This is a genomic window from Ignavibacteriales bacterium (assembly GCA_020635255.1).
GTDB lineage: Bacteria > Bacteroidota > Ignavibacteria > Tepidaquicellales > Tepidaquicellaceae > JAEYVS01.
Window position 1 is genome coordinate 712,844 of the sequence record JACKAC010000001.1, and the last position, 57,671, is coordinate 770,514.

The window sequence follows — 57,671 nt, forward strand, 5'->3', positions numbered from 1 at the left end:
CGAGCTCCATAAGGTTTTCTATAACTTCTTTTGGAGCACCTGTTCTAACCGCATAATCAATTAACTCATCTCTATTAGCAGGCCATGGCGCATCGTCCAAAAATGATGCCAGTTCCAACGTCCAAACCATTTAGTTTTTCCTCCTCAGGAAATAAATTTAATGTTTTTCTCTTTTTAAAAACAACAATATAAAATAAGTTCCCTTATTTGTCAATCTTTTAATCTTGGGTCTAATGCGTCTCTTAAACCTTCTCCAATCAGATTATATGAAACTACTGCAATAAATATCATTAAACCGGGAAATATCGCGAGCCACCATGCATTGGTAGATACCCTTCCCTCATTTACTAGGGAGCCCCAGGTTACCGTTGTTGCACTGACACCTACTCCAAGAAAGCTAAGTCCTGCTTCTAGGATAATTGCACCCGCTATAGCAAATGCCCCTGATACAAGTACCGGTGCAATTGAATTTGGGAGAACGTGTCTAAAGATTATGCGTCCGTTTGGCAGTCCAACAGAGTTTGCTGCCAGTATATATTCCATATTACGAACTTTCAATATCTCTCCTCGGATTAGTCTTGCCTCAGTTGTCCATGTTGTGAAACCTATGGCAAGCATTACAAACCATATACTTGAACCATATATCGCTACTATTACTATTATTAAGAAAAAGGTAGGGAAGTTCAGCATTATTTCAATAAACCTTGAGATTATAAGATCTACTTTCCCACCGTAATATCCTGCAAATGAACCTAGGATCACACCGATCAAAACAGCAATTCCCGCAGCCACGAAACCTACCGAGAGTGAAATTCTTGAACCGTGTATCAATCCAGCAAGTAGATCCCTGCCTATTGCATCAGTTCCAAGGTAGTGGTCACCACCCGGACTGAGAAGCCTTGTAGTAAGGTTTATCTCGTTAGGTCCATAAGGTACCGGCGCCCATACCACGGATTCAAGCTTACCAGCATCGTCCAGTTCTTTCCAGTCAATGTTGTAAAGATCTGGAGGTTCCCATTTTGATAGCCCTAGATCGACCATATAATCCTTGAATACAGGGAGATAGGTCTCACCTTTGTAAACAACGTACAAAGGTTTTTCATACGCAAGAAAATCGGCGAATATAGCTACAAGGACCAAAAAGAATACAAGGTAAACGGATGCTACGGCGAGTTTATTCTTTTTAAATTGCTTTTTGACAAGCTGTGTATAGGAATCACCCGATTGCTCTTGTTTATGAAATTCCTCTTTCTTCTTTGCAAGCGCTTCTTTTTCGGAAGCTGGAATAATTGTGTTTTCTTCTGTTCCTATATTATTTATATCCGGCATTTGTAGTTTTGCTTTATGAGGTTTTCTTACTAAATGCAATTCTAGGATCGACGACAGCATAAAGAATGTCGGCAATTAGCACTCCTATTACTGTCAAAACCGATACAATTGCCAGTAGTGCCATTATCAGGGGATAATCCCTGTCATAGATTGCCTGGATTCCAAGCTGTCCAATGCCTGGAATGGAAAAGATAGTTTCAATAATAAAACTGCCGCCTACCATGGCAGGTAAAATACCTGCGAGAATGGTAAGTATTGGGATCAATGAATTCCTAAGAGCGTGTTTGTAAACCACTTTCCTGTCCGAAAGTCCTTTTGCCTTTGCCGTTCTTATATAATCTTGTCTTATTACCTCAAGCATTGAACTTCTCATTTGTTTAGAAAGAAAGGCAAAGCTTCCCAGGCTTAGGATTGTGACGGGGAGAATGAAATGCCAAATCCTGTCCCATATCTGTCCGAATGTGCTCATGTAGTTATAGGTGAGCGACTGTATACCAGAGGTCGGAAATATTTTTATGTATTCTGAGTTTGCCAGGAATACGATTGCAAGTGTTGCTACCCAAAAATTTGGAAGCGAATAAAGAATAAATAATATAACCGTCGAAGCTTTGTCCCAGAATGAATTTTGTTTTACGGCGCTGAATATTCCGATCGGGATTGCTATCGAATAAATAAGTATAAATGAACTCAGTTGAAGTGCGATTGAAATAGGTAATCGCTCTACTATCTTATCTAATACCGGTCTGTCATCTTTAAATGACTTGCCAAAATCGCCCGTCATCATATTTCCCATCCAGATGAAATATTGCATTGGGAGAGGCTTATCAAGGCCAAATTTCTCTTTGTAAAATTTCTTTGCTTGTTCGTTTATTACATTCTTATTGTTGGCAGACATACCTTCCTGGGTATTACCGCCAACCTTCATCTCCACAGGGTCACCCGGTGCAAGACGGCATATCAAAAATGTTATTATAGTAATTACTATAAAAGTTGGGATAAATAATAGGACTCTTTTTAAAACATATGTACCCATTCTAGGAGTTTATTTGAAAATTATAGAATTACTCTTTATATTTTTGATCTGCAGAACTCGTCCACCATTCGTTACTTCTATTCGGATATGAGTGAGCGTACCATCTGGTATTTCTGTACCTTTCGCTTGTTGCATACTTTCCCACTGGTGACCAGAGAAATGTATAAGGCTGATCTTCGTAAATGATTTCTTGCCATTTCATTATCAGATCTTTCCTTTTTACAGGATCAAATTCAACCCTTATCTGCTCGATTATCTTATCGCTTTCTGGATTGTTATAGGATATGTAATTGCTTCCTTCATCATTTGCCTGAGATGAGTGAAATATCTGGTAAGGATCGGATGGGCCGTCTCCGAGAACCCATCCTCCATATGTTGCATCATATTGATGTTTTGACTGCTTATCGAGAAATACCGACCATTCGTAATCCTGAATGTCAGCCTCTATACCAGCTTTTTTAAGCGCATCTATTACTACCAGCAATACCTGCTTTCTTTGAGCGTTCTGATTGTTCATAAAGGTAAATTTAAAATCTACCCTCTTTCCGTCGATCATTTTGTCCAGGATGCCGTCACCATTAGTATCCTCCCAACCAGCTTCTTTGAGAAGTTGCTTTGCCTTTTCTAGATCATAGTCTATTGGCGTGAGGTTTTTATTTAGATCATCACTTTTATAATATATGTGAGATTGGATAGGAACAGCCAGCCCGTATAATAGTTTGTCGATAATAGCTTGTCTGTCGATGAGATGTCCAAGGGCAAGACGTACTTTTTTATCTGAAAATAAAGGACTTTTTTCGTTCCATGCAAGATATGCATATGTTGGTCTTCCGACAAGACTCTTTCTTAGCCCATACTGTTCAGGTGTTTTAAGTCCTTCAACAAAATCTTCTACCTTAAAAATATTCATATTATCTATTTCACCATTTTTCAGAGCTGTCAAAGCTGCTGTGGGATCTTGTATAGTTTTGAATATTAGTTTATTGGGGTATTGAGGTATGTTTTCCTTATCCCAATAGTTTTCGTTTCTCACTAAAGTAATTGACTGTCCTGTAACCCAGCTTTCGAGTTTGTAAGGACCGGTGCCAACTACATATTTTGGGTCACGTGATACTTCTTGTGAATTTATGAAATCCGCAAAATTCTGCATATCGGCAAATTTCTTTGGGTCTGGATTTGTTGAGGCTTGTTCCAGATCCTCAAAGGTAAACTTATCAGCAAGTCCGTCTTTATTTAGAAGATGCTTTGGTACTGCCTTTAAATCTGTAAATGAGTAATCAGTCTTGAAGTAAGGTTTAGCCATAGTAAACCTTATTTTATATGGATTGCCGTCAACAAGTTCAGCCTTTTTCATATCAATATAGTAGTTCCTTAATGCTTGGGCATCGGTAAAGGGATTCTTAATTATTTTAAGACTGAAAATAATATCTTCACCCGTCATCGGATGGCCATCGGAAAATTTAACATTTTCCTTAAGATCGAATGTGTAGATTAACTTATCTTCGCTAACTTCAGGGAGCGTCTTTGCGAGCACGGGATATAGCTCATAGGTCTCCCTGTTCACATCCAGAAGTCCATCGAAAATGTAATTATCGATTTCCGTTGCGGTTGCATCGTTTGAAACCAGTGGGTTCAGCTTTTCTGCGTCAGCAAGCTCCTGCTGTATGACCCAGTCACCCGAAACAGCCCCATCGATATCAGGAGGCATAAGGGGTGTCTCAATATTATTGGTTTCAGTATTTTTACTTTCTTCATTTTTTTGTCTTCCGCAAGAAGAAAACATGAAAGTTAGGGCGAGTGCAAAAATAGCTAATACCAAAAATTTCTTTTTCATGACAAATCCTTGATTTTATTTATGGTTTATTTTTATTCAAAATCGTGCTCGAAGTATTCTATATTTCTTTCGAGTATTTTTCCCAAATTGTTGCTTTCTTCAGTATTTGATTTTATTTTATCGGAAAGCCTTCTTTGTAATTCCTTTGCGGGATCATACCCGTAATGCTTACACAGATAGTTTAACGCAATGACCTCAGCAATTACTGTTATATTCTTTCCTGGGAATATAGGGAGTTTAATAAGTTCTACCTCTATGTCCAGTATATTCGTCAGAATAGCATTCAGTCCGGTCCTTTCATACTCTTTAGATGGATCCCAAAGATCGAGTTCGATTATCACTTCAACTCTCTTTTGGAATCGGATAGATCTTATGCCGAACATAGATTTTACATCGACTATTCCAAGTCCCCGTATTTCCATAAAGTGCTTAACAAGTGACGTACCAGAGCCTATTAAAATGCTTTCCTGCTTTTTGGAAACAATGATTACATCATCTGCTACCAGCCGGTGCCCTCTCTCTATCAGATCAAGAGCAACTTCACTTTTACCTATTCCAGATTTACCGACTATAAGCACACCAACACCATACACATCGACAAATGAACCGTGTATGACTGCCTGCGGTGAAAACTGATCATCTAGAAAATCACTAATAAAGTACGCTATTTTTGTTGTAGGGTGTGGTGTCCTGAATACAGGGATATCTCTTTCCTCTGCCATTATGAGCAGGTCTTCCGGAATAGGATTGTCATTAGTAATTATTATACAGGGAATATCGTAAGAAAAATATTTCTTTAGTACATCTAGCCTATTAGCTTCGGGAAGATCCTCGATAAATTTTATTTCAGTATTTCCAAATACTTGAACTTTTCTAAATGTAAAAACTCCGTAATATTGAGCCAGAGCAAGACCGGGTCTGTGGATATCTTTTTCTACTATAAGTTTTTCAGGATTGATTTCCTTTGACGTAACTTTCTCTATCTTAAACCTGTCTTTGCACTCATTGTAAAAGAAATCTACACTTATTGAATCTTTCTTTATCTCCTTAAGATTCTTAAATCTGTCGCTCAATTAACTATTAGTTAAATTGTTTTATAAACGTCTTTATCCGAATACTTTTCGGTTTTATGTTTATCTTTGTATTTGTGTACCTGGGTCTCTATCTTTTCTACTGCCATATCTACGGATTTATTAAAGTCATCTGAATCCTCTTTTGCAGTTAGGGTTTTGTCCCTTAGCTTTAGTATGATTTCACACCTTTGGACGCTGTTCGCTGAATCCTCAAAAGATAATATCACATCTGCATGAAGGATTGCTTCATCATACTTTGATAGATCCTCTAATTTTCCCTTAACGTATTCCTGAAGTGTGTCGTTTGCCTTGAAATGGCGTGAAGTGATGTTGATTTTCATTAGAACGGGTTTTATTAGCAATTAACAAGATTTTAACTATACATTTTTGCGAATATGCAAAACTCTCTATACAAAATCAATCAATAAATTTGCAAAAGAGTTCACTAATTCATTACTAATTTTACAATTAATTAACAAATTTCAGAAAGAACTTAAATATACTTCATAATTTATTAAAATTAGTTAACTTAAAGCACTTTTACAATGAATGGATACGAACCGTATAAGCATTGAATTTTCAAGCTCTGTATATCTTGTTATTTTAATATCGACGCTAATTTGGTGTCTGATGATAGTTCTTGCTCCATTATTTGCACAAATGGGTGGTGCGTATCGTAATATTTCTGGGTTTGTTTATTGGTTCTATTCTCCCGTTTGTCATCAGGACGATGCAAGATCTTTTTTCATTTTTGGTAATAAGCTTGCGGTTTGTTCGAGGTGTTCTTCGTTGTACTTTTCTTTTCTTTTGGGAATAGTCATATACCCATTTGTTAAAAAAGTATCAGATGTTACCTTGCCGTCGGTTTGGTTCCTTCTCGGAGCCGCCGCCCTTATGTTTGCCGACGCAATGCTTGACATTTTTGGTATCCTTAAAAATACGCATTTAACTAGATCGATAACCGGAGTTATACTGGGATTTGTTCTCGTTTTTTATCTCGTCCCGGGATTTATTAATTTTTTTCACGAGATATATTCTTTTGTGAAATTTAATATGAAAAACAAAGCCAGGAATGAACACCAGCCCCAATAAATTAAAACCTGTACTGATAGCCGCCGGCTTGATGACATTTGTTTCCATTACCCCAATTGTTAGTCTTATTAATGCAGCATGCTGTGCGGGGATAATATTAGGAGCCTTTGTCGGTACATATATTTATTACAAGGACCTTTCGAGAGTTGGCATGGTCATCAATTACAAAGATGGTGTGATGATTGGGATCCTTGCCGGGATTATAACTGCTATTATATATACTGGTGTTATCTTACTCTATCAGTTGTTTTCTTCGGGGAATATGTTTACCGAAATGGCTAATGATCTAGAAAAATTGGGATTCCCGCTTAGTCCGGAGTTTTATAAGGTTATCGACCATTTCAGCGATGAAACAAATAAATATGGATTTTCACCAACTATGACGATTTTTTCATTGGTGCTTTATCTGGTTCTTTATCCCTTGTTCGGTTCACTTGGAGGGTTGCTAGCCGTAACAATATTTAAAAAGAAACAACAGCCTTTAAACAATGATGTTATCGGTTGAGAAAACAAATAAGGCAGACGCCTGGAAGATCAGGCTGATTGTTTTAAGTGTTATTTTAGTTGGACTAGTTGCCGTTAAGATTACTCCGATCGAAGCAGCAATAAACCTTATTGATGGAAATAATATATTTCATCGGATACCAAATACATGTACGATTCAAAAAGTCTTTGGAATACCTTGCCCTCTGTGTGGTATGTCGAGAGGATTTGCTGAGATCTCGCATTTTAACTTTCTTGGCGGTATCTATTATAATCCGTTTTCGGTCATTTTTTATCCGTTATCTTTTATATTTATAACTGCTATTTTTATTCTAAGCCTCTTTAACTACAAATTTAAAATAACAAAACCCAGAACTTTTGGGTGGGGTATTTTTGTTTTATTTATTGTAGTCTGGACTGTTAATATTATCTGGGGGCACCATTCATAAAAATAATTATAAGGTAATATAGTATTAATGTTTGAGTATTCTGGTTCTATTCATATGCACTCCCGTTTCTCAGACGGTTCTGGAACAGTTGAGGAGATTGTGAATGCCGCTAACGAAGTGGATCTTGATTTCATAATCCTTACAGATCACAATACAATGAAAGCTAAGGAAGAGGGTTATGAAAAGTGGCATAATAATACATTGCTCATAGTTGGATATGAGGTAAATGACAGAAAGAACAGGAATCATTATGTAGCGTTAGGCACTGATACAGTTAAAGGCTCTTTTGAAAAATTACCTGATGGCGATACAGGCAGTGTTAAAACAGCGTCGGAATATGTTCGCGATGTTAAGGAAGCCGGGGGATTTGGATTTATTGCTCATCCTTTTGAAAAAAGGGAAAAATTTCCCAGCCATCCGCCTTACCCCTGGACGGATTGGGATTGTGACGAGTATGACGGTATTGAGATATGGAACCATATGAGCGAATGGACGGAAGGCTTAACGGATGAAAACAAATTTAATCGCTTTCTTCACCCTCTTAAATCCATCGTTGCTCCGGAAGAAACTGCTGTTAAGCTTTGGGATGAAAAAAACATGGAACGTAAAGTGGTGGCTATAGGAAGTATTGATGCCCATGCTTTTAAACAAAATGTCATGGGATTCGAATTTGAGATATTTCCATATAAGATATTGTTTAAGTCTATTCGTACACATGTTTTTGTTGATCAGGAGCTAAAAAGAGGTGATAACGAAAGCATGGTGGAAAGTAAAACTGCTATTCTGGACGCTCTCAGAGAAGGAAGAAGTTTCATCGCCAACTATTATCACGGCGATGCAAAGGGATTCAGATTTATTGCTGAGTATGACGGAAAGATTTATAATATGGGTGATGAGATCTTGTTTGATAAGAAGGGCGGGAAGAAGATCACATTCAAAACTTACGTTCCGCAGAAGGCAAAAATAAAGTTTATTAAAAATGGTAAGGTTGTAGATGAATTGACGGATTTTAATTCGATTTGGGATTCTGACGAGGAAGGGAATTACAGGCTTGAAGTGTGGGTAAACGGGAAAGCCTGGATATTTTCAAACCATATTAAAGTGAAGGCGGTATAAACCTTGAAAATTGTAAAGGATATAAAAGAGGAATATAAGCTCCTGGAGAGCAAGTCTATACACTCAAACTGTGGAGTGTTTGGCATTTTCAATCACCCGGAAGCGGCTATAATGACATATTATGGTTTGCATGCGCTCCAGCACAGGGGGCAGGAAGCCAGCGGTATTGTTACTGCCGAATATATCCCCGAAAAGGACAAGCATGTTTTTAATATGAAAAAAGGTCTCGGTTTGGTAACGAGAGTGTTCAGGGATTCAAAGGTATTAACCAGGGATCTGCGGGGAACAGCTGCGATAGGTCACAATAGGTATTCCACTACCGGAGCGTCTGATAGTAAAACAAATATCCAGCCCTTTAAAGTAAATTATAAATATGGTAACCTTGCTCTCTCGCATAATGGAAATCTGACCAATACAAAGACTTTACGCAACAGGCTTATAAACGAAGGCACGATATTCCAGACCACTACTGACACCGAGGTCATTCTGCATCTTATTGCAAAAAGTTTTGAAGAAACTATAGAGGACAGGATATTCGACGCCTTTTCGCATATTACCGGCGCTTACTCGATTTGCATTCTTACTGATAAAAAACTTTTTGCTCTGCGTGACCCGCACGGGGTTAGACCGCTAAGCTTTGGCAGGTTAGGTGACAGTTATGTCTTTGCCTCAGAGACTACCGCGTTCGATATAATTGAAGCAGAGTATATTAGAGACGTTGAGCCGGGCGAAATGATAATTATTGACAAAGAAGTAGTAGATTCCGGTCAGGAAAAATCTATTTACTTCGGCAATGTGGACAAGTACAGACATTGTATATTTGAATACATATATTTCTCACGCCCCGACAGCATCGTTTTCGGCGAAAAAGTTGACAAAGTCCGAAGGAATATTGGTAAAAGTCTGGCAGAGGAGCACCCCGCTCCTCATAAGGATGATGACACAAACAACGAAGAAAAAAGAGTAGCTATTATTAATGTCCCCGACTCATCCAATACTGCTACGCTCGGCTACTTCGATGAATCACAGAAAACCAACAATGATGTAAAGATCGAGATCGGCTTGATTAGGAATCACTACGTCGGTAGAACATTCATTCAGCCCGGACAGGACAAAAGAGAAATGAAGGTTAAAACTAAGTTCAATATTGTGAGAGGCGTCCTCGAGGACAGAAAGCTCGTTGTTGTTGATGATTCCATTGTCCGGGGAACTACTTCAAAACTTCTGGTAGATCTTATCAAAAAAGCCAAACCACGGGAGATACATTTAAAGATCTCGTCACCGCCTATTATCTCACCGTGCTACTACGGTATGGACTTCCCGTCAAAAGATGAGCTCATCGCCAATGAGCATCACGGCGATATCGATGCTATTAGAAGAGAACTCGGTGTAGATGAACTTGCTTACCTATCGACCGAAAAATTGCTCGAATCAGTGCCTTATAACCATAAAAAGACTGGGTACTGCACCGCTTGTTTTACAGGTGACTATCCTATACCTATCGAAGAGTTTTCCCTTTTTAAAGAAACCTTTGACGATTAATGAATAAAGCTCAAAAAGCATTTCATAAGTCTCGCCGCGCTCAATTAATGAAAAAGCTGGGCAAGAACTCCGTTGCGCTTATCCTGTCTAACTCAATGCGTAATAAATCCTACGATGCCAGCTACAAGTTCAAGCAGAATAACAATTTTTACTATCTGACAGGATTTGATGAACCCAATGCCATACTCGTACTTGCGCCCGGAGGAATGAAGATCAAAACCAAAGACGGCAATAGCAAAACTGTGCGTGAAATACTTTTTGTGCAGAAACGGAATCCGTTCATGGAAAAATGGGACGGGAAAAGGCTTGGCTCTGCCGCCGTAAAGACGGACTTGGGTATAGAAATGGGAATGGATAATTCAGCTTTTGATGAGCTGATGAAGTCAAAGATAGGGAAATTCAATACAATATTTATTAATATTGCCGAGCTGTATGATACGGCAGGTGAATTTAGGGAAATTGTTACTCCCTTAATAAATGCTCTTCGAGTAGTCACTTCATGGACGCAGGTTTGCGACATAAATAACATCATTGGTGTAATGCGAAGTGTTAAGCTTCCTTATGAAATTGGTCTAATGCAAAAAGCGGCAGACATAACTGCCATAGGTTTGAATAATGTCCTGAAACAGCTCAAACCAGGTATGTATGAATATCAAGTTCAGGCTATTCTTGAATCTGCATACATGGATAATGGCTCGAGTGAAATAGCCTTCGATACAATTGTAGCATCCGGTCATAATGCATCTACGCTCCACTACATTACAAATAGGGAAAAGATCAAAAACGGAAGCCTGGTTTTGATTGACACGGGTGCCCAGCATGAACATTATTGTGCTGATATCACTAGAACGTTTCCTGCAGATGGAAGATTTACAAAAGAGCAAAGAATTATCTATGATATAGTATTAAAAGGAAATGAAGCGGGCATTAAAATGAGTAAAGCAGGTAAAAAATACAGCAGCCTCGATAAACATGTCAAAAAAGTAATGGCTGAAGAGCTTGTAAAGCATAAAGTTATCAAAGATGCGGATAACATTAAAAATTTCTGTTATCATGGAATAGGGCATGACCTTGGACTGGATACTCATGATGCTGTTCCCTTTAGCAGTATTGGAAATCTCGATTATGATACGTTTAAAGTAGGTAATGTCACGACTATCGAACCCGGTTTGTATTTTCCTCCCGGTACGGAAGGATTTGACAAAAAATACACGGGTATTGGTATCAGGATTGAGGATGACGTTCTAATTACTGCCGGAGGAAATAAAGTGCTTACAGGGGGGATTGCTAAAGATGCTGATGAAATTGAAAAAATAATGAATTCTTAATTTAGCAGTTCAAAGTCGATCTTTTTCGTTTCCATATTTGTCCGCAAAACCTTTACTTTGACCTTATTGCCGGCTCTCAATACTCTTCTGGTGTTTCTTCCGGTCGCGCAGTGATTTTTCGGATCGAACATGTAATAATCGTCTTTTATATCCTTAAACCTTACCATTCCCTCGATCAATAGATCATTTATCTCTACGAATATTCCTCGCTCAACGATTCCAGAAATAATTCCTTCGTATTTCTTTTGAAGATGCTCATTTATATATTCGATCTGCCTTATTTTAATAACCTCCCTTTCAGCATTCACTGCATTCTGCTCTTGAATAGATGAATGCTTGCAGATCCCCGGAAGCTCTTTCTTGTATTTATTTATGTTTGATTGAAGATTTTCATTTTGGAGATAGGTGTATAGAATCCTGTGTACCATGAGGTCCGGGTAACGCCGGATAGGGGAGGTGAAGTGTGTATAATCTTCAAATCCCAGACCATAATGCCCTATATTTTGGTCGGTATATATAGCTTTTGCCATCGCTCGTATGAGAAGGTCATTTATTATGTATTCTTCCGGTTTTCCTTTGATCTCCTCAAGAAGTTTTTTAAGAGAATTTTTATCCGGTACAGGTCCCGTTAGTTTAACCTTATATCCGAATTGTTTTATAAATTCGGATAATTGCTTGAGTTTCTCCTTGTCGGGGAGGTCATGTACCCTGTATATAAATGGCAGATGTTTCCTTTCTTCTTTTTGCCTTTTTGAAACATACTGTGTCACACATTTATTAGCCAACAGCATACATTCCTCTATCAAGCGCATCGAGTCGAGTCTCTCTTTTATTATTATATTCTTTATCTTTCCTGTTTTTGTGAATTCGAATTTCACCTCTTTGCTTTCAAAGTCGAGGCTTCCTTCTGTCATACGCTTCTTGGTGAGGTTTATTGAGAGTTTATACAATAAAAGTATTTCCTCACTAAAATCACCTTTTTTACTTTTTATTATTTCCTGAGCTTCCTGGTATGTGAATCTTCTCTTGCTGTTTATTATGGATTTTTTGATCTCAAAACTTTTGACGATACCCGTGATCGTTATTTCTATCATTACAGAAAATGTCAGCCTGTCCTCACCCGGTCTTAGTGAACATATATTGTTAGAGAGAATTTCCGGTAACATGGGTATCACCCTGTCGGCAAGGTAAACACTCGTACCTCGCTGTAAAGCTTCCTTATCCAGCTGGGTGTTTTCTTTTACATAATGTGATACATCGGCTATATGGATGCCCAATAAATAGTGACCGTTCTTTAACTTTTCGATTGAAACGGAATCGTCAAAATCCTTTGCATCTTTTGGATCTATAGTTATGCAATTCTTCTTCCTGAGATCGAGTCTTTTACCGGGATTTGAGGAAACTTTAATTTTATTGGTTTCATCGATAACCTCCTTTGGAAAATCTTCCACGAGGTTATACTTTGCCAGTACAGATTTTATCTCGGTTGTAAGCTCTCCGGCGGTTCCGATAACATCTTCTATCTTTCCGTACAGATCAGCCCTTTCGTCAGCCTGATCCTCAAAATTTATCAGTTTGCATAATACTTTATCACCGAATTTCGCGCCGTTGATGTTTTCTTCGGAGATATAAATATCACGCCTCACGATCTTAGAATCGGGCACCACTATTCCCATCCATTTATCCCCTTCAAACCTGCCGGTTACAAATTTTAAGATAGGACGTTTTCCATCATTTGAAACTTCTCTTTTATCTTTTTTATGTTCTCTGCTTCTCTTTTCCTGCCTTTTGACCTGCTTATCTTTGTATTTCGTTTTTTGTTTGCTCTCATGTTCATTTCCGTTCCTATAAGAAAAAAATTTGCCCTTGCGCTCTATTTTGTTTTCGGAAAGTAAGGCGTTGAGATCCTTTCTTGCTTTACCTTTGTCTGAATAATCGATCTGGAGTTTATTTAGCAGAGTATTAAACTTAAATGACTTTTGCTTATGCTTTTTTAGATAGCTTAGTATTTTGGATTTTGTTGTGATATGCTAGAATTTAATTCTGTAGTAAATTAATGCTCCGGTTCTTATTTCCTTGTTGCTGAATTCAGAACTTGATGATGTCGAGGACGGATCCGCAACTCTCTCGACTTGTAATATCAGGTTGCTCGGCAGGTTCAGTCCAAGAAGTTTGTTTAAAGGATACTCTATTACTACGTTAGAATTACTAATATCTTGGAATACCTGTCCGCCGAATCTAACTGTTGCATCACCAAACTGTGCTGTAAAGCTAAGGTCAGTATTTTGTACCACACTACCGCCTTGGGAATCGCTATAGCTTACGTTTGTATTTACTATAAAAGGTAGTATATCCTGTATCGCACTTGATAAGTAATCTGAAACTAAAAGCGAACCTATATTGCTCCCTACTGAACCCAGCACGTCATTACCAGGATTTGTTTTACCGAATAGGATTACAGAAATTGCTGCGCTTGTTGGATCAGCTCCTCCAACTGAAATACCATTCTCATATACTTGGAAATCCAGCTTTGGTTCTTTTGCGGTTCCGGTTACTTTTAGTACTACCCTATAATCATTTGTCTCTGTAGAGGAAGATGAAACCGTAGTAAACTCTGCTGTTAGATCCAGTCCGGGTTCTGTTATTGGACCTGAAAATTTAATGTTACCTTCCGCATTAAATCTCCTATAGAATTGGTAATACGCATTATTGCCCAAAACCACATTTCCGAAGGCAGTAATATTGTTATTGCTAAAGTTGTTGACCTTTAGATCGACATCTACGTTACCAAAGAACTCCTGTTTTGTTTGTTCATTAACAATGAATCTCAGATAAATATCCTTTTGGTTTTTGATTGTGAGATTGTACGCGAGTACACTTGGTCTTGATGTATCCTTTGCTGCTGATGAATCGACGGGTAGAAAATATTTCTGAAATGGATTAACATTAGATGTATTCCGGGCATTTATCCCTTCTACGTACTCCCGTATCTGGTTTATCATTGACTTATCTATTGTCGATGAATCTATTCTTACTGTATACTCAAACCCTTCGTCTTCATAAAGATTATATGTTGTTTTTGCTCTTAAGGGATTCATTATTACATTACCATCGACTAGGAGAAGCTGTCCTGTTATTAATATCCTATCCTGGCTTCCGGTTACTTGTAGCTTTGGAGTACCGCTCCCAACAGTCAGATCGCCATAAATTCCAAAATCTGTGGGACCGTTATTTTTATCGAGAGCCTGAATTGTCCCGTCGAGTGTCATATTTATGTCGTTAAGTCTCAGTCCTGTAAGATCGAGAGTCCCAGAGCCTGAAATGAATTTGCTCGGATCGGAGGGGACGTATAGCTTGAATCCGCTTATGTCCAGGTTTGCGTTATTTGCGGTGAAGCTCGCGTCCAATCCATAATACATTTTTGTCATATCAAAGATAAATCGGCCATCGATTATTTTTAGTGATCCGGCGAGGTTTGGTTCACTTACATTTCCTGTAACCTTGACCTCCCCGTCGAGTCCTCCCGAAACCCTCGATAGAGTAGGTATATACCTGCTCAGAAAATCGAGCTGGAAATTATTTGCATCGACTGTAAGGTCAACAGTTCGTTTATCGAGTGTGTCTAATAGATTGATCGTATCACCGTTTATTACCGTATCTACCGGCGGAAGAGGTATCGGATAAGTTCCATAGATCTGAAGGTTTCCTTTGTTGCTGGCATTATAAAAAGAGATATCCGGAGTTATTATAAGGTCCTGGTATTTAATTTCAGCGTCGAACCTGCCCACAGGATTGCCGGTAATATAGAGCGGATCAGAGTTTACTTCGGCTACTATCTTGCCCGTGTCCAGAGTGATTTTTGCTCTACGGATACCGCCTGTAATTTCTTCTTTTTCACGCGTTTCCGGATTTCTGAACAACTCGATTGAAGTTATTTGGATATTGTCACCGTTTATTTGCAGATGACTGTTTCCCGCAAAAGAATATATTCCTTTAACAGAGGCACGCTGATTACCTTTTGCCATTGTGAAAGACCTAAAGTCTATAAACATGTCTTCTTCACCCATTAGATAACTCACATTTATCGTATCCCTATTTTGTAGGTTAAATGCGTCATATTTAAAAGTAGTTGAATCGCTTACTAGAGCTATTTCACCCGGTAGTATATTTAAGTATCCGTCCGAATATACAATGAAATTAGTATCCCGGAGAGCATAAATCTTATAATTATGTATTTCATTGTCCGTATCAAAATACATATTAAGCGAATCATACTTTAATCCCGCTATGATTAACGAGTCGGAAACGAATTTTAGATTTGAGGAATAGCCGTTTAACCCCGGTTGGGTGATATCATTATTAAGAGTTATCTCTATATCTGAATTACTAAACATCAATGTTGAATCACCATATGCGAAATCACTGATGTCCGCATTTGCGGTTAAAGTAAACAAGTTGTTGCTGTTCTTAACAGTGCCGTTTATCTTCCCCTTTATATACAGTGCTGAATCCAGGTAAATGTTTAGCGGCGTTATATTTTTAATATCTAACGAATACTTCATGTCTATTTCATTGCCGGCTCCCGATGGTGTAGCGAAGCTTTTACTGACGTTTAGATCTGGTTCAGATAGGGGAGATGTTTCTACTGTATCTATCTCCTTCACCCTGGCCTGGAGCCTTTCCGTATACTCCGTTATTACCTGTTCTAAATTTTCGCCTATCACTGTTCCCAGCGATGTTAAACCAAATACCCCCGTCGCATGGAAATCCAGAATATTTGATTTCACGTCTACGTCACGTGTATTACCGCTCTTTTGTATCGCTGCATCCAGCGGCGTCTCCGGAATAATGAAATCCGCATACCGCGAGCTCCTTATATCGAAATTGAACTTTCCCGTGATGTTCTCCGGATCCAACCCCGTACCTTGCACATCAAAGGTGAAGTTCAAGTTGCTCTTATCAGCGTTATCATGCGTAAAGCCCGACACGTCCAGATTACTGCTCGTTCCCTGCAGATTATAGGTCATATTTTCGAAGTTGTTGATGTTTGCAGTGCCCTTCACTTTAGCGTTCACCGCGTTGGAGACATACGTCACATCCAGCTCCACGTTACCGCCGTTCAAATTTACCTGTCCGACCGATGTAGATATATTCTGCTTCAAAAACGATGTGTTTCTAATATCGTAATTTACTCTTGTATTCATCGTTCTGTAGTCAAAGCCCCGTCCGTCGGCTATAACTTCACCTGTGATGTTACTTTCGAGAGTGTTATCTTTTACTATCTTACCAATATTCACATTTTCTACCCTGACGTTTCCCCTGTAATGCTGTCGATCACCGTAGTTGAGAAATACCTTCCCATTTGCATTCCCGGCTGTACTACGCACGTCAAAATCCGTCTCGAATTCAGCCAGGTTGCCTATATACGTAACGTAAGGGATCTGCACTTTTCCTAAATAACTATAATCCGGGATAGGAAGCCCTGGCAATATCTCACGCGTATCACTTCCATCCACCGTCATGTCGCGTCCTACTAAATTAAACTTCATATCTTCCGGCTTCTGAAGGTTCTCTATACGTCCCGCAAAATTATATACCGAGTTATTCGTCCTCAAAAGTAGTTTGTCTATCTTGAGATTCTTGTACTTGTCATCTACTTCCAGGTCGAGATAAACTTTACTGTCAAGAAAATCAATGGAGGGGAGGAAGAATGTCAGATCGTCGAAATCGAATTTGTCGGCAAGGAATTTCATCTTTACGTTCTTTTCACCAAATTCCTCATAATCGAATCCGTTGAGCGGGCTGAACTCACTTACTATTAGTTCACTTATCTTTATATCACTTCTATTTGTTACCAGGGAGAAGTTCTCGATCCTTGATCCTGTCTTGTCATTTAGCACCGCGTCCATGCTAAATTCCTTCATGTCAAAGTCCGAATTAGTATTAAACGTGAATTGCTGTATATGTGCTTCCCTATAACCGGGGAAATATTTACCTGATAATTTTATATTTAGATCAGTCACGTCCAGGTATCCAAAATTGAATGAATCCAGCTTCTGCATTGAGATCTCCCGGATTGGAATTGCAGAGCTGTCGACTACACGGAACATTGCATTATGAAGTTCGAAATTCTCAACCGTTATTCCCCAGTCAAAATTGGAAACGGTAGTATCGATTACTGTATCTGGGGTCGATTTGAATATCTGTGTGAAGTTCCACGCCTTTCCGTCTTCATACTCCGGATCCCAAACATGTGTGAAATTTATCTGGGGATTTTCAAGGATTAGATTATTTACGTAAATCTCTTTATTGAATAGCTTAAATATATTGTACTTTACCTCGAGATGATCAAACTTAACCAGTGTATCTTTCTGCACTTTTATACCCGCTTTATTGAGCTTAATACCCGTAATGATATTACCCTCTAACGATTCTGCGAATATATTATTACCCTCCTTGACAAGTGAGCCGTTTACTTTGTCGAGAGCAATTTCCAGTATCCAGGTTTTGAAGAATGTTGTTTGCGAAAGGATTGCCACCGAGATAATAAGAAAGGCAATAGCAAAAACAGTATACCTTACTATCCTGAAAAAAAGATTTTTCTTTTTCTTTTTAGGGGGGGTAACTTTTTCGGGAATACTGGCTTCCGAATTCTTTTCTTTGTCTATATTGTCGTTTTCATTAGTCATGTAAAAAGACTAAGATTACCTGTTTATTTTTTCGATCAAGCCTGTTGTCGAGTAATTATTGACATAATTCAGGCTTTTTACTTCTCCACCGTTTTCCTTTACAATGTCATATCCCACTATATCTTCTTCCTTCCAGTCTCCACCCTTGACCAGGAAGTCGGGGATTATTTCCTTTATTAAATTATAAGGTGTATCTTCATTAAATACAATTACGTAATCTACTGATTTAAGATTATCAAGCAAAAATGCCCTGTCGTTTTCATTATTTATGGGGCGGTCCTGACCCTTTAACCTTTTTACCGAATCATCTGAGTTTAATCCGATGATTAAAAGGTCTCCGAGATCCTTTGCCTGGTTCAAATATTCCACATGTCCGCGGTGAAGTATGTCAAAGCACCCGTTTGTAAATACCAGCTTCTTATTTTCATCTTTCAGTTTCTTCCTTTCGGGGAGAAACTCTTCTAGTGTCGTTATCAATTTTTCTAAACGTTGTTTTCGGGAATACTTTCTATCAGTTTTTGTTTATCTATAGGAACTATGCCCACCTCTTCGACAACAATTCCTGCCGCATAATTGGAGATAGTTACGGCATCGATTACTGATGCCCCGCCTGCCAGGCAAACTGCTATAGTTGAAATGACCGTGTCGCCGGCTCCCGATACGTCCGCCACCTTGCGCGCGCGCGTATCGATTTTAGTGTATACTATTTCTCCATCGCTCTTCTCGAAAAGCATCATTCCATGTTCACCGAGTGTCAGTACAAGATATTTACAGTTTAATTTCTCAATTAGCTCTTCTGAGTATCTCAAAAGATCATCTTCACCGTTTATCTTTTTCCCAATAGCCTGTTCGAATTCTTTGCGGTTTGGTTTAAATAAAAATGCATTCTCGTATTCAAAAAAGTTAAAGAACTTTGGATCGACAAGTGTCTTTATCTCATTCATATTTGCAAAATCCATAACCTTTTTTATAAGGCTCGGCGTCAAAACACCTTTGTTATAATCCTGGAGGATTATTATGTCTATATCGCCTTTATTCGATTCCAGGCTCTCTAATATTTTATTCTCGGTTTCCTCCGAAATATCTTCCTTGGATTCGCTGTCTATTCTCAAAAGATGGTGTGAATCTGCTATTACTCTCGTTTTTGCTGTCGTGGGTCGTCCGCTTTCTGCTATCAACCCCCCCGTATTTTGTCCAAACCCGCCCATTACGTCTTTAAACATAGTTGCCTCTTCATCATCGCCTATTACACCAATAAGGAAAGGATATGCTCCGAGGCTGTTTACGTTGTGACTGACATTTGCCGCTCCACCCAGCTTATATTCGGTTTTTTTGATGTCGAATACCTGTACAGGAGCTTCAGGCGATACTCTTGTTACTTCACCCATCATGTATTTATCCAGCATTACATCGCCGATGATAAATATCTTCCTATTTTTTGAATTACTTAATAATCCTTCTACGGATTTTCTATCCATCTAAAAAATATTTTAAAACAATGTAATTTGCGTAATTTGCTGAAATTATTTTAAATTAAACAGTCAATTATGCTTTGGATAGGATAGGGGAAGTAATTAAAAAAGGCAGTCTTTAACTAACGGCTGCCTTTTAACTATAGGAGAAAAGAATTTAAGGAGAAAAAATATCACTTTAATAAAATCATTGGTCTTGAGGAGGTATAATCCTCTGTTTCCAGCTTGTAAAAATATACTCCGCTGGGCAGGCTTACTGCATTAAAATCTATTTTGTATGTTCCCGCGCCTTTTTCTGTGCTTTCGAGTAAAGCTATTTCTCTTCCCATTATATCATATATCGTTAGCTTTACAAAAGTCTTTGATCCCAAAACGTATTCTATTGTTGTTGAGGGATTAAAAGGATTAGGATAATTTTGTTCCAGGTAGTAATAGACCGGTGTTCCTTCAGTTACTGTAACTCCGGAAGAAAGCTTTTCCAGGTAAAAATTTACCGAATTGAATTCAAGTGTCGGTGGCTGAATATTAATGCTGGTGCTGTCATTTGTATATCCGTATCGTTTTACATATATCTTGTAATTTCCTGCCGGTAGATCAATCTTGTATTTTCCCACCGAATCAGAAATCGAGAATCCTTTGTAAATATTTCCGATCTTTGCATATATTATTGACCCGGGTAGCTTATTATCATCCGGACGTATTATATTTTTAAAGACCTTTCCTGATACATAACCCTGTGGCGTAGAGGAAGTGTCCATTCGGAACACCTTAATGTTTACATTTGCTCTGTTCTCGACCGGAAATATCGTAAGAGACTCCGTCCATTCTATTGTTGACGGATAATATGTTGGTACATAATCTGCCGTTTCATCATCTTGGTATGCCATTATATCCGTTGAATCTCCAATTGGGACCTTTATGGCGTACTCTCCATTGGGATTTATTCTGGATGAATCGACCGTTATTATATGTCCCGTTGTAGTATCATATCTTATCGCTCTTACCCATCCGTTTGTAACGAGATTTTCATTATCGGCATATTTGACTGTTCCAGTTAGGATCCTGTATGATGGTATCTCTCCGGATGTAACCGTTGTAAGTATTGTGCCGTTGTTTCCTACGATTGTTCCGTAAAGTGAATCTTTAAAGAAAACCGAATTCAAATTCTCTGTTGTTAGGGAAGTCTGATCATACCATAATACTCCCTGGTTTGTCGTCTTTAGTATTGTACCGTTATCTCCCACTGCAAAGCCGTTACCTGCGCTTGTAAACATAACCGAATTTAAACTACTTGCTCCCGAGTGCGAAACAGTCCAATTTATACCGCCATCGGAGGTTTTTAATATATTGAGCGGGCTGGCTCCCGTTATGTAGCCCGTCGAAACCCCGGTAAAATAAACTGAGTTTGGCAGAGTACTGTAGGGTATTATATACCTTCTCCAGTTGTGTCCGCCATCTGCGCTTTTGTATATGCCCCCTTGATTATCTATAGCATAGCCAGTAGCGGCACTCGGAAAGCAAATAGCTAAGAGAGAGTTTATGAGGTAAATAGATTCCCAATTCTGACCCCCATCAAAAGTGGCTATTATTAAACTGTCTCCCGTTATGAAACCGTTGTATGCATCCGTGTATGTCACGGAGTATAAATTACTTTGTGAATGAAAACTCATGTCCTGCCAGGTCTTTCCCGAATCCAGTGTATAGATATACGTTCCGCTGTCGCCCGCACAGAAACCTTTTGCGTAGTTAATGAAATATATTCCTCTGAGGTTTTTTGCGGTGCCGGAGGGACTGATTGTCCAGTTCTTTCCGCCGTTGGTTGTCTTTAATATTGTTCCGCTATCGCCCACAGTATATCCTGTATAATGGTTTAGGAAATACACCTTGTTTAGGTTCTTTGTTGTGCCTGAATTTTGTATTGTCCATCCGCTTTGTCCATGTGCTTTCGGGAGCAGGACTGCGAATGTTAGCAAAACCGTTAGCGTTATTTTGAGGATGGCTCTCATTGCTATGGTTTTATTATTAAACATATCTCTTTTTGTACTCTTCCGTCGTTATCGAGTTATCCCAGTAATATTCGAACAGGTCGTTCATGTATCCCGCGAAATCTTCATACTTGACGATTAGGTCTGCTTTTTTGTTTGTGGGAACCGATTTGTCACCTAAATTGAAGAAAACTTTCTTCTCGTCAAATATAGTCATATTCGGGATTTCTTTCTCCGATAATCTGACTTTCTCTCCGTTTTTTTCAAAGGACTGTAAAATTCGTAGTAGGTCTTCGTTCTTTGCTGATTCTGATTTTCCGTTCTTCTGAACTTTAAAATCTAAGCTTATGTGGTATATTGATCTCACTTCACCGCCGTTTTTGATGATTTTGCCGGCTATTTCATCTAGCTCCTCGGAAACTAACCCTCTGAGTCTGTACATTCCGTACAGCTTTTTCTTCGTTTCCTTTAAAAGATCGATGTATTTTGCGACACGGTGTTTATTATATCCTCTTACTAGCTCTATTTTTACTTCTTTGTCGTCTTTCTTACGTGTGTTGTATATCGGTTTTACTTCTGAGAGAGTGTCTTTTAGTAGCTCGACGTTCTTTCGGTGGCTGTCATTCAGGTCTATCTCGAGCTTTCCAAATATGATCTCCGGGTCTAAGATTTGGTATTGTAGGACTGAATTCGTTTCGATCTCGTTGCAATATCCTTTTTCTACAAAGGATTTTAGAATATCATATATCGAGTTTCTGATGATTTTTGCCTCTTTGGCTATCTCAGAAGCGCTCATTAGCGAGCCTTTTAAAAGAACGCTGAATACCTTCGATTCATATTCTTTGAAGCCCAGTTCCTTTAGCTTTTCAATGATATCCTCTTTCACGCGAATTGCAGTAGTTTAGAACTACTACAATTTATAAAAGCTAATTCGTAATGTCAATAGGGCATTTCACTTTTTTAAAAAATAAATAGGGGAAGCATAATTTACTTCCCCCATTAAAATTGTAAAAATTTATATTTAGCTCTTGCTAACTATTTCACTAATATCATCTTTTTTACATCCGTAAATTGTCCTGATTCTAATTTGTAGAAATAAATTCCGCTCGATATACCTCCGCCGTCGAAGCTCACCTTATAATTTCCCGCTGTTCTAAAATCATTCACCAGCGTCTTTACCAATCTTCCGCTCATGTCATATACTTTGAGTGTCACGAAGTTGTTCTCCGGCAGAGTAAAGCTGATCTCCGTCGCCGGGTTAAATGGATTCGGGTAGTTCTGTTTCAGCTCGAAGCTGTGAAGCACTCCCGTATTGCCTGTTATGCCCGTTGTGTTATCCACATGGAATTTTATGTACCCGTCCGGCGCTGTAAGAGGCTTCGTTACGGTCCTCGCACTGTTAGATGTTGCAGAGATGTAATAGTAAATTGTCGTGCCCAGCGACTGCGCCGGGATGCTCGCCGTAAATGTATCGCCCGCAACAGACATATTGATCTGCTGGTATGCCTGGGTTGTATCCGTACGCCAGTATACTTTCGCGTTGTTCACACCCGATTTCGTTTTGATATACGCTTTTACCGGGTAAGGATTCGTCGTGTTGTTTGTGTCCCTCAGCGCAGAGTGCGAAATAAACACCGGTTCGCTAACTCCTATCTCCTTCGTGATACAGTGTATCGCACCAAGTGATGGTATTATCGAATTACAATTTATTCCGTATACCTTATACCCGGGTAGCGCCTCTCGGTATATCCTGAGTGCTGTAGTATCATACTGCGCTTCATATGTCGGCACTATCACAGTCTTATTCACAAACACAGAGTTCGTATATGTCCTGTAATCCCCCCCGTTATTCGGATATTGTCCGCCTTCCGGAGGCATTGGTATTCTTACCACTTTATATCTCTTACCAAAACAAGTCTGATAATTATTGATTACTTCCTGCAGATTTGCCTCTATCTGTGGACCGTCGGCTATTCCCGGAGGATACTGTCCCACGAGAAGCGTCTCCTCATCCAATAGCTTTATGTGCATGTCGATGTGGTGGATCACGTCGTAGGGGAGCGTGTTCATCTTGATGTACCTGTTGATACCCATATAGCTGTTCATTATACCGTCTATTTGGTTCTCTGTCTTTGCTGAAACGCCATACGGGTTGCCTGCCTGGTTCTCTGTAAGGATCAGCTTAGATGCAAACGCCGTCCCGTGTCCGTCCACCATGTAGTTACCGCCGGTGTTGACCAGGTCATTAGGTGCTTGTAATGTTCTGTGAATGGGAACTCCCATATAGTTTGCAATAAACAGGGGAGTTGCGTCGTCCTGAGGTCTGCTCGGTCGGTTATATATCCAATCGACTATTCTCATAGTGTCTATTACATTCGAATACACTGTCCATGGACCGTAATCCCTGCACCAGATGGAATTAAAACTAGTGATTAAAAATCGGATATTAACTATTGGAACACTGCCCGCTGTCAAATAACTTTTTACGGCGTTAGAGTCCGAACAGATAATATAAACAAGACATTCTTCTTGTGCATAATCTACGATCTGCCTGAGGATTGCTGTTTGTTGTGTCCACGTTATTTGTAATGCTTGAAGCTCTTCCCACTCAGCCATTGTCCTTACAGGACCCGGAGGGGGATTGTTATCATCGGTTTGTGGGACGGGAGTTCTCTTGTATGTTTTGAGAAATTCCAATTCCTGCGGAGTCATGTAGTTCGGTAGGTCTTGTGCCATCACTGCTCCGCTGAATAAAGATATTATTATTAAAAGTGTAAGATTTTTTAGCATATTAGTTTTAAGGGTTACTCAATTCTAATTCAAAGCGATTTATTAATCAATGTAAATACTGATTATCCGTGTCCAGGTAGTTCTTGACGTAATCTCCTACTGCCTCATCTATTGGAGTGGTCTTAAGATTATAACCTGTATCCTTGAGTTTTGTCATATCTGCCTGTGTAAAGTTCTGATATTTATCTACTAATTCGTCCGGCATGTCATAATACTCTATATTTGGCTCCATATCCAGAGATTTGAATATGGCATTTACAAACGCATTAAATGATGTCGCGTTGCCCGTGCCGATATTATATAATCCGTTAACAATCCTGTTGTCCATAAAATTCACTGTCATATCCACAGCATCCTTGATGTAAATAAAATCCCTCTTTTGTTCGCCGTCATCCAGACCTTCCACCGTCGATTTGAATAATCTCGCGACTCCTGTGGATTTGATCTGCTCATATGACTTATGAATAACACTTCTCATGTCACCTTTATGATATTCGTTCGGACCGAACACGTTAAAATATTTCAATCCCACTATCTTATCTAGTATCCTGTGATGATGCGCCCATTGATCGAACATCTGTTTTGAATAACCGTAACCGTTCAGCGGTCGAAGTTTGTAGATTTCGCTCTCGTCATCTTTATAACCGTTCTCTCCTGCTCCGTATGTTGCCGCCGACGACGCGTAGATAAATCTGACGCCGTTTTGTAATGACTGGTTGCAAAGTAGCTTTGTCAGTTCATAATTATTTCTGAGCAGGTTGTCGAAGTTTTTCTCTGTCGTAGTGCTGATAGCGCCCATGTGAAATATAGTATCGATCTCTGCTTTCTCGAGGAAGTCATGCGTAAGGTATTCAAGGAATGCCTCGCTGTCGAATACATCCGTGAACTTTAGCCCGACAAGATTCTGCCATTTGTCGTCTTCACCGAACCTGTCCACAATAATAATGTCGTCCCTGCCCATTTGGTTCAGTTTCCATACGATCGCGCTTCCGATAAATCCTGCTCCGCCTGTTACTATTATCATAATTAGTTATTTGATTTCTATTTTTTGTAAGGAATTATAAAGATGTTCGCTTTTTAATATCCTCTCTGTGAATACAACGTTCTCCTTCCATTGTATCCAGTGTAGCATTCTATATGCTTTGTGAAAATATACCCACTTAAATTCCGAATGTTCATCTGATATTTTTACCTCATCGTCCTTCACCCTCGCTATAAATACCGGTACAAGGTTTATAGAATCCTCTTCGAAAAAATCGTAAAACTCTGTTACTCTCGGCAGTATAAAAAGCTCCTCTATGTCGAGCTGTGTCTCTTCTTTTACTTCACGTATCGCTGTTTCGTATGCTTTTTCACCCGGGTCTATTGTCCCGCTTACCATCTGCCATAGGTTTGGGTATTTACCTGCCGGAGATCTTTTTAGTACTAGGAACTTATGTCCTCGCTTCGTCTTTTTAAATACGTGAACTTCGACTCTCTTAGTTATTATCTTTGTCATAATTGGATTAATGTGCCTCGAACCATGTATCGCCCACACCCATCTCTATCTCGAGAGGAACGTTTAGCTTTATTGCGTTTTTCATCTTGTCAGTTACGATTTTCTTAAGTTCGTCCATTTCATCTATTTTTGCCTCGAATACAAGTTCGTCATGAACCTGTAATAACATCTTCGATTGCATCTTCTTTTTCTTCATCTCTTTGGCAATGTTTATCATCGCTATCTTTATCATGTCCGCCGCCGTTCCTTGTATAGGCATATTTATCGCCGCTCTTTCATCTTCAGCTCTTGCCGATGCATTCTGGTTGTTTATCTGCATCAGGTATCTTCTTCTGCCCATTAATGATTCCACGTATCCGTTCTCGCGGGCGAACTTCTTTGTCCTGTCCATATAATCCCTCACGCTTGGATATTCATTAAAATATCTGTCTATTATGTCCTTGGCTTCTGAATTTTTTATATCCAGCCTGCTTGCCAGCCCGAACGCCCCGATACCGTAAATTATTCCGAAGTTCACTTCCTTTGCCTTCCTCCTCATGTTTGGAGTTACCTGGTCTCTTGGAACTTTGAATACTCTCATCGAAGTCTCGGTGTGAATGTCGTGATTCCTCTTAAACGCGCTTATCATGTTCTTGTCATTCGCGTAATGTGCCATTATTCTCAGCTCTATCTGTGAATAGTCTGCCGAAAGTATTTTATATGTCTTATCTCTAGGTACGAATGCCTTCCTGATACTTCTTCCGGCTTCGCTTCTTATGGGGATGTTCTGCAGATTCGGGTTAATGCTAGAAAGTCTTCCGGTTGCCGCTATTGCTTGGCTGTATGATGTGTGAACTCTGCCTGTCCTCTGGTTTATCGCTTTAGATAATCCCTCGATGTATGTGGATTTAAGTTTTGTCAGTGTCCTGTAATCTACGATTACCTCTGCTATCTCATGCTGGTATCTTAATTCTTCAAGAACTTTCACGTCGGTAGAAAATCCTGTCTTTGTCTTCCTGATCGGTTTCAGTTTCAGCTTCTCGAATAAGATCTCCGCCAGCTGTTTCGTAGAATTTATGTTAAACTTCATCCCCGCCAGCTTGTATATCTTTTTTTCGTACTCATCTATCAGTTTGATAAGCTCTTTATCTATTGCCGCCAGTATTCTCTGATCGACCTTTATCCCTTCGAACTCCATATCGGCCAATACCTGTATGAGAGGGAAATCTACCTCGTTACAGACCTTCAGGAGATTAGTTTTTTCCAGTTCGTATTTCAACCTATGGTAAAGCTGCAACGTTATGTCTGCATCCTCTGCCGCGTAATCACTGCATACCTGTATGTCCAGCTTGTCGAATGTTATCTGGTTCTTTCCGCTTCCGAGGTGTTCTTTTATGTTTATCGGCTGGTAGCTTAAATATTTTTCTGCCAGCGACGTTGTATCATGACTTCCTTCCGGTCGGAGTATGAATGCGCCGATAAGCGTATCAAAATATATGTTGGACATTTCGATACCCAGGTTTTTCATTACCAGGTAATCGTTTTTCATGTCCATTCCTATGAATTTTATCTTCTTGTTTTCCAGCAGAGGCTTTACTACTTCGATAGCCCTGTTTATTTCGATTCCTTCTTTCTGCTCCTGCCTTTCCTTTTCCTCTTCAGCAAACATAGATTCACTTACATAGTCCTTATGCTTTCCGTGCAGGCAGATGTAATATCCTTCGTTTTCTTCTATAGAAAAAGCAATCCCGACCAGGTTGCCCACCATCGGGTCTATATCGTCCGTTTCCGTATCGAATACAACCATTGGTTCTTTGGAAAGCTTCTCTACCAGCTTTTTTAGGTCCTCTTCTTTTGTGATAGTGCGATACTCATGTTTAATGTCCTTTATCGTTCTTATTCTCTCATGATGCTCGGGTATCTCGACTTTTATTTCAGGAAGTGCAAGCTGTTTCTCTTCTTTCGGCTTTGCTGTCTTTTTTGGTTTGGCTTCGCCCTTCTCCGGTTTGGGACTCGCCCCGCCCGGCATGAACCTTTTTATCATCGTCTTAAATTCCAGCTCCGTGAATAACCTTCCCAACTCCTCTGCATCCGGCTCTTCCCTTTTCAGATCCTCCGGCTTTATCTTGATTGGTACGTCTGTCTTTATCGTAACGAGTTTCTTTGAAAGAAAAGCCATCTCCTTATCGTTGATTATCTTCTCTTTTAGTTTTGGCTTCGAGATTGCATCAACGTTCTTATACATGTCTTCTATTGTGCCGTATTCCTGAATCAGTGCTATCGCGGTTTTTTCACCAACTCCCTTTATTCCCGGGATGTTATCCGATGAATCTCCCATTAGTCCCAATACCTCGATCACCTGCCACGGAGGTACACCGAATTTATTCTGTACACCCTTTTCGTCTATTACTTCGATATCTTTTACTACGCCTCCTGATTGACTTCTCGCGGGCTTCAGCATTAATATCTTGTCGGTTATTAATTGCATGAAGTCTTTATCCGGTGTTACCATGTAAGTTGTGATGCCCTTTTCTTCCGCTTTCTTAGCCAGCGTGCCGATAATATCATCCGCCTCGAAGCCGTGCATCTCTATCATAGGAATATTGAATGCCTTTATTACTTCCTTAACCTTTTCTATCTGCCACGGCATGTCCGTGGGTATTTCCATTCTCTGTGCCTTGTATTCCGGGAATTGCTCATGTCTAAAGGTGGGTTCTGCAGTATCGAAGCATACGGCAACGTATTCCGGCTTCTCGTCATCCAGCACTTTCACCAATGAATTAACGAATCCGTATACTGCTGACGTAGTTTTTCCTTCTGAATTTATCAACGGACGTCCGATTAGGGCAAAATACGCCCTGTAAACCATTGCCATTCCGTCCACCAGTACTAATTTTTTGCTCATTCCGTGTTTTTCTGAGAACTTAAGTTACTTTTATTGCTTAATTTTTACAATGCAATTGACCCTCTATCCCGCCAAAACAAAACAGGCAGTCTTGTCTGACTGCCTGTTTTTACAATGTATTTTATATAATCTTAATCTCTTTCCAGCGCGAGAAGCGGTATTCTGCAGTGATATACCATGTCTTTTGTGAGGCTCTTCCCGAATAACCTGCCTAGCAGGCTCCTGTGATGTGTCGCCATTGCTATAATATCTACCGGATTATTCGTTACATACTCGTCGATTCCCTTTACTACATCCTCGTTTTCTACCAGCTCGAAGTTCAGCTTCTCATAGTTTATATTCTTGCGCAGATCCTCGTACAGGCTGTTTTTCTCTTCCATTAATACTTCCTCTGACTTGTCGCACACGTGCAGCAGTGTCACCTCCGCGTCGAATATCGCCGCGATCTCTGTCACGCTCACTATCTCGTTCGTCTCCGACTCCTGTAGGTCGGTCGCGTACACTATCGTGCTAATGCCCTTGTACACTGCGTCCGCAGGAATAGCGAGAACCGGCCGCGGGGTCTTTGCGATCACGCTGGACGTATTGCTGCCAAATATCTTCTCCAATATCCCGCTTGCACCCGTGGTCCCCATCACCACCATGTCTATCGCGTTCTCTCCCACATAGTTGATTATCTCATCCACCACCAATCCTTGCCGCGACACCATGCACGCGTTGATCCCCCCAAAGATTTCCTTCACTTTCTCCAGCTCTTCCACCGAATTTTTCTCCGCCTGCTCCGTCGCACTCATTAGGAGCTCTGCCGGCATGTTAGGGTCGTAGATGGTAACGCTGTAAACGTTGAGGATGTAGAGTTCGGCGCCGGTGCGGCGGGCGATCTCGGCGGCGTATTTGCCAGCATTTCGCGAGGCTTCGGAGAAGTCCGTGGGGAATAAGATACGTTTTATCATACTGCTTGTTTAGAGGAAAATTAAATTAATTTAATTTATTAAATATAATAATTAGCTTATTAATATATTAGTTGAAAATTAAATCGATATATGAATATATCTGTAATCGGTACCGGCTATGTGGGACTTGTATCCGGGGTGTGTTTCGCGGAAATGGGTAATAACGTTCTATGTATAGATAATGACCCGGAAAAGCTGAAAAAACTCAAGGGCGGCGAGGTAACGATATATGAGCCGGGGCTGGACATACTTTTCGAGAGGAATCTCAAGCGTGACCGGGTAAGATTTTCCGATGATCTCAAAGATGCAGTGCTAAATAACGATATTATTTTTCTGTGCCTGCCTACCCCGGAAGGTGAGGATGGTTCAGCCGATCTGCAATACGTAATGAAGGTTGCATCCGACATCGGTAAGATATTAGGGGAAGCCGGTAACAAAGAGTACAAAGTAATTGTGAATAAAAGTACTGTGCCGGTCGGGACCGCGGAGGTAGTGACTGAGCTGATAAAGAAAGAGGGCGGTGATAATTTTGATGTTGTTTCAAATCCTGAGTTTTTGCGGGAAGGTTTTGCGGTGGAAGATTTTATGAAGCCAGACAGGATAGTGGTGGGTTCGGACAGTGAGAAAGCTCTCGAAAGAATGCGAGAGCTCTATGCATCATTTGTAAGGCAGGGAAACCCAATACTGGAAATGGATACCGCGAGCGCTGAGGTTGCTAAATATGCATCCAATTCGTATCTCGCAATGCGCATTACATTTATGAACGAGCTTGCTAATTTTTGCGAGAAGGTCGGCGCTGATATCGATCTAGTGAGAAAAGGTCTGGGTTCGGACACGAGGATAGGGAAGCGTTTCCTATTCGCGGGTATTGGCTACGGGGGATCGTGTTTCCCCAAAGATGTGAAGGCGCTCGTCAGCACTTCAAAAGAAAAAGGCTCGGAGCTCTCCATACTTAACCGCGTGGTGCAGGTTAATGAAAATCAAAAACATGTCATATCGAAAAAGGTCACCGGGCATTTCGGAGGCGACATAAAAGGAAAACATCTTGCCGTGTGGGGACTTGCGTTCAAGCCTAATACGGACGATATAAGACAGGCTCCATCTCTAGTAATTATTGACGAACTGGTGAGCCTGGGCGCTACAATCTCGGCTTACGACCCGGCAGCAATGGAAACCGGGAAGAAAGTTCTAGGTGATAAAGTTAATTATGCATTATCAGAATACGACGCATTAAAAGGCGCGGATGCTTTATTGATATTCACTGAATGGAATGAATTCCGCAACCCGGATTTTGCACAGCTCAAGTCACTCCTCAAAGAGCCGGTAATATTCGACGGACGGAACATATTCTCCCTCGATAAGATGGAAGAGCTTGGATTTGTCTATTACAGTATAGGAAGGAAAGTCGTAAAGTAACTCTAATACTTAATGTATTTTATGGATACCGTTAAAAATAATAGAGATCTTCTTGAGATTAAATATAAAGATAAGATCACAGTTCATCCGAAGATCAACCGGAAGATTGTAAGTTACCAAGAAAACAAAAAGGACTTAGTTTATAGTTGGTTCAATTATAAAGAGGGATTCTCTGAGAGTCTGATTAGTATTCTAGTTAAGGATTCAAACCTAAATGACATAAATAAAATATTAGACCCTTTTGCGGGCTCGGGAACAACTTTATTTGCATCTCAGAATTTAGGGATTGAATCAATTGGAATTGAATTATTGCCGATTGGAAAATTTATTTTTGAAATACGTGACATAGCTAACAATTTTAATGAGTTTAATGAATTAGAGGATGTAATTGCACACTTTGAAAATTTGGACTATGATGAAATTAGAATTGACAGTAAATATTCATTTAAGCATTTGAAAATAACTGAAAATGCCTTTAGCAAAACAAATGAGGAAAAATTAAATAAGAGTTTAACATATATTGAAAATTCTGATTTTAGTTGTGAGATTAAAAAGATTTTAAAATTTACGGTCTTTTCTATTTTAGAAGAGATAAGTTTTACCAGTAAAGATGGTCAATGTTTACGTTGGGATAGCAGGTCCGGGAAAGGTAAATCGGATAAACAAAAGAATTATATTGGCGAATTTCACTTTACATTTATCAACAAACTGAAAAAAATTAAAGATGATTTAGAAGTTTATAGGTATAAATTTCCTTTCAACGGTAACTCAACTCCGGAATATATTGAAGGTACTTCCTTTGAAGAATTACCTTCAATATCTGAAGGCTCAGTTGACTTAATTATAACATCACCTCCATATTTAAACCGTTACGACTATACACGAACCTATGCATTAGAATTAGCATTTTTGGGTATAACTGAAGATGAGATAAGAAAACTTAGGCAGGAAATATTATCAAGTAATGTAGAGAATAGAAGTAAAAAAGAGTATATAAAAGATCTTTATTCAAACGATTTATCTCAGTGTGAGAAGATAATCTCGATTGTAGAGAATATTGATGCATTAAAGGAAGTAATTAGCATTTTGAATGAATATAAAGATCAGAAAAAGCTAAATAATAATGGTATTATACGAATGATCGAATTTTATTTTTGGGAACATGCCTTTATCATTTATGAGATGTATAGAGTCCTTAAAAAAGGGGGGGTTATTTACTATGTTAATGATAACGTGAGATATGCTGGCGAAGTAATTCCAGTTGATTTAATTCTATCAGAAATAGCTTCCCAAATAGGTTTTGAGGTTATGAACATATACACTTTAAAGTCAAGAAAGGGAAACAGTAGCCAACAAATGGGAATGTATGGAAAGGAAACTTTGCGAAAGTGTATATATAAATGGAAAAAGTAAAATAATGACTAAAATTAAAAATGCAAACTCACTAGTAACATCTCATGAAGCTACAAGGGCTGGATTTATTAGCTTGGCACTTGAAAAGAATAGAAAATCAACACCATTTGTTGAAGAAGCAAGAGCTTTAAAAGAAGCTGTTTCGGAGATAAAAAGTCCAAAGGGTTTACTTAAGGTTAAGGAAATTTACCCTGCACTTTTAACAGCTTCAGGGTTATCTGATAAATCACTTAACTATCTTAGAGACGAAGATAAGCAAAAATCAATTGAAAATTTAATTGAGAATTTCCTCAAGCCTGCCGGAGAGAAATTTAAGGAGGAGCTCATTTATAGATTTTTACTAATTAAGGGTGATACAGTCGGTGGCTCAATGAGAAATTTTGCAGGTTTTTTAGGACAAGTCAAATTTATCCGATCTTTGCTTGCCTCAATTAATATGTATGGAATTACTTATTCTTGGCTTGATTCAGATTCTAAATCGTGGATTGATAAGATAGAAGGGGAAGTTGAATTTGAAGATCGAATTAAGGCACTCTATTGGCAGAATAAGGATAAATCGAGGACTTTATTATTAAATGTAAATCTTCCCATAATTGGAAAAAACGTGGATTTGATTTTACTTGATGGAGATCATAGAAAAGAGCGAGAGATAGAGAGTTATGAAAAGTACATTGCTTTAGGAGAACTGAAAGGTGGGATTGATCCTGCAGGTGCAGATGAGCATTGGAAAACTGCAAATAGTGCATTAAACAGGATTAGAGAAGCATTTAAAACTAAAGAACTTAATCCAAATACATTCTTTGTTGGGGCTGCGATACAGAGTAGCATGGCTGAGGAAATTTTTGAACAACTTAAGGGTGGTAAGTTAACTAATGCCGCAAATTTAACGCTTGAAGGTCAACTTTACTCGTTGTGTAATTGGATAGTTTCTTTGTAGTTACACACCCAATTCTTTCTTAAAATACTCCAGAGTTAATTTTAATCCCTCACTACGGGAGACTTTCGGCTCCCAGCCAAGTATCTCTTTTGCTTTTGTAATATCAGGCTGACGCTGTTGAGGGTCATCTACAGGTAAATCTTTATATATTATTTTACTGCCCGAACCGGTCAGCTCAATGATCTCTTCGGCAGCCTGCTTAACGGTTATTTCGGCAGGGTTACCAAGATTAACCGGGTAAATGTAGTCACTCATCAGGAGCTTATATATTCCTTCGATCATATCGTCCACATAGCAAAATGAGCGTGTCTGCATTCCATCACCAAACACCGTAATGTCTTCGCCTTTGATAGCCTGTGAAAAGAAAGCCGGGAGTGCACGGCCGTCATCGAGTCTCATCCTGGATCCGTATGTGTTGAATATTCTTGCTATCCTGATATCAAGACCGTGGTAAGTGTGATATGCCATTGTGATCGCTTCCATAAACCTCTTCGCTTCATCATATACACCTCTGGGTCCTATAGGGTTTACGTTGCCCCAGTACGATTCGCTTTGCGGGTGTACTAGAGGGTCGCCGTATATTTCCGAAGTCGATGCTATGAGAAAGCGCGACTTCTTTTCTTTAGCAAGGCCGAGAAGGTGATGTGTACCAAGCGAGCCCACTTTTAGAGTCTGTATCGGTATCTTTAGGTAATCTATCGGACTGGCGGGGGAGGCGAAGTGGAGTATGTAATCCAGGTTACCGGGCACATGCACGAACTTAGTAACATCATGGAAGTAGAAATCGAAATTATCCAGCGGGAAAAGATGTTCGATGTTTTTTACACTTCCCGTAATGAGGTTATCCATGCCAATGACGTGATAATCCTCTTTTACGAACCTATCGCACAGGTGAGACCCCAGGAATCCCGCCGCGCCGGTAATGAGTATCCGCTTTTGGTCTTTTGACACTAGAATTCCTTTCCTACACGGTTAATGTGTTCTTTCAGGGCTTGTTCCGTTATCTTATCATAAATGAGGAGATCAACTTTGTACCCGCACCAAATCTTATCAAGTTCAATATTCAGATCGATGATATCCGACGCACTGAGGTCTTTTCCAACCAACGCAAGGTCGATATCAGATCCTGGTCTAAAATTTCCCTTGGCGCGTGAACCAAAAATGATAACCCTTTCAATATTAGGATGCCTAAAGAGTATATTTTTAATGCTGGAAATATATTCTTCGCTTAAACCAAATTTTTCTTTTACTTCTTCAGTCATTTTCTTCATCTTCTTTGGAAAGAAAATCTTCTAACTCCTGCAGGGATATAATGTGGTCGGTTACAATAAGTTCCAAAACTTCCTCCGCTATTCCCTCATTGTAAGTATGGCTAGTGAGTTTTCTGCTTTCATTCATTGCAGCCCATGCTCCTCCGTCGATATAACCATCCTGAAATGCCTGTTCAATTACACTATTCGGTCCGGATATCCCAGTATAGCCGCCTACTTCTCTTAAATAATCCTGTAACGTCTTCCAGCCTAATTCATAGGTAAATTCGAAACTCTGGATCAGTCCCTGTTTTTCGAGATTAGTTAGTTCTCTATCATTATACAGATCGACAGCATCCTGTAATTGCTGCAACGCATCTTTATAGTTTGAAAACCGCTGTTTCCAGCGTATGTCCTGATCTCCATTACTCATACTTCCACAAAGATAAGTATTTGATAATTAATATTTGATGTAAAGAACTTTTCCGTTTTATATTGGTATAAAGGGAAATGATAACCGAAGCATGAAAAATCTCGCAATTATAATACTAATGCTGTTTCCACCAGTCCTTTTTTCACAGGAAAAATTTACTTTGTTATCTCATTCCGCGAGGGAGGAATACCCGGGTATGCAGGGCGCCCCTGTAACTTTTACGGCGACCTATGTTTTTATCGCAAGAGACGATGATATTCTGGTGGAAGCAATTTCCAGAGGGATTCTGGACAGTACCATCGACGACAGGACGCTTAATTACGGCGATACGCTCATTATCAAATACATATCATATTCTTATTATTCCGAATTTCCCCAATATGAAGTGACTGTAGAAACTCCCCGGTTTACCGAAATTGGGGGTACTACTTTACTCAGGTTTTTCAACTATAATAATGACTGGATAAAAAGAGTGGTGTATTTACCGGTCTATTATACCAACGGGCACCGTTTCGAGTTTGACCTTCCTCCCATAAAAGAAGAGGACATAGAGAGGATTTACTATCCTTGACACATCCAGACATAAAAAGGAAAAGCCCGGAAACATTGAGTTTTCAGGCTTTTTCTTGAGCTGGCAGAGGGACTTGAACCCCCGACCGGCTGATTACAAATCAGCTGCTCTACCAACTGAGCTATGCCAGCAGTATATGACTATGCAATATAAGTTTTTTCCTAATATCTTTCAATTTAATATTTTACAAAATGAAGGGTTCAAAACCTGTATTTTCAAACCTAAGAATTCTTCCTTTTGCGCTGTTTCTTCGGCGCAGTATTGTTGGTTTTCTTGTTTGTTGTAGAGGTTTTGTTATCATTGTACAGCTTCAGCACCTGCCCGACAAGTATCTTATCATCTTTTAACCCGTTCCACTGCATTAACTGCTGAGTGGTGAGTCCATTATCAGATGCGATCCTGGAGAGCATATCACCGCTTTTCACGGTGTAAGTCTGTTTAGTATTCTTATTACTTAGGGTTTTATTGCCCGAAATGGTCAATAGCTGCCCCACCATTATGACGTCGTCATCAAGACCATTCAAGTCTTTTATATTCTGTACGGTAGTTCCATATTCCTGAGCTATAAGCGTCAGGTTTTCGCCTTCTTCCACCTTATGCGTAACGGTCTCGTTTTTCTTATTACCGACATTTTTGACCTTTGTATCGGAGTATATGGAAAGTTTCTGATCTACCATTATCATATCCGATTGTAGGCCATTCCAATCCATAATATCCTGTACGGAGACACCGTATGCATCAGCTATAGTTCCGAGGTAATCACCTTCTTTCACTGTATAAGTCTGTTTCGCCGATTTATTCTTTGTGGTCGTTTCTTTCTTTGTTTTGGTGTCGGTATTTACGGGAGTATTAACGGGGGTGTTGGTCGTAAAGTCCGGAGTCTTCGTATTAGTTTTATTATCAGTCTTGGTTGTAGTGTTGTTCTTAGTAGTATTATTATTCGCAGTATTATTTTTGGTCGTAGTGTTATTCTTCTTGTTAGAAGTTCCGTTCTTATTGTTTACCTTTTGCCCGAAGAACTCTCTATTCTCATTTGTATTGGTTTGTGAATTTTCTGTTTCCGTTTTCATCGTAGTATTATCAGTCAGATTCTCTTCGCTTCCGGAATCGTTATTACCCTCAGGTGGAATCTGGTTTTTGTCAAAAACATAAATAGTCAACTGTTGATCTTTCGACGGGAATTTTCCGTAAGTTATATTATTCCATATACGAATGTCGGTCGGACGCACGGAATAATTTATCGCTACCGTATTTAATTGCTCTTTTTGTTTGAACGTATGCACGATCTTATTTTTGCCAACGGTATTTATGAGGTTGTTTGGATCGCCGGGCGAATATCCCTGAACTTTGTAAGTGTAACCTACAATCGTTTCAACTGTTCCAAATACTTCGTTGCCTGCGAACTCCGGCGTATCGTAACCGTTCTTTTCGAAGTCGCCGGCGTTTCTATAATTCTCCGCGAAAGTATCATAGCTTCCAAGCGGTATTCTGAGCTGGTAGCTTGCATCATATAGTGGTGTTTCATCATTTAGCAATTCAGGGTTTAATTCTCTGATAGTCTCGATGTCCGTTCCACACATGTCTGCAATTCTCTGCAGAGAGATATTTGCTTTGATGTTCACTCTTTCGAATGAGATCGGGTCTCCATATTCAGGAGTATTAAAGCCAAACTCATCGAGGTTTCTGAATACATATGAGAGGGCTAATATATAGGGTACATAGTTCTTAGTTTCTCCGGGGAGATAACCTCTTATAGACCAGAAATCGTGCGAACCTCCTTTTCTTATCGCGCTATTTACGCGTCCGGGTCCGGCATTATATGCCGCGAATGCAAGATACCAGTCATCGTAAGTCCTATAGAGGTCTAGCAGGTGTCTTGCCGCCGCGTCCGTCGATTTTTCAAAATCCCTTCTGTCGTCACGGTACCCATCCTGGTAAAGTCCGTAAGCCATTCCCGTGGAGGGCATGAACTGCCATAGTCCTACCGCGCCTGCACGGGAAATTATGGTCGGGTTCAATCCCGATTCCTGTACGGACAGGTATATCAATTCTTCGGGAGCATTATAATAGCGGAGTATTTTTCTCATGATAGGGAAGTACTTGCCCGATCTGAATACAGTCTTGTCGATGAAGTTTCTTCCTCTTTCGGTATTAGTCCAGAACTCAATGAACTCATCTACAACAGAATTACGAACGAGTTCCAACCCGCTTCCGTCCGGCAGTGCTTCAAGGTGAGTATCGCCGGTAACTTCTTTAATTTCCTTTTTATCGTATTTAATAGAGAGCCTTTGCGCAAACTGAAATACAAGACTTCCCGATTTTATATTGTGCTGTGTCGAAAGATAATCTTCCACGATGCTTGTGGCAAGTTCATTATAATCTTTTCTCCATGTATAGTATCCCGGCGCTTCGAGAATGTCATCATTGATAGCTTTTAGCCTCTTAAGTGATTCCTCGAATTTTGAGGATGCCATAGGGTCGTTTTCAGAGTCATTATATTCCAGCGCGGATTTGTACAGTTTAAAGGACTCGTCCAGGTGCACGTAGAGTGTTGTAGAATCCTTTGCTCTCTGGATCAATGATTCATCGTCACCACCCGAACAGCTGTAAAGCGCGAATGATAATAAAATTAATAATAAAAGCGGGAGAAAATTTCGAAAAACAGCTTTGGAAGGTAAATTTGCGTAACTTGACATAGGCATCAAATTTATATTTAGTTTCAAAAAATATAGGTTAATGCGCGCAATATCAAGCTAATTTTAAGTAAAAGCCGGAAGGTATATATATTAATAAGACTTACACTTAGAATTGACCCAATGCGCTTACATCTTATACTTCAAAACTAATGAAAATATCCATAAAATTCACATAAAAAAACGCCGTCAAAATATCGTTTCGACGGCGATGATTAAGCAAGAAATTTTCGGTCAATGACCAATTGGGGGTATTACTGTGAATATACTACCTCATATTTGAAAATCTTACCCGCAAGGTTCTTGTTGGTCCATAGATTTTGCTTATTGAGCTTAGCGAGCGTGTTTTTGTTTAATTGATCGTTGTCGCTTGTTACATCGGTAAATGTTATCTTACCGTTTTTTTCCACAATTGCGGTAATCGTAACTACACCGTTAAGATCCCTGCCTGAATACACTAACAGAGGTGTTTTTAGTACGTCCTTGATCTCATTTACCAGCTGGTAATTTAGATCTGATGCGCCTGCTGTAAGTGTCCCATCACCCGCAAACAAATTTTTCCCTTGGAGAACGATAATTGTAAGGAGAATCAACAATGAAGCCTTTATCAGTTTCATTTATATAATACTCCTTTTAATTTATTAACTGTATTTCTCTCTAACTATTTTTCGTATGGGGTATGCAAAAGTTTCATTAATTCGCGTAATCTTATAATAAGGCTATTGGAAAGGAATTATAAATTATCCGTACCGGAGATCCACGAAAAGATCCGAATCGACAAGTATATTTCCCGGTTTATAGAAAAAGCCTCCCGGACGAAGGTCCAAAAGGCAATAAATTTGGGAAATGTCACTGTTAATGGGGATCTCGTAAAGGCTAACTATATCGTAAAGCCGTTCGATGAGATAGATATCGATCTGCCTGCTTCAGAAAAAATGGATGTGGTCCCGGAAGATATCCCTCTGGATATAGTGTTTGAGGATGAGTATCTGCTCGTAGTGAATAAACCAGCTGGAATGATCACACATCCGGCTTATAAGAATTATTCCGGTACGCTGGTAAATGCTGTTATGTTTCATGCGCAGAAGCAAAAGGATTCGCTGTCCAATCTCAATGGCTTCGAGAGAGCGGGTATAGTTCATAGGATCGATAAGGATACATCAGGTCTACTGGTGATTGCTAAAGACGAGGACACGCACAGGAAACTCTCCGAGCAATTCTATGTGCACTCTATAGAAAGAGAATATAATGCAATAGTGTGGGGGATACCCAAGGAAAAAAAAGGTACTATAACAGGTAAGATAGGACGCGACCCACGCAACCGTCTTCGAATGGCTGTAATACCTGATGATGAAGAGGGGGGACGCCATGCAGTTACACATTATGAAGTGCTGGAGCAGTTCGAATTCCTTTCACTAGTGAAACTCAACCTGGAAACGGGACGCACACACCAGATCAGAGTTCATCTGGCAAAAATAGGATGTCCTATAATAGGAGACGAAACTTACGGCGGTATCAGTCCGAAGTCAGTACGGCTTACTACGAAGATGAAAGCAACCGCAAAGAACCTGCTCGAGCTTATTCCGCGACAGGCGCTCCACGCGAAAATACTGGGCTTTACTCATCCACATACGGGAGAAAGAATGGTGTTCGAGGCTCCACTCCCGGATGATATGAGCGCAGTATTGGACAGAGTACGCGAGATAGACCGGGCGAGAAAATTAAATTGAATTATAATAAGAAGGGAATCAATGCTTTGGTTTTTCGTTTGTATTCCGCATAATCACCAAACCTACCGATTAATATCTTTTCTTCAAATCTAATCTTTATCAGGAGTGTTGCTAAAAGAACCATCCATACAAGTACATTGATCAGAGTAAAGAAGTTGATAACAAATCCCAAAGTTATTAGAAGGACTCCGGTGTAAATAGGGTGTCTTACGAATCGATACGGTCCCGACGTTATGAGCTTTGGATTTTTGAGTAATTCGGGGAAGATATTAAACTTGAACCGGAATTCGAGCATTGCCCACAAACCTAGAAGGAAACCTGCTCCAATCAGAACCAATGACACCACCCCATGGGGGAATATCCCGCCTGCCCGGATCAAGTACAAGGAGCATACCATTTGAATAACTACTATTACGATTGATTTGAAAGACATCGCAGATAAAATATAAATGAAAAACCCGGACCTATCGGGGATAAGTCCGGGTATATAATTCGATAAAACAGTGCTTATTTAATAAGCGCCATTTTCTTTGTTTCTTTGAAATCTCCGGCTGTCAGTGTATAGAAGTACATTCCGCTTGCAAGATTAGATGCATTGAAGTCATATTGGAATGATCCTGCTGAAAGCTTTTGATTGTTTACTAATGTAGCTACTTCGCGTCCTGTTATATCATAAACCTTTAGTGATACCAGTGATGATGTAGAAATATTAAACTGGATCGAGGTTGATGGGTTGAACGGATTCGGGTAGTTTTGCTTTAATGAAAATCCGTCTGGAATTTCAGATGAAATGTTCTGAATTCCTGATGTTGGGATAATGTCAAAAATCTGGTGTACCACATATGTAGGAGCACCATCACTGAAGCTCTGGCTTCCAGGTCCTCTTGTAGCCTGGTAGTGTACAAAGAATTCATTTGTGTTTCCGCTAGGTGCAACTGTGGGGTAGAGCTCATCCCAGTCGTCGGTATTAGTTAGATTTACCGGATCTGACCAGGTCATACCACCGTTATATGACAATGAATAGTAAATATCGTTGAAATTGAATAAGTCCATTGTATCATTTGGCTGATAACCGGAGAATAAGCAGATCATCGTCCCCGCATCGTTCCATCCGATTGTTGGGTGAGATACTCCGACTACGCCGACTTGAAGATCAACGATCGTATTAATACTATCGTCATTTAAGATGCTTCCGAGGTTATTTCTATCAGCAATCACCACAGCGTTACCACTATTAAGAGCAGGTGAAGAGATTACAATCTTTGAACCTGTTGTAGTTAAGAAACTTCCCGGCGCAAGTGTAGGGAATACTGCATAAACATCATTTGTTCCCGGCTTGTATTCGATATCCATAGAGAGATATGTCTCAACACTATCTCCTCCAAGTATTGTTCCCCATGGCATGAAAGATGTTGCTGAACTCCATGTTGCACCACCATCTGTAGATGACTTATAGTAATCTTGCTCAGAACCTGCAAGTGACATCCACCACATTGCGGACATATGGCTTCCACTAGGAGTCGAAGCAAATTGCCATCTTGAGCTAACATCTATTGGGTCAACACCTTCTACAACTACCGGAGCAGTTGCGGTAAAAGTGTTGGTTGACATGTCAAACTTCCAAAAGTTTAGGGTATCAGATACTGATCCAGCAATCGCGGCAATTCCGCCCATAAGTTCACCGCCGATAGAAGCAGTGAAGTAATCCCTATTGCTATTAGGGTTATTCACAGATGTTATCGATCCTAATCCGAAGAATGCATCAGTGTATGCACCGCCAGCAGTTGAGCCTGGCCCAGGAGGAGTGTAAAGCCTTCCAGAGAATCCGATACTTCTGCCTAAAGTTCCAATGTAAGGAACAAGGAACGGATAAGCACTTCTACGTGGGAGTGTTGTCAACGCGAGTGGTGTACCCCACGTAGCACCTTTATCATAACTCACAATATAATATGCAACCCTGGACGTGGTACCTGTCGGGTCACTCATATCTGCACCAAAATATGCAACGATCATAGTGTCACCGTTCGCCCACATGTTTGCACAGTTTTGTCCATTTGTTACATAATCGAAATAACTATCTGTACCAGGAATAACCGTGCCATTTGGATATGTACCTCTTATTTCATTGCCATATACAACCGGTCCGTTCAAAACAAACGTGCCGTTCTCAATAGCTTTGCTTACCTGGAATTGTCTTTTGTCCTGTGAATAACCAGACACGACTAATCCCAAGAGAAGAAATAAAGTTAAAATTTTCTTCATACTAAAGATCTCCTTAGATTTAATAATAGGATAATTTTTAAATAACGCTAATTAGAAAAAATATTATGTTCTTATTGCAAAAAAACAATAGATAAAGATAATAGGATCAAGTGCGTTCTTCCCAAATAATACATAAATTTATGATTGTTTCAACAGCTTTTTCCATATCCTGTATAGAAACCCATTCTAATTTGGAATGAAACGCATGCTCTCCAGCGAACAGATTAGGGCAGGGAAGCCCCATAAATGACAATCTGGAGCCGTCAGTTCCGCCTCTAATTGAGCTTAATTTTGGCGTAACTCCCGCATTTTTAACAGCTTCTACAGCATATTCTACTATTCTCGGATCCCTGTCAACAATCTCCTTCATATTACGGTAGGATTCTTCTACCTTAAAATCAAATGAGGAGCGCCTGTATTTGGAAATTACCTCCTGGGTAATTGTTTTGAGGAAATCCTCTTGTTTTTTCAGTTCTTCTTCACTAAAACTACGAATTATAAACTTTAAAGTTGCACGGTCATTTCCTGCCTTTAAGGAAACCGGATGAACAAAACCCTCTCTATTATCGGTTGTTTCCGGCGACATATTGTCTTTAGGGAGTTTCTCAAGTATTTCGCCCGCAATTTTGATGGCATTCTCCATCTTATTTTTTGCAAATCCCGGGTGAATATTAAATCCTTGTATATCGATGGTAACAGAATCAGCCGAAAATGTTTCATTTTCTATTTGCCCAAGTGATTCACCGTCTATTGTATATCCAATGTCCGCACCGAGCCTTTCCATATCAACTTTATCAACACCTCTTCCAATTTCTTCATCGGGAGTGAAAAGTATTCTGATCTTTCCATGTTTTATCTCCGGGTGAGTAATGAGGTAATTTGCCGCATCCATTATTTCAGCAACACCGGCTTTATTGTCTGCGCCAAGAAGTGTGGTTCCATCGGTTGTAATAATGTCGTTTCCAATCTGATCTTTGAGCGCGGGATTTTCTTCTTCCGTAATCACCTGTGCCGGATCGTTTTTTAAGACTATATCACCGCCCTGATAATTCTTGTTTATAACCGGGTTGACGTTCTTTCCCGTTACATCAGGAGATGTATCCATATGAGAACAAAAGCATAATACAGGAACGTTTTTATCGGTATTGGATTCTATCGTAGCATACACATATCCAAATTCATCCATGTCGGCATCGGATATACCAATCTCTTTCAACTCTTTTACGAGAACCCGGCCGAGATTTTTTTGTTTTTCCGTAGAGGGGTATGTATTCGAATCGGGATCGGATTGAGTATCTATTTTTACGTAATTAAGAAACCGGTCTGCGCAGGTAAATTTATAATCCAATACAATTGAATTTTTTTATATAAGACCAGTAATGTAGCTATAATTTTGGACAATTTTGAGGGAAAAATTTCGCATTATGTAAGACCTAAGTCTATCTTTAATAGTCTATTATTTGAATGTTTTGACCATCAGTTTCAATAATTACAGCTCCGTTTTGAGAAGTTGAGATCACATCATTTTTGCTGTGCTTAACTCCTCCTTCCGTTAAGATCACCGGTTGTAATCCTTTGGAAAGAGAATCAGATGATAGCAATATTCCGAAGTCTTTATAAGCTACTTTTATGTCAAGAGCACCCTGCGGTGTGTTTTTAAGAAAGTATATTCTGAAATTCTTTATTTGGTCTATCATGTCGCCCTGACCTACTTCATCTATCCCAATGTTTTTTTCTTTTATTGCTTGTACCTGATAATAATCAAACTCGTGACCGTTTCCTGTTAGTATCTTTGATACAGGAAAATTATTCACAATATATTCAAGTCCACCGGTTTTAGTTTTCTCATCGCCTGTGAGTATTAGGAGATCTATTTTTTTTACACCGCTTCTTTTCAGGTAGGGAATTATTGTGCGTTCACCACTATCATAATATGCTGTTTTCGTTCCGCAATCAATCACGATTGTCTTTTCGTCTGGAGTTTGTATGACGGTGCAGTCGCCTTTGCCGGCATCGAGAAAGCTTGCGCGGAAATTTTTCTCTGTGTCAGTATTGTGCAAAAGGAAAACCAAAAGGACAAGTATAACCAATGCGAGTCTAAATTTTAGATTCTTCCGATCGATGGTGAGAAATAGAATCAGTGCGACAAAGTACAGGGTAATATTTACAGTATCAAACTTATATATCTCGAAGTACGCATAATCCAATGACGCGCATAGTTTTATAAACCATAGCTGAAAGGAAAGCAGTGTCTGATTCGCTGAAGCAATAATGGATGAGAGATATTCTGATAGGAGAGCAGTTATTATTTGCATAAAACCGATCGCGAGTGAGAGATTGGCAATAGGTACTATGACAAGGTTTGTGACGACGGATATAACAGATATTTTCTCGAAGTAGCTTCCCGACACGGGCAGAACACCTATCTGCGCCGCCAGAGTAGTTACCAGCAATATCAAGGCATATTTCAAATAACGCTTGTACCTCCATTCGTAATTATCGAGACGATCGATGAGGATGGGTTTGAATCTCTCATAACAAAATACCATCGAAAGTACAGCCGTGTATGAAAGGATAAATCCCGGATCGAAGAGTTGCTTTGTATTAAAGATCAGAATAACAAAGGCAGAAAAGCCGACGATGTTGTAGAAGTTTGTTTTTAATTCCGACTCATATGCTACCAAGAGCAGTATACCCATAATAGATGCTCTTACAATAGACGGCGAGCTCCCTGTGAATATACAATAAAATACCAGCGCGGTGATCGCAATTGCGGTTCTTTGTTTGAAGTAGATCCTAAATAGTCCTAAGATAGTTGTAATTATAATGAGCACGTAGGCGACGTTAAGACCGGAGACTGCGATGAGGTGCATGACACCAGATTTGATGAATGCGTCCTTTGTTTCCGGGGAGATGTCATTTCGTTGTCCGGTGATAAGTCCTTTCAAATAGCCGGCTTCGTCACCATACATGTTCTTTTCTATCACTTCCGTCGCGAAATATTTAGCCGGGATTATAATGTGACTGTTAACAAAACCACCGTTGTCCGAGGAAAGGAGGATTACGTTTTTATACCCGGAGACGGTGAGGGTTTTGTAGATGTTATGGAGCATCAGGTAGTGCCGGTAGTCGAACTCGCCGGGGTTTCTTCTTCCGCGGGGCGTAGCCAATCTACCTGTCAGGAGTACTTTGTCACCGGCTTTTAGTCCGGGTAGTGTTTCCGGCTCGTACCGGTTCTTGTATATTGTGGTGACGATCTCGCCCTCGATCTGTGCCGTATCATTTCCACTTAGTATGCCGGTTACATTAAGGTTGAACCGCACACGATTAGTATCGTCATCGGGTATATCATTTATTATTCCAATGATAGAGTATTTGTTTTTCTCAGGTGTGTCGGGTATATGAGCAATGGAATTTTCAGATAGTGTGTAAAAATCCAGACCCGCGCGGAATATTCCAAATGTGATTAGAAATGAGTAAATTAATAGCAGGTCTAACCCACTATTGGAATATTTTTTCTGTTTTACAGCGCAGATGACAATAAGTGCAATAAGGATAAGTAAAATTAGCAAATGGGGGATATCAAAAACAGCGCCGATAAGTATCCCGGCAGATAAAGCAAGAACAGCCTTCAGGGTAGGAATATTCCTAAATTTTTCCAATTGCAACCATGTTAAGTTCTTAATAATAAGTAATAAATCTTTAAGATTATATATAAAATATCCCCGACTATAAATGGGTATCTATCCGGAAACAATTCAGAATATTTTTCCCTGTATGGTAACTTCATAAGTTGTAAATTTGTATTATTCGATTTCAAATTTTTTTTTAAAATAAAATACAGCGTGATGAGCTTCTTTAAAAAGAATTTAAATTCTTTAATTGCAATTGTGATCCTTCTTGTTGCAATTATGGGTTGCAGCAAGTTAAAAGACCTTGCAGGCGGGGAAAAGATGACCTTTTGCGAGAACTACATTTCCGCAACAGATAACTGCGAGGGAGAAAGCACTAAGTTTACAACCGGTACGCTTACAGTACTTACAAAGTTAAGTGATCCGATAGGTGTGAGCGAAGTTGATATTAACATCACAGATCTGGCTTCAGGGAAAGTTTATAAAACATTTCCATTTACTGTTACTCCAGATATGACTTATATCTATTTCGATAATGTTGCCTTTACAGAGCCGGGTAAATATAAGGTCAGCCTCCTTAAAAAGGGTGGTACAGTAGTAATCAGCAACGAGATCGAGATCGTAGCAAGATAAGATTTTGCATCTAAAACTCTCATTTCCGGTTCCGGGAAATGGGGGCTAGTTATTAAAAAAGGTTAGATATGAATGATATATCTAACCTTTTAAATTAAATACTCTAAATTGATACTATTTTACAAGTATCATCTTCATTTCCTTAACATAGCTCCCCGCTTCAATTTTGTAGAAGTACACACCACTGGAATGCTCGATGCCGTTCCATATCGCTTCATAAGAGCCCGGTTCCAGATACCCATTTACAAGTTGCGATACCTCTCTGCCAAGCATGTCATATACTGTAAGCTTAACATCTGTACTTACCGGTATGTCATATTTAATCTTAGTAACTGGGTTGAACGGATTTGGATAGTTTTGATTAAGGGCAAATCTCTCGGGGACAGAATTGCTATTTCCCGATAACCCAGTTAGTGTACCAACTGTATATGTAGGCGCCGGTGAGACCGTATTAGCAGTATAGTACAAAAAGTCCGGATATCCATACTGCAAAGCGGCAAGTGTAGAAGTAGGGAAGGTATTTTCCGTACAAGAATTGCAATACCTCATATCAAAATAAGTTAAATGTTGTCCAATTTGAGATGAAGCTTGCCAATAGTAACCGTCACCACTTCCCTGAAAAAGTGACATTATATATTGTGTACCGGATGTTATCCAGAATGCCTGGTTGAGTAATCCATATGCCCAAACGGAAGCAGGACCCGTCACCTGAATTTGTTTTATAATTTGTTGGGAATTGTAATCCCACATAGTCAGGTACCTTGTTGTTCCTGTAGGCTCATTTTTACCAAAGTCGGTGACAAGGAGATCCTGGTTTGGCGAAAAGCGGAAGCCTCTGGAACTGTTCCATATTCCTGACGAAGTGTTAGTATTGCCCCCGGAAATACTATCGATTGCCGAATGTGGTCCGTCAAAAATCGACAATGTTGTTGCGGGAGTTGCAGACATATTTCCGAAATTGCAATAAATCGTCGTATTGCCTGCAGGAAGAGATGGAAGCTTAATCCATAATTTTGTTGAGTCGGTATTCATATACCCCTCTATGTAATAATCAAGCAATGTGGTCAGAGCCGGGCTGTCGTAAAACCTAATATCGTCCCCATCAGCATCCATAAGGGTTGCACCTATATAGGTTGCTGTGTTTAACCTGATCAATACCTGAACATTTGTTCCCGCACTTCCGCTGTTCATTATAGTTATTGGCAGAGTGTAAGGAAAGGGCTGAGCTTTAGCCTGAAAAGAGATCACTAAAAATAAAAACGAAAGAAGAAAAAATTTTTTCATATTACCCCCTTGGTTTATGATTAAAATTTTTTATGTCTTCCTGTTTTGTGTAATATGTGGAGTAAACAGAAGGTAGAAGAGAACAGGTATATGAAATGTAATTACACGGATCCTTTTAATCAATTGATTTTAGTGATATTCCATATTAAATATTTGCCTTAAAAATTGGATAAATTTTGCTATTATAGAAAATATTATGATCAAGCTTATCCGCAAGACCGGTACATTTATTTTCATTCTTATTCTGGCTTTTATATTTTACTTTGTTTTTGTCAAGCCGCGTATAGGAAGTATCGACAATACAAACATATCAGGTGAGAATACAGGCGCAGGGTATTATGTAGAGAGAGTAGTCGATGGAGATACATTTGTACTTTCTGATAAAAGTAGAGTAAGGTTACTCGGCATAGATGCCCCTGAGGTCAGTGAATCCAGCAAAATGGAGCGGGAATCCGAAAGAACGGGACAGGATAAAGAAACGATAAGAAAGCTTGGAGAATCTTCGGCACGGTATTTGAGGGAATTAGTAGAGGGAAAGAGAGTTATGCTTACAAAGGAAAATGATTACGAAGATAAAGATCAGTACGGACGTCTCTTACGGTATGCTTACCTTGAAGACGGTACATTTGTAAACGGTAAAATGGTCGAGGAAGGTTATGCACAGGTATTCAGGAAATATGATCTCAGCAGAAAGAGCGAATTACTTGCATTGGAGAAAGATGCCCGTGAAAATGAGAGAGGACTGTGGGGAACGGTCGAGGGCACAAAACAGTTCAGATAAAATTTTTATATAATATCATATCAATAAAATGAAAAAAGTAATTAATAAGCATTTTGTATTTCTCCTCGCGGCGGGTATTGTATTTACTGCTGTTTTCGGTTGTGATATGATGCAAAAGATCCTCGGCTCCAATAAACTCTATTTTTGTGATAAGTATGTGGTCGAAAGCGATTTTTGTGAAGGAGAAGGTAATAAGTTCACTGTAGGTACGGTAACCGTCATGGCAAAATTAAAAGAGCCCGTTAATACGACTGAGGTAACTATCAACGTAAAGGAAAAAACTACCGGCAATACTGTAAATAATTTTCCTTTTACGGTGACTCCTGATATGACATACATTCATTTTAAAGGAGTAGCCTTTACAGCTCCGGGTACTTATACAGTTACACTTGTGAAGGACGGTGCAGACGTGGTCAGCAATGATATAGAGATAACCGAGTAAAGGGGTGTTATTTGCCCCTGTATTTTGTCCCGAAAATCCTTATCTTTATTGATATTTAATTTTAGTTCTGTAATAAAATTAAGACAATGAGATAAGAGAGGACGATTAATGGCGAAATCAAAGAAAATTCTCGATACAGCGATAACATTTGATGACGTCCTCCTTGTGCCTCAGAAATCCACAGTTCTTCCCCGCGAAGTTGATCTAACAACACGTCTTACAAAGGAAATCACGCTTAATATCCCGATAATATCATCTGCAATGGATACCGTTACGGAATCCGAGATGGCTATTGCTATTGCGCGAGAGGGGGGAATTGGTATTATTCATAAGAATATGCCGATTGATGTGCAGGCTGGTCAGGTTGACAAGGTAAAGCGAAGTGAGAGCGGAATGATAAGAAACCCCGTTACACTTCTGGCAGATAAAACGATCGGTGATGCATTGATTGTAATGGAAGAGTTTAAGATATCCGGTATCCCTATTGTGAATGGTGACAATAAACTTATCGGTATTCTAACAAACCGTGATCTGCGTTTCGAACCTAATCCTGACATTCCGGTCGAAGAGATAATGACAAAAGAAAATCTCATCACGGCACCGGTAGGAACCGATCTGGACAAAGCAGAGAAGATCCTTCAGAATTACAAAATAGAGAAGCTACCTGTAGTCGATAAGAAAGGAATATTAAGGGGACTTATTACATTTAAGGATATACAGAAGAGGAAGAAATTCCCGAACGCATGTAAAGATGAATACGGCAGGCTGAGAGTAGGCGCAGCGGTCGGTGTAACCCGCGACACGATAGAGAGAGTCCAGGCGTTAAAAGAGGCAGGTGTAGACGTTATAGCAATAGATACGGCACATGGTCATTCGGCAGGTGTGCTGGATATGGTAAAGGCGATAAAGAAAAAGACAGGTGTAGAGCTTATTGCAGGGAATGTCGCTACGGCGGCGGCTACACTCGATCTTATAAAGGCAGGAGCTGATTGTGTAAAGATAGGTATTGGCGCCGGATCGATCTGTACAACACGGGTAATAGCTGGTGTCGGTGTTCCTCAGATGACAGCAATAATAGAATGTGCAAGCGAAGCAATGAAGCATAATATACCCGTAATAGCAGACGGCGGTTTAAAGCAGACGGGCGACGTACCGAAGGCGATCGCGGGTGGAGCGGATACGGTCATGATAGGCGGAATGTTTGCCGGTGTTGACGAATCACCCGGCGAGAAAGTTTTATATGAAGGCAGGAGCTATAAAATGTACCGCGGAATGGGTTCCATCTCTGCAATGAGAGAGGGAAGCAAGGACAGGTACTTCCAGGATGTAGAAGATGATATAAAAAAACTCGTGCCGGAAGGTATAGAAGGGATCGTCCCGGCAAAAGGTCCTCTAAGCGAAACAATATACCAGCTTGTTGGCGGTCTCCGCGCTGCAATGGGTTACTGCGGAGCAAAGAATATCAAGACAATGAAAACTAATACCTCATTCGTACAAATAACGAACGCAGGTCTCAAGGAATCACATCCACACGACGTAAAGATTACAAAAGAAGCCCCGAACTACTCGCCGAAGTAATTAAAGGAAAAGTAGTTACCTGAAATAATCCTTTTACATATTCTGCGGATTAATTACATTTATTCCTAGTTGTATAGTTTAAGGAAAACTCCCTCCAAACAATAAAAATACAATCCAAATGTACAGAAAAGTTCAAGATTTTCTCGACAACTGGGCTTATGAAAGCTCGGCAACAGCAAAAGTATTGGGAAATTTAACCGATGAGTCTCTCGGACAAAAAGTTACCGATGATGGCAGGTCACTGGGATTCCTTGCGTGGCACACAGTAGTCACCATTCCTGATATGATGGGAAGGACAGGCTTAAAGATCGATGGTCCCGCATTCGAAGACCCTATGCCGTCGACTGCTGCAGAAATTAAGCAGGCTTATGAAAAAGCTGCCGCCTCACTTGCTGATCAGATCAGTAAGGAGTGGAATGATGATTCGTTAAATACTGAGGACGATATGTATGGTGAGAACTGGAAAAAGGGACAATCACTTCATAATTTTCTTACACATGAGATACACCACCGTGCGCAAATGACTGTGCTTATGAGGCAGGCGGGCTTAAAAGTGCCGGGTGTTTATGGTCCGTCAAAAGAAGAATGGGCTAACTATGGTATGGAACCTATGCCATAGTGAATTTCCCGAAACAATTAACGAATTTCTTCCATTTATCTTTATATAATTAATTTTATTTTTAGTGAAAGAATTAACTATAGGAGAAATATATGGATCAGGAATTTGTAGCCAGGTATTCGGGAACGCCTGAGCAAGCGGCGGAAATATCCCGCTCATTCCTTTTAAAGGTATATAACTGGATGGCAATGGGGCTGGCGATCACAGGTCTGGTTGCTTTTGCAGTATCCAGATTCGTAAGCGTCTATGTCATGCAGAAGTATATCTTCGTCTTTTACGGACTGCTGGTATTTGAATTAATTCTAGTTTGGGGGTTAACATGGGCTATTGACAAAATACCTCCTTTTCTTGGATTGTTGGCATTTTTGTTCTATGCTTTCCTAAATGGGTTAACTTTGTCGGTAATTTTTTATGTTTACACTTCTGCTACTTTGTTCATGACTTTTTTTGTAACAGCAGGGACATTTATTGGGATGAGTGTATTCGGGTATATTACAAAGATAGACCTCACAAAGTTTGGCGCATTTCTTTATATGGGGCTTTTTGGATTAATAATTGGCACGTTTGCTAATATTTTTTGGGCAAATTCAACATTTTATTGGTTAGTTACTTATGCAGGGGTAATTATTTTTGTCGGATTGACCGCATATGATACGCAGAGAATTAAAAAGCAGGCTATGGAAACAGACGGTTCAGATGATGCAGGAAAAAGAGCATCTATAATGGGAGCATTAGCTCTTTATCTTGATTTCATAAACTTGTTCTTATTCTTATTAAGAATTTTCGGAAGAAGAAGTTAATTATTGTATCCAGCGGCGGACGACGAATTTTAGTCCGTCCATATCGGTATCGTAATCATTTACCGGTATGCGGGATTCCATAACAGAGTAAAGTCTTTCAATAAGGGGCATCTTGTGAACGCCGTCAGGATTAGAACTTTCGATGGTAGTGCTGTCATTAAGAGCGATTATAAGATGCCCCTTCCATACAATAAAATCGAGAGGCTCGATTAAACCCGCGATCTCCTCAGGAGTTTTTCCCTGTATATCCACGGCTTCACCATAGTAAACGAGCGACGAGGTATTGCGAGGAGTATTTCCGTCGGTTGCCTGATATATGAGCCCGGAGCAATCGACTCCTTCCAGACACCACTGTTTTTTTAATCCTTCATCAACTTCAGACGACGGCGTATAATATTCCATTAATTGTGCAATACCCTCAGCGTAGTTTCCCCCCCACATGTACTGGTAACCATTTAGTTCATTAAGACGGGAGAGAATCTCTGTTTTCGACGGCATAGTGTGGTCGCGGTCGAGCGTCATTCCGCCGCCATTTTTTACGAAACGGCTGTCTATATACAGGTCAGAAGAATTGTATGGATAATCTTCGGTTGTTATTCGGAATATATCATGGTCGCCCATTTGTATTACTTCATAAACTTTGAACAACGTATTGGGAAGAGCTACGAACTCCAATTCACGTATTAATCCCTGGTCATCACGCTTTACTTCTATTCCGGATTCTCCTCCAAATACAGATGAAAAATCGGAAGTATTCAAGACAGGTGTAGGTAAAACCGCTACAACATACTTAATTACATCCTGTGAATACGATCTGATAGAAATAAATAAGAAAAGGATTAGTAATAGTGTAAACTTTGCTCTAAACATTGGTTATTCTAATTAAATTGTTATAAGGTTCTATTAATATTAAATTGATAAAATTCGACGTTTTTCTCAATGTATTACAGTATTTTAAATCAAAATATTTAAAATGAGTAAGCTGAAACCGGTTCACTGTTATCTGATAATTATCGGAGCCGGGATAGTGCTGTTTTTTAATACTCTGCAAAATCAATTCGTATTCGATGACGAGAGTGTAGTGCAGGGGAATGAGTCTATTCAGAGTCTCTCCAGCATACCCAAATATTTTACTGCCGACGAAGGCTTCCATAAAGTAATAGGGAAGTATTACCGTCCAATTGTTTCATCTACTTATGCAATAGATTATGCACTGTGGAAGCTAGATCCGTACGGATTTCATATTACCAATGTCATTATACATATAATTGCGTGTTTGTTTCTATTTGCATTACTTTATGAAATATTTAAAGAGAGTAAATACGGATTAATTGCGTCACTCGCCGGTACGTTGATATTTTTGGCGCATCCGATACATACTGAAGCGGTGAGCTGGGTGAGCGGAAGAACTGATTCAATGGTGACCGTTTTTTTCTTTGCGTCGTTCTTGTATTATGTTAAGTATGTCAAATCCAGAGAGGATAAAAAGTCAAAGGACGATCCGGGCAGGATGCTCATGTGGTCGCTTATATTTTATTCGGTAGGACTACTATGTAAAGAAATGATAGTTACAATGCCTGTAGTAATAATATTGTTTGATCTTTTGTATAGAGGAAAGAGTTTCGATTATTTAAAGAATAATCGTAAAGCGTATTCCTGGTTCATTGGCATTACTGTGGTTTATCTACTTATACGTTATCTTCTTCTAAAGGACATACCAGATAGGGAATCGTATCTGTATTTTTATGGAAAAGACACTGTGACGGCAATCGCAACAATGTTGAAAACATTACCGGTTTATTTAAAACTATTGTTCTTTCCTGTAGGACTTTTATATCATTATAATGGACACCTGAGTGACGCGGGATCATTTTTCGAGGGTGGTGTTTTGCTCTCGATCCTGCTTATTATAGGACTGATTGCATTAGCAGTAGTTACTTATAAAAAGAAGGAAGGACAAATAACTTTTTGTATAGCTTTCTTCTTCCTTACGCTTCTTCCGGTTATGAACATAATCCCTACTATGAGTCTGATGGCGGAGAGATTTCTTTATATGACTTCATTTGCATTATCGCTTTTGATAGCGTATCTCATTGTAAAGTATATCACCGCAAAGAATATGAATGCAGTACTGGGTATGTCGCTTGCTGTAATAATTATCTTTTCAGTACTTACCTTTGAGAGAAATAAGGACTGGAAAGATAATGATACGCTTTACGCTACAGCTGACGGAGTCGATGGAACTGTACTTCTCGTAAATTCCGGCAATATGTACGCAAACAGAAAACAATATGAAGAAGCGGCGAAAAGATTCCGAAGGGCAATTGAGATCCGTGAGAACTCCATACTTGCTCATCACAACTTAGGTCTTGTTTATTTCTTAACCGGACAGCTGGACTCGGCAGAAAAGGAGATCTCAAGAGGAATAGAACTCGATCCGCTTGCGCCGGACGGTTACTTCCAGCTAGCAAATCTATATAGAATGAAGGGTGAGCTTCCGAAAGCAATCGAGAAACTGGAAAAACTCCAGGAGGTATCTCCGAATTATCGTGATTCAAAGAAAATGCTGGATGAACTGAAGATGCTTACATTGGGAGACGATGATCCTTCAATGAAGACGCAGCCACAGTTTGGAGACGACCCGCAGACGATGGCGCTCGAGCAGAGATCCTTTGAAGAGTATAATGCACAGAATTACGAGGAGTCAATAAGGATACTTGAAAAACTGGTAGTACTTGCCCCAGGAAAAAAATCCGGATATCTGAATAATATAGGGGTATGTTATGAAGAAATGGGCGACAATGACAAGGCAATGCTATTCTATAAAAAAGCAATTACAGCAGATGAAAACAATCTCAATGCATATGGCGGAATGGCAAGTATATATTTGAAGCAGGGTAACCGTTCCGAAGCAATCAAATATTACGAAAAAATACTCGAAAAGAAGCCTGATGACCAGGTTGTCATCAATAAATTGGATTCACTTAGGGCACTAAAATAAATTGTTTATTAGGAATAACTTAATTATCTTATTAAGACTCAGTCTAAATAAGAAATCTAAATAAATTAATCAGAATGGAATCTTTAACACCACAAACCGATTCAAACATAGTGGAAACCGAAAAATCTAACGGCAATTTTGTAGCTATCAACTATATTACATGTGATGACAGTTATAGAGACAGATTCGAAGAATTATTTAAGAGCAGAAAACATGCAATAGACAGAATGCCAGGGTTTAAGGAAATGGAAGTATTAAAACCCAAAGATGGTAATGTATATCTCATCATGAGCCACTGGGAAAACGAGGAGTCATTTAAGAACTGGACAGGATCCGAAGAATTTCTTGAAGGGCATAAAAGAGGCTTTGAGGATATAAAGAAGTACAAAGAGAGAGGGGAAGAACCTCCATTGAAATCGGATTTTAAAACCTATGAAATATTTGCCAGGTAAGTAAATCACCAAGATGAAAAAAGTAAATCTGTACTTTTGTTTTTATTTTACAGCAGTTATAGCATTTGCTGTTATAGCCACAAGCGGCATTGAGACAATAGCAGGAATGAAGAATGACGACCCCGACTCGACAAAGGATGCATTGGTATATCCGGGTGAAGTTCATCTTAAAAACATCAAGCAGTTGACATTCGACGGTGAGAACGCGGAAGCATATTTTTCACTTGATGGGACAAAATTATCATTTCAAAGAACACCGAGAGGTGGTACGTGTGATCAGATATATGGAATGGATCTCGATGGAAAGATAGGTTCGCTTGTGAGCACAGGTAAGGGAAAGACAACCTGCGCGTATTATCTTCCAAATGGGAAAGAAATTCTTTTTGCATCAACTCACTTAGCCGGTGATGATTGTCCACCAAAGCCGGATTTTTCCCAAGGATATGTGTGGGCTATTAATGATACTTATGATATCTTTATTGCAAATGAGGACGGCTCGAACTTAAGGCAGCTTACCGATTCAAAAGGGTATGACGCCGAAGCTACCGTTTCCCTTACAGGTGATAAGATAGTATTTACTTCAACTCGTAACGGCGACCTGGATATTTATTCGATGAATATAGATGGATCCGATGTAAAGCAATTGACTGACGAGCTTGGTTATGATGGAGGGCCATTCTTTTCTGCTGACGGCTCAAAGATAATTTATAGAAGAACGAAGTTTGATAATGAAGAACAGAAGGAAGATTATAAGAGATTATTGAACCAGGGTCTAATAAGACCCGGCAAGCTGGAGATCTGGGTCATGGATGCCGATGGAAGCAACAAACGACAGGTCACTAACAATGGTGCAGCAAATTTTGCTCCATATTTTTTTCCTAACGGCGAGAGAATATTATTTTGTTCGAATCTTTCGGATCCAAATGGCAGGAATTTTGATGTTTTCGCAATAAATTTAGACGGAACCGACCTGGAAAGGATAACATATTCGGAAGAGTTCGATGGTTTTCCGATTTTTTCACCCGACGGTAAGAAACTGGTATTCTGCTCGAACAGAAATAACGAAGTACAAGGAGAAACAAACGTATTCATCTGCGATTGGGTAGATTAAAAACACGATGCCCTTAAGAAAGCTAATCCTTTTAAGTACATTATACATTTCTCAATTTCTGCCCCTGGGGTTTTTCACAGAGGCTTTTCCCGTATATTTAAGAGAAGTTGGATATTCGCTGGAGCTGATCGGTGCAATACATCTGGTGTTATTGCCATGGATGTTCAAATTTCTGTGGGCACCTTTTGTCGACAGATTTGGAAATACCCGCATAGGTCATTACAGGCTCTGGATACTTTTGATGCAGATGCTAGTAGCGGTATGCCTGGTAGTGATATCATTCCTGGACATACAGACCGGGCTTAAGCTGATAATATTTTTTGTTGTTTGTCTTTCTATATTTGCTGCGACGCAGGATATAGCAACGGATGCTCTTGCGGTAGGAATGCTGACAAGGAAAGAGCAGGGGATAGGCAATGGAATACAAAACGCGAGCCACTTCCTGGGATCGATGCTTGGCGGCGGGTTGATGCTGATAATAATAGAGAAGTCGGGATGGGAAAATTCACTGTGGATAATGGCAGTGCTGGTGCTCCTTCCTTTGATACCGGTTTTACTTCATAAAGAAAATAATGCTCCTCCCGAAAAGAAAGCCTCTATCAGATCAAATCTTGATTTTTTCCTTAGACCCGGAAATGCTAGCTGGCTTTATATACTGATCATTGTGCCGTTCGGTGCCACGATGGTAGATTTTATTTTTAAGCCCTTCTTGGTCGATAAAGGATTTTCATTGGAAGAGATAGGATATGTGAGAGGTATTATAGGCTTATCGTCGGGATTTATCGGGGCAATAGCCGGGGGCTTGCTCGTTAAGTCAGTTGGAAGAAAGAAGATCGTTGTAAATTTTGCATTTTTTGTTGCGTTATCTAGCCTGGCTTACCTTGTTCCGCTTTATATAGAAGCAACTCTCTGGACCATTATAATCGTAAGTGTGATTACGAAATTTTTTGTTGGGATGTTTACCACTTCAATGTTCACGCTGATAATGGAAAGGAGTAAGCCAGGTACAGCGGGGACTGATTTCACTGTACAGATAGCGGTACTTACACTTAGCTCACACGGACTTGCAGCTCCTTTGGGCGG

49 protein-coding genes and 1 tRNA gene (2 of these 50 running past the window's edge) are annotated in these 57,671 nt (G+C 39.7%); 21 read left to right on the forward strand and 29 right to left on the reverse strand.

The window, feature by feature from the left end:
• The 6 genes from H6614_03215 to raiA all read right to left on the reverse strand — a co-directional run.
• Positions 1-130, reverse strand: partial view of a DUF2795 domain-containing protein gene (locus H6614_03215; GenBank protein MCB9242658.1) — the 5' portion only. It extends 98 nt beyond the left edge of the window; only the first 130 of its 228 coding nucleotides appear in the window; it begins with the start codon at positions 128-130; its stop codon lies beyond the left edge, outside the window.
• Positions 131-210: 80 nt separating this feature from the next.
• On the reverse strand, positions 211-1,329 hold the full coding sequence (locus H6614_03220) for an ABC transporter permease (GenBank protein ID MCB9242659.1): 1,119 nt from the start codon (positions 1,327-1,329) through the stop codon (positions 211-213).
• Positions 1,330-1,342: 13 nt separating this feature from the next.
• The gene (locus H6614_03225; protein ID MCB9242660.1) at positions 1,343-2,362 is read right to left on the reverse strand and encodes an ABC transporter permease; all 1,020 of its coding nucleotides are present in this window, start codon (positions 2,360-2,362) and stop codon (positions 1,343-1,345) included.
• Between the two features lie 28 nt (positions 2,363-2,390).
• Positions 2,391-4,196, reverse strand: a complete 1,806-nt coding sequence (locus tag H6614_03230) for a hypothetical protein (GenBank protein ID MCB9242661.1) — start codon at positions 4,194-4,196, stop codon at positions 2,391-2,393.
• Between the two features lie 32 nt (positions 4,197-4,228).
• On the reverse strand, positions 4,229-5,269 hold the full coding sequence (locus tag H6614_03235) for an HPr kinase/phosphorylase (protein MCB9242662.1): 1,041 nt from the start codon (positions 5,267-5,269) through the stop codon (positions 4,229-4,231).
• A gap of 11 nt (positions 5,270-5,280) precedes the next feature.
• Positions 5,281-5,610: a ribosome-associated translation inhibitor RaiA gene (raiA, locus tag H6614_03240; GenBank protein ID MCB9242663.1), complete on the reverse strand. Its 330-nt coding sequence runs from the start codon at positions 5,608-5,610 to the stop codon at positions 5,281-5,283.
• A 208-nt stretch (positions 5,611-5,818) separates the two neighbouring features.
• Between raiA and H6614_03245 the strand changes: the two genes are divergently transcribed.
• Genes H6614_03245 through H6614_03270 form a run of 6 tightly spaced genes read left to right on the forward strand, consistent with a single transcriptional unit; the run spans position 5,819 to position 11,279 of the window.
• Positions 5,819-6,361, forward strand: a complete 543-nt coding sequence (locus H6614_03245) for a DUF2085 domain-containing protein (protein MCB9242664.1) — start codon at positions 5,819-5,821, stop codon at positions 6,359-6,361.
• Positions 6,342-6,866, forward strand: a complete 525-nt coding sequence (locus tag H6614_03250) for a hypothetical protein (GenBank protein MCB9242665.1) — start codon at positions 6,342-6,344, stop codon at positions 6,864-6,866. The genes H6614_03245 and H6614_03250 overlap by 20 nt, the downstream gene beginning before the upstream one ends.
• Positions 6,850-7,293, forward strand: a complete 444-nt coding sequence (locus tag H6614_03255; protein ID MCB9242666.1) for a DUF2752 domain-containing protein — start codon at positions 6,850-6,852, stop codon at positions 7,291-7,293. Before H6614_03250 ends, H6614_03255 begins: the two co-directional genes overlap by 17 nt.
• A 27-nt stretch (positions 7,294-7,320) precedes the next feature.
• Positions 7,321-8,409, forward strand: a complete 1,089-nt coding sequence (locus tag H6614_03260; GenBank protein MCB9242667.1) for a PHP domain-containing protein — start codon at positions 7,321-7,323, stop codon at positions 8,407-8,409.
• Positions 8,410-8,466: 57 nt separating this feature from the next.
• Complete coding sequence (locus tag H6614_03265) at positions 8,467-9,951, forward strand: amidophosphoribosyltransferase (GenBank protein ID MCB9242668.1); 1,485 nt, start codon at positions 8,467-8,469, stop codon at positions 9,949-9,951.
• Positions 9,951-11,279 carry an aminopeptidase P N-terminal domain-containing protein gene (locus tag H6614_03270; GenBank protein ID MCB9242669.1) on the forward strand — a complete coding sequence of 443 codons (1,329 nt, stop codon included), beginning with the start codon at positions 9,951-9,953 and terminating at the stop codon, positions 11,277-11,279. Before H6614_03265 ends, H6614_03270 begins: the two co-directional genes overlap by 1 nt.
• Here H6614_03270 and rnr read toward each other — a convergent pair.
• The 11 genes from rnr to H6614_03325 all read right to left on the reverse strand — a co-directional run bounded on the left by rnr (position 11,276) and on the right by H6614_03325 (position 29,550).
• On the reverse strand, positions 11,276-13,306 hold the full coding sequence (rnr, locus tag H6614_03275; GenBank protein ID MCB9242670.1) for a ribonuclease R: 2,031 nt from the start codon (positions 13,304-13,306) through the stop codon (positions 11,276-11,278). The genes H6614_03270 and rnr overlap by 4 nt on opposite strands.
• A gap of 3 nt (positions 13,307-13,309) precedes the next feature.
• A complete protein-coding gene (locus H6614_03280) occupies positions 13,310-17,968 on the reverse strand; it encodes a hypothetical protein (GenBank protein ID MCB9242671.1) in 4,659 nt (1,552 codons plus the stop codon).
• Between the two features lie 15 nt (positions 17,969-17,983).
• A complete protein-coding gene (rfaE2, locus tag H6614_03285; GenBank protein MCB9242672.1) occupies positions 17,984-18,445 on the reverse strand; it encodes a D-glycero-beta-D-manno-heptose 1-phosphate adenylyltransferase in 462 nt (153 codons plus the stop codon).
• 5 nt (positions 18,446-18,450) lie between these two features.
• Positions 18,451-19,446, reverse strand: a complete 996-nt coding sequence (gene rfaE1, locus H6614_03290) for a D-glycero-beta-D-manno-heptose-7-phosphate kinase (protein MCB9242673.1) — start codon at positions 19,444-19,446, stop codon at positions 18,451-18,453.
• Between the two features lie 167 nt (positions 19,447-19,613).
• Positions 19,614-21,470 carry a T9SS type A sorting domain-containing protein gene (locus H6614_03295; GenBank protein MCB9242674.1) on the reverse strand — a complete coding sequence of 619 codons (1,857 nt, stop codon included), beginning with the start codon at positions 21,468-21,470 and terminating at the stop codon, positions 19,614-19,616.
• On the reverse strand, positions 21,463-22,311 hold the full coding sequence (locus H6614_03300; protein MCB9242675.1) for a hypothetical protein: 849 nt from the start codon (positions 22,309-22,311) through the stop codon (positions 21,463-21,465). Before H6614_03300 ends, H6614_03295 begins: the two co-directional genes overlap by 8 nt.
• A 149-nt stretch (positions 22,312-22,460) precedes the next feature.
• Positions 22,461-24,161 (reverse strand): agmatine deiminase family protein, encoded by a 1,701-nt coding sequence (locus H6614_03305; GenBank protein ID MCB9242676.1) that lies wholly within the window; start codon positions 24,159-24,161, stop codon positions 22,461-22,463.
• 100 nt (positions 24,162-24,261) lie between these two features.
• On the reverse strand, positions 24,262-25,239 hold the full coding sequence (rfaD, locus tag H6614_03310) for an ADP-glyceromanno-heptose 6-epimerase (GenBank protein ID MCB9242677.1): 978 nt from the start codon (positions 25,237-25,239) through the stop codon (positions 24,262-24,264).
• Positions 25,240-25,245: 6 nt separating this feature from the next.
• Positions 25,246-25,713, reverse strand: a complete 468-nt coding sequence (locus H6614_03315; protein ID MCB9242678.1) for an NUDIX domain-containing protein — start codon at positions 25,711-25,713, stop codon at positions 25,246-25,248.
• A gap of 7 nt (positions 25,714-25,720) precedes the next feature.
• Positions 25,721-28,597 carry a DNA polymerase I gene (gene polA, locus H6614_03320; GenBank protein MCB9242679.1) on the reverse strand — a complete coding sequence of 959 codons (2,877 nt, stop codon included), beginning with the start codon at positions 28,595-28,597 and terminating at the stop codon, positions 25,721-25,723.
• A 131-nt stretch (positions 28,598-28,728) separates the two neighbouring features.
• The gene (locus H6614_03325) at positions 28,729-29,550 is read right to left on the reverse strand and encodes a universal stress protein (protein ID MCB9242680.1); all 822 of its coding nucleotides are present in this window, start codon (positions 29,548-29,550) and stop codon (positions 28,729-28,731) included.
• A gap of 90 nt (positions 29,551-29,640) precedes the next feature.
• Here H6614_03325 and H6614_03330 point away from each other — a divergent pair, with 90 nt between their 5' ends.
• From H6614_03330 to H6614_03340, 3 genes are read left to right on the forward strand one after another with little or no spacing between them, the layout of a single operon-like run.
• Positions 29,641-30,966 carry a UDP-glucose/GDP-mannose dehydrogenase family protein gene (locus tag H6614_03330; GenBank protein ID MCB9242681.1) on the forward strand — a complete coding sequence of 442 codons (1,326 nt, stop codon included), beginning with the start codon at positions 29,641-29,643 and terminating at the stop codon, positions 30,964-30,966.
• A 21-nt stretch (positions 30,967-30,987) separates the two neighbouring features.
• Positions 30,988-32,379 carry a site-specific DNA-methyltransferase gene (locus H6614_03335; GenBank protein ID MCB9242682.1) on the forward strand — a complete coding sequence of 464 codons (1,392 nt, stop codon included), beginning with the start codon at positions 30,988-30,990 and terminating at the stop codon, positions 32,377-32,379.
• Between the two features lie 4 nt (positions 32,380-32,383).
• On the forward strand, positions 32,384-33,316 hold the full coding sequence (locus H6614_03340) for a restriction endonuclease (protein MCB9242683.1): 933 nt from the start codon (positions 32,384-32,386) through the stop codon (positions 33,314-33,316).
• Here the strand turns inward: H6614_03340 and H6614_03345 are convergent, their stop codons facing one another.
• From H6614_03345 to H6614_03355, 3 genes are read right to left on the reverse strand one after another with little or no spacing between them, the layout of a single operon-like run.
• Positions 33,317-34,267, reverse strand: a complete 951-nt coding sequence (locus H6614_03345) for an SDR family oxidoreductase (protein ID MCB9242684.1) — start codon at positions 34,265-34,267, stop codon at positions 33,317-33,319. It lies immediately after the preceding gene.
• Complete coding sequence (locus H6614_03350) at positions 34,267-34,578, reverse strand: nucleotidyltransferase domain-containing protein (protein ID MCB9242685.1); 312 nt, start codon at positions 34,576-34,578, stop codon at positions 34,267-34,269. The genes H6614_03345 and H6614_03350 overlap by 1 nt, the downstream gene beginning before the upstream one ends.
• The gene (locus tag H6614_03355) at positions 34,571-34,999 is read right to left on the reverse strand and encodes a nucleotidyltransferase substrate binding protein (GenBank protein ID MCB9242686.1); all 429 of its coding nucleotides are present in this window, start codon (positions 34,997-34,999) and stop codon (positions 34,571-34,573) included. The genes H6614_03350 and H6614_03355 overlap by 8 nt, the downstream gene beginning before the upstream one ends.
• 91 nt (positions 35,000-35,090) lie before the next feature.
• Between H6614_03355 and H6614_03360 the strand changes: the two genes are divergently transcribed.
• On the forward strand, positions 35,091-35,570 hold the full coding sequence (locus tag H6614_03360) for a hypothetical protein (GenBank protein ID MCB9242687.1): 480 nt from the start codon (positions 35,091-35,093) through the stop codon (positions 35,568-35,570).
• Between the two features lie 58 nt (positions 35,571-35,628).
• Here the strand turns inward: H6614_03360 and H6614_03365 are convergent.
• The 3 genes from H6614_03365 to H6614_03375 all read right to left on the reverse strand — a co-directional run bounded on the left by H6614_03365 (position 35,629) and on the right by H6614_03375 (position 38,880).
• Positions 35,629-35,701 (reverse strand) — tRNA-Thr (locus tag H6614_03365).
• Positions 35,702-35,791: 90 nt separating this feature from the next.
• Entirely contained in the window at positions 35,792-38,266 is a 2,475-nt protein-coding gene (locus H6614_03370; protein ID MCB9242688.1) for a LysM peptidoglycan-binding domain-containing protein, read from the reverse strand.
• A 251-nt stretch (positions 38,267-38,517) separates the two neighbouring features.
• Positions 38,518-38,880, reverse strand: a complete 363-nt coding sequence (locus H6614_03375) for a hypothetical protein (protein ID MCB9242689.1) — start codon at positions 38,878-38,880, stop codon at positions 38,518-38,520.
• A 75-nt stretch (positions 38,881-38,955) separates the two neighbouring features.
• On the opposite strand from H6614_03375, the gene H6614_03380 reads away from it, so the two are divergent.
• The gene (locus tag H6614_03380) at positions 38,956-39,993 is read left to right on the forward strand and encodes an RluA family pseudouridine synthase (GenBank protein ID MCB9242690.1); all 1,038 of its coding nucleotides are present in this window, start codon (positions 38,956-38,958) and stop codon (positions 39,991-39,993) included.
• Between the two features lies 1 nt (position 39,994).
• Here the strand turns inward: H6614_03380 and H6614_03385 are convergent, their stop codons facing one another.
• The 4 genes from H6614_03385 to H6614_03400 form a co-directional block, all read right to left on the reverse strand.
• Entirely contained in the window at positions 39,995-40,426 is a 432-nt protein-coding gene (locus tag H6614_03385) for an isoprenylcysteine carboxylmethyltransferase family protein (protein MCB9242691.1), read from the reverse strand.
• Between the two features lie 74 nt (positions 40,427-40,500).
• On the reverse strand, positions 40,501-42,255 hold the full coding sequence (locus H6614_03390; protein MCB9242692.1) for a T9SS type A sorting domain-containing protein: 1,755 nt from the start codon (positions 42,253-42,255) through the stop codon (positions 40,501-40,503).
• A gap of 106 nt (positions 42,256-42,361) precedes the next feature.
• Complete coding sequence (gene pepT, locus H6614_03395) at positions 42,362-43,609, reverse strand: peptidase T (protein MCB9242693.1); 1,248 nt, start codon at positions 43,607-43,609, stop codon at positions 42,362-42,364.
• 91 nt (positions 43,610-43,700) lie between these two features.
• Positions 43,701-45,917 (reverse strand): ComEC/Rec2 family competence protein, encoded by a 2,217-nt coding sequence (locus tag H6614_03400; protein ID MCB9242694.1) that lies wholly within the window; start codon positions 45,915-45,917, stop codon positions 43,701-43,703.
• 186 nt (positions 45,918-46,103) lie between these two features.
• Here H6614_03400 and H6614_03405 point away from each other — a divergent pair, with 186 nt between their 5' ends.
• A complete protein-coding gene (locus H6614_03405; protein MCB9242695.1) occupies positions 46,104-46,520 on the forward strand; it encodes a hypothetical protein in 417 nt (138 codons plus the stop codon).
• A 114-nt stretch (positions 46,521-46,634) separates the two neighbouring features.
• Here the strand turns inward: H6614_03405 and H6614_03410 are convergent, their stop codons facing one another.
• Positions 46,635-47,804 carry a DUF2341 domain-containing protein gene (locus H6614_03410; protein ID MCB9242696.1) on the reverse strand — a complete coding sequence of 390 codons (1,170 nt, stop codon included), beginning with the start codon at positions 47,802-47,804 and terminating at the stop codon, positions 46,635-46,637.
• A 196-nt stretch (positions 47,805-48,000) separates the two neighbouring features.
• On the opposite strand from H6614_03410, the gene H6614_03415 reads away from it, so the two are divergent.
• The 5 genes from H6614_03415 to H6614_03435 all read left to right on the forward strand — a co-directional run bounded on the left by H6614_03415 (position 48,001) and on the right by H6614_03435 (position 52,024).
• Complete coding sequence (locus H6614_03415) at positions 48,001-48,585, forward strand: thermonuclease family protein (GenBank protein MCB9242697.1); 585 nt, start codon at positions 48,001-48,003, stop codon at positions 48,583-48,585.
• Positions 48,586-48,613: 28 nt separating this feature from the next.
• The gene (locus tag H6614_03420) at positions 48,614-49,027 is read left to right on the forward strand and encodes a hypothetical protein (protein MCB9242698.1); all 414 of its coding nucleotides are present in this window, start codon (positions 48,614-48,616) and stop codon (positions 49,025-49,027) included.
• Between the two features lie 108 nt (positions 49,028-49,135).
• A complete protein-coding gene (gene guaB / locus H6614_03425) occupies positions 49,136-50,605 on the forward strand; it encodes an IMP dehydrogenase (GenBank protein ID MCB9242699.1) in 1,470 nt (489 codons plus the stop codon).
• 118 nt (positions 50,606-50,723) lie between these two features.
• A complete protein-coding gene (locus H6614_03430; protein MCB9242700.1) occupies positions 50,724-51,224 on the forward strand; it encodes a DinB family protein in 501 nt (166 codons plus the stop codon).
• Positions 51,225-51,316: 92 nt separating this feature from the next.
• Complete coding sequence (locus H6614_03435) at positions 51,317-52,024, forward strand: Bax inhibitor-1/YccA family protein (protein ID MCB9242701.1); 708 nt, start codon at positions 51,317-51,319, stop codon at positions 52,022-52,024.
• On the opposite strand, the gene H6614_03440 is transcribed toward H6614_03435, so the two are convergent.
• The gene (locus H6614_03440) at positions 52,025-52,894 is read right to left on the reverse strand and encodes a peptidoglycan endopeptidase (protein ID MCB9242702.1); all 870 of its coding nucleotides are present in this window, start codon (positions 52,892-52,894) and stop codon (positions 52,025-52,027) included.
• 103 nt (positions 52,895-52,997) lie between these two features.
• Between H6614_03440 and H6614_03445 the strand changes: the two genes are divergently transcribed.
• The 4 genes from H6614_03445 to H6614_03460 form a co-directional block, all read left to right on the forward strand.
• Positions 52,998-55,025 carry a tetratricopeptide repeat protein gene (locus tag H6614_03445; GenBank protein MCB9242703.1) on the forward strand — a complete coding sequence of 676 codons (2,028 nt, stop codon included), beginning with the start codon at positions 52,998-53,000 and terminating at the stop codon, positions 55,023-55,025.
• Between the two features lie 74 nt (positions 55,026-55,099).
• A complete protein-coding gene (locus H6614_03450; protein ID MCB9242704.1) occupies positions 55,100-55,477 on the forward strand; it encodes an antibiotic biosynthesis monooxygenase in 378 nt (125 codons plus the stop codon).
• Between the two features lie 106 nt (positions 55,478-55,583).
• Positions 55,584-56,588, forward strand: coding sequence for a PD40 domain-containing protein (locus tag H6614_03455; GenBank protein ID MCB9242705.1), 1,005 nt, complete (start codon positions 55,584-55,586; stop codon positions 56,586-56,588).
• 7 nt (positions 56,589-56,595) lie between these two features.
• Positions 56,596-57,671, forward strand: the 5' portion of a protein-coding gene (locus H6614_03460) for an MFS transporter (protein MCB9242706.1). The gene runs 100 nt beyond the window's last position; 1,076 of the gene's 1,176 nt are visible here — the first part of the coding sequence; it begins with the start codon at positions 56,596-56,598; its stop codon lies off the right edge, out of view.

What these genes read in the sequence shown, in the direction of transcription:
- H6614_03420 (MCB9242698.1), top strand. Translation starts at nt 48,614, where the DNA reads ATGAAAAAAGTAATTAATAAGCATTTTGTATTTCTCCTCGCGGCGGGT.
- H6614_03295 (MCB9242674.1), bottom strand. Translation starts at nt 21,470, where the DNA reads ATGTTTAATAATAAAACCATAGCAATGAGAGCCATCCTCAAAATAACG.
- H6614_03225 (MCB9242660.1), bottom strand. Translation starts at nt 2,362, where the DNA reads ATGGGTACATATGTTTTAAAAAGAGTCCTATTATTTATCCCAACTTTT.
- H6614_03390 (MCB9242692.1), bottom strand. Translation starts at nt 42,255, where the DNA reads ATGAAGAAAATTTTAACTTTATTTCTTCTCTTGGGATTAGTCGTGTCT.
- H6614_03260 (MCB9242667.1), top strand. Translation starts at nt 7,321, where the DNA reads ATGTTTGAGTATTCTGGTTCTATTCATATGCACTCCCGTTTCTCAGAC.
- rfaD (MCB9242677.1), bottom strand. Translation starts at nt 25,239, where the DNA reads ATGATAATAGTAACAGGCGGAGCAGGATTTATCGGAAGCGCGATCGTA.
- H6614_03355 (MCB9242686.1), bottom strand. Translation starts at nt 34,999, where the DNA reads ATGAGTAATGGAGATCAGGACATACGCTGGAAACAGCGGTTTTCAAAC.
- H6614_03385 (MCB9242691.1), bottom strand. Translation starts at nt 40,426, where the DNA reads ATGTCTTTCAAATCAATCGTAATAGTAGTTATTCAAATGGTATGCTCC.
- H6614_03440 (MCB9242702.1), bottom strand. Translation starts at nt 52,894, where the DNA reads ATGTTTAGAGCAAAGTTTACACTATTACTAATCCTTTTCTTATTTATT.
- rfaE1 (MCB9242673.1), bottom strand. Translation starts at nt 19,446, where the DNA reads ATGGATAGAAAATCCGTAGAAGGATTATTAAGTAATTCAAAAAATAGG.
- H6614_03445 (MCB9242703.1), top strand. Translation starts at nt 52,998, where the DNA reads ATGAGTAAGCTGAAACCGGTTCACTGTTATCTGATAATTATCGGAGCC.
- raiA (MCB9242663.1), bottom strand. Translation starts at nt 5,610, where the DNA reads ATGAAAATCAACATCACTTCACGCCATTTCAAGGCAAACGACACACTT.
- H6614_03450 (MCB9242704.1), top strand. Translation starts at nt 55,100, where the DNA reads ATGGAATCTTTAACACCACAAACCGATTCAAACATAGTGGAAACCGAA.
- H6614_03430 (MCB9242700.1), top strand. Translation starts at nt 50,724, where the DNA reads ATGTACAGAAAAGTTCAAGATTTTCTCGACAACTGGGCTTATGAAAGC.
- H6614_03435 (MCB9242701.1), top strand. Translation starts at nt 51,317, where the DNA reads ATGGATCAGGAATTTGTAGCCAGGTATTCGGGAACGCCTGAGCAAGCG.
- H6614_03415 (MCB9242697.1), top strand. Translation starts at nt 48,001, where the DNA reads ATGATCAAGCTTATCCGCAAGACCGGTACATTTATTTTCATTCTTATT.
- H6614_03410 (MCB9242696.1), bottom strand. Translation starts at nt 47,804, where the DNA reads ATGAAAAAATTTTTTCTTCTTTCGTTTTTATTTTTAGTGATCTCTTTT.
- H6614_03455 (MCB9242705.1), top strand. Translation starts at nt 55,584, where the DNA reads ATGAAGAATGACGACCCCGACTCGACAAAGGATGCATTGGTATATCCG.
- polA (MCB9242679.1), bottom strand. Translation starts at nt 28,597, where the DNA reads ATGAGCAAAAAATTAGTACTGGTGGACGGAATGGCAATGGTTTACAGG.
- H6614_03245 (MCB9242664.1), top strand. Translation starts at nt 5,819, where the DNA reads ATGGATACGAACCGTATAAGCATTGAATTTTCAAGCTCTGTATATCTT.
- H6614_03255 (MCB9242666.1), top strand. Translation starts at nt 6,850, where the DNA reads ATGATGTTATCGGTTGAGAAAACAAATAAGGCAGACGCCTGGAAGATC.
- H6614_03270 (MCB9242669.1), top strand. Translation starts at nt 9,951, where the DNA reads ATGAATAAAGCTCAAAAAGCATTTCATAAGTCTCGCCGCGCTCAATTA.
- H6614_03250 (MCB9242665.1), top strand. Translation starts at nt 6,342, where the DNA reads ATGAACACCAGCCCCAATAAATTAAAACCTGTACTGATAGCCGCCGGC.
- H6614_03360 (MCB9242687.1), top strand. Translation starts at nt 35,091, where the DNA reads ATGAAAAATCTCGCAATTATAATACTAATGCTGTTTCCACCAGTCCTT.
- H6614_03405 (MCB9242695.1), top strand. Translation starts at nt 46,104, where the DNA reads ATGAGCTTCTTTAAAAAGAATTTAAATTCTTTAATTGCAATTGTGATC.
- H6614_03330 (MCB9242681.1), top strand. Translation starts at nt 29,641, where the DNA reads ATGAATATATCTGTAATCGGTACCGGCTATGTGGGACTTGTATCCGGG.
- H6614_03370 (MCB9242688.1), bottom strand. Translation starts at nt 38,266, where the DNA reads ATGTCAAGTTACGCAAATTTACCTTCCAAAGCTGTTTTTCGAAATTTT.
- H6614_03340 (MCB9242683.1), top strand. Translation starts at nt 32,384, where the DNA reads ATGACTAAAATTAAAAATGCAAACTCACTAGTAACATCTCATGAAGCT.
- guaB (MCB9242699.1), top strand. Translation starts at nt 49,136, where the DNA reads ATGGCGAAATCAAAGAAAATTCTCGATACAGCGATAACATTTGATGAC.
- H6614_03325 (MCB9242680.1), bottom strand. Translation starts at nt 29,550, where the DNA reads ATGATAAAACGTATCTTATTCCCCACGGACTTCTCCGAAGCCTCGCGA.
- H6614_03335 (MCB9242682.1), top strand. Translation starts at nt 30,988, where the DNA reads ATGGATACCGTTAAAAATAATAGAGATCTTCTTGAGATTAAATATAAA.
- H6614_03305 (MCB9242676.1), bottom strand. Translation starts at nt 24,161, where the DNA reads ATGGCACAAGACCTACCGAACTACATGACTCCGCAGGAATTGGAATTT.
- H6614_03350 (MCB9242685.1), bottom strand. Translation starts at nt 34,578, where the DNA reads ATGACTGAAGAAGTAAAAGAAAAATTTGGTTTAAGCGAAGAATATATT.
- H6614_03375 (MCB9242689.1), bottom strand. Translation starts at nt 38,880, where the DNA reads ATGAAACTGATAAAGGCTTCATTGTTGATTCTCCTTACAATTATCGTT.
- H6614_03220 (MCB9242659.1), bottom strand. Translation starts at nt 1,329, where the DNA reads ATGCCGGATATAAATAATATAGGAACAGAAGAAAACACAATTATTCCA.
- H6614_03280 (MCB9242671.1), bottom strand. Translation starts at nt 17,968, where the DNA reads ATGACTAATGAAAACGACAATATAGACAAAGAAAAGAATTCGGAAGCC.
- H6614_03230 (MCB9242661.1), bottom strand. Translation starts at nt 4,196, where the DNA reads ATGAAAAAGAAATTTTTGGTATTAGCTATTTTTGCACTCGCCCTAACT.
- H6614_03315 (MCB9242678.1), bottom strand. Translation starts at nt 25,713, where the DNA reads ATGACAAAGATAATAACTAAGAGAGTCGAAGTTCACGTATTTAAAAAG.